The sequence below is a fragment of the Asaia krungthepensis NRIC 0535 genome (genome assembly GCF_025995175.1).
Lineage (GTDB): Bacteria > Pseudomonadota > Alphaproteobacteria > Acetobacterales > Acetobacteraceae > Asaia > Asaia krungthepensis.
Genome location: NZ_BAPV01000002.1, coordinates 114,582 through 155,813, shown reverse-complemented (window position 1 = coordinate 155,813; position 41,232 = coordinate 114,582). Strand labels below are relative to the sequence as shown.

The following is a 41,232-nucleotide window of genomic DNA, read 5'->3' as shown; positions in this document are numbered from 1 at the left end:
GCTCAGCAGCAGCGTAGTGCTCAGCGCTCACCCTGCACATGGAACGCGCACAGGGGTACACCCGCATAACCTGAACACATCCCCTGCATCGCTCCAGCAGGCGCACCCAAGCTTATATGCAGCACCGTCGGCACCATAAAGGCCACAAAAGCGCTCAAAGGCGTTGGCACTAACCCCAAGCCAGTGTTCAACGGCTCGAATTGCGCTCCAGAACACGTATCGCGTCTCCAGTACCTTGCCCAACGCCTCGCAAAAAAGAGCAAAACCTACGGTGCATCGTCGTACAAAGGGTGAACACCAAAAGACGTGACGCCTGCATCCAGATCGACCGTGACGTGAACGAGAATGCAACTCGCAGGGGCAGGTCTCAAAACAAGATCCACGCGCTAAATCATTCCCATGCGCGATAAAGCCAGCACACAGTAGGTTCATCCCCAACAAGCCAGTCAGCATACTGTACATCACCATCAAACCCTGAACGCGTCAGTCCTGAACGTGCGCAGGAATGCCTCATGAGATTTGAGCTCGTCTGACCTCTAGCGGCTGGCCGGTGGATCGTGAGGATGGGCGAAGCAGAGGGGGCTCGTAACAGCCACCCACGATGACGAATGGTATTCCTATCGCCACCAGAGCGATCTGTACGATCTCGTCGCCTAACGCCGAGTAACCTGGCTATCTTCTGGAGTACCCACAACTCTACGATGCCGCGCCATGCTTCGGGCCTAACGCCGGTCTGCGACCAGTGCGCAGCGTCACAGACCACGATACAGATAAAACGGAATAAGCGCGAAAATGCTCCAGGCGATCAGGAAGACAAGAGGGGCCTGATGGGCGAACATTCGGCCGCGACGTGCGCGATGCGCCATGGCACGTGCATCCTCGTCGCTTTTCCCCAATGTGAATTCCGACAGGTTCGGCGATTGCTGGTGGAGACGGTGTTCCTTTTCATTCCACTTGCTGATTGCCGCGTAACCCGCACGGATACCTGGCAGCGCCATCAGCGTCAGCATGAAACCGAGAAGTGACAGCAGGGGCGGTATGAGAATGGCCATATGGTCGCCCCAGCGGGAGGTCGACCCCGTCATGGCCGTCGCATAGGCGATGACGAGGAAAGCCTGCGAGCTGAGCAATGCCTGAAGACGCCCATTGACGGTCTCTGTCTCGAACCGGATTTCGGATCGATAATAGGCGAGCAGTTCGTTGTCCGTCGGTTTGCCGTGGGCAATGACTTCCTCGGCATCAGGTGGAGGAAAAGCGGGTATGACCATCAGGCGCTTTCATTGAGTGGCGGGAGCGAAAACACATGATCATCTGGTGGCGCGGCCGAGGCTACGGCACTCGGAACGAGCAGCGCACCTGATTCATGCTCCATCAAAAAGCGCGAGGGACCAGGGGGTTCGTCTCAATCTGGAGACAAGATACCTGGGGGTCTTGTCCGTTACACGTGGAACGCGCCCGCCATACTGACCGGACGCTGATAACAGATAAACACCTGCCCTTTCATGAAGCCCTAGATCATTTGCATACGATGCCGGGGGAAGATGGCTTGATTGCGCTGGCTGCCCCAACGTTGCAGAGTTCGCAAGCCAAGATGGTTTGAACGAGCGCTTGCCTGCCGCTTTCTCAGTGTCCGGAAAGCAGGCGAGAAGAAGGCAGGCTCGCTCTGAACTGCCCACCGAAACGCGGGCCTACCCGGTTCAGCGGGACGCGATTTCTCGGCCGGCTCCGTAGATATGGTAGAGCGAACTCGCAGGCATATAGTCGACGAGCGGCTCGCCCTGCGCGTCGATGTGATCGATCCAGCCGCCTTTTAATCGGCTCGGCGCGAAATGCTGCAGGAAAGCCTGTCCGTAGGCTGTCGCGGCCGTCACACGGTCTTCCTGTTGCGGGTTCATATGCAAAAGGCGGAGCAGCTCCGTCTGCGCCCAGATACGCGCGGAGTGTTCCTGAATCACATGAGCGTCGCTCATGCTGTCGAGCACGACAAGTCGGCCATGATCGCATCCATGGGTGAACCCGGCTGTGAAGAGATGCGATGCGGTGCTTTGCAGCCATTCAGCTTCTTTGCCCTTGCTCGCATCAAGCCGGGAGAAATCGCGCAGCAGCCAGGACCATTCGAAGAGATGACCCGCCTGTACCTGATTGGCCCCATGTTGCGCCAGCGGCGCCCAGTCGGGTGCGAAGAATTCCAGCAGCAGACCGGAGCGACGGTCAATCAGGTGATTCCGGGCGAGGGAGACCAGTGCACGGGCCTTGTCAAGATAGAAGGCGTCTCCGGTTGCCTCGAACACGACAAGATAGGCCTCGAGCAGATGCATGTGAGGATTCTGGCTGCGGCGTGTCCCATCATCGGGAACGGCATCGAGGTAACCGCCATTGGGCGCAGTGAAGATTCTGTCGATATCCTCGGCAATCCGCCGCGCCATCTGCCGGTCCTGCGGTCGGTCGGCGTAGCGGATGGCCCAGCCATAGGCGAACAGGATGAAAGCATGAGCATAGAGGTCGCGCCTGGTGTCTGCGGGGCGGTTGTTCTGCCCGATGGAGAAAATCCAGCCGGGATGGCCATCGGCGCGGTGGAACAGCCGAGAAACCGTGTCCAGGCAATCCAGGGCCTGATGTCCCGAATCATGCACGCCATCGAGCGCCGCACGGCAATAGGTCGAGATCTGGCGTGCCTGCACCATCAGGCGCAGAGCTGGCAGGGCAACGGGACGCGCCTGCCAGTCCAGACGCTCATGATACAGGCGACGTGTCTCATCAAATCCCGCTGTGCTCCATAATGGCAGAGCCAGACCGAAAAGCCAGCCACGCCAGGATTCCTGCAGGGAGAGGGCCGGATCTTGCATAGCGGTCTTCATATCAATCGGGGGCCAATCAGGTTGGGGCCTATCAGGTCAGGGCCATTCACACCGGGGCTGTCTTCACGGGCCTGACGGCGTGTCCGCCTGCGGGGCGGTTTTCATCTTGCTTACGATCGAGGTCGTCGAGCGCCCTGATACCAGATCGGCCAGCACGACGCGACCACCATAGGATTTCACAATATCTCCGCCCACGACCTCGTCCTCGGTGTAGTCCGCCCCCTTGACGATGATGTCGGGGCGAAGAGCGCAGATCGTCTCGTAAGGTGTGTCTTCTTCAAAGATAACCACCAGATCGACGTCGCGCAGGGCTCCCATGACAATGGCCCGTGCACGTTCGTCCTGTAGCGGTCGCTCCTCGCCTTTCAGCCTCCGTACCGAGGCGTCGCTGTTCAGCGCGACGATGAGCTTGTCACCCTCACGCGCTGCCGCCTGAATGAGGGCGATATGTCCTGGATGCAGCAAGTCGAAACATCCATTGGTGAAAACGACCCGCGCACCATGCTGACGCCACGCCTCGATCATGGCCTGGGCCTGAGGCAGCGTTGCAATTACGCCATCACGGTCGATCTTCGATTTCAGGGCGGCGCTCAGTTCCGCTCGTGAGACTGTGGCCGTACCAAGCTTGCCCACCACGATCGATGCCGCGTTGGTCGCGATCACCATGGCGGTACGCAGATCGGCTCTGGCGGAGATCATGCCCGCCAAAGTCGCAACCACCGTATCTCCTGCGCCCGAAACATCGAAGACTTCCGATTTCGGTACATGGGCATGGGTCATGCGCCCATTGCGTTCCAGCAGGGTCATGCCTTCTTCAGAGCGTGTGACAAGCACGTCCCCGCCAAACTGCTCCTGGGCAGCGAGGGCGGCAAAATGGATTTCGGTATCGCTGCCGACAGGCAAACCAGTGGCCGCAGCCAGTTCCTTGCGATTGGGCGTGATGAGCTGGGCGCCCTTATAGGCTGTGAGGTCACGGCGCTTGGGATCGATCACGACGGGAATACCGCGCTGATTGGCAGCCCGGATCACGGCTTGGAGGACGCCATCGCTCAGAACCCCCTTGGCGTAATCCGAGCAGACAATCACATCGGCCCGTTCCATTGCGGCGAGAGCGGCGGCGATGAGGCGCTCCTGAACGGCGGCCGGAATCACCACAGAAGGTTCCTCGTCAATGCGAACGATCTGCTGCCTTCCGCTCAATACACGTGTCTTGGTGATGGTGACCCAGTCTGCATCCTCGACCAGATGCCCCGGATCGATATTCGGCTGCCTGCCGATTGCCTTGCGGAATTCCCGCGCCGAACTGTCCTGCCCCACGAGCCCGACCAGATCGACGGTGCAGCCAAGCGCAGCAGCATTCATGGCGACATTGGCGGCACCACCGGGAACGGTGCTGTGTTTCGCACGCAGGAGAACCGGAACCGGGGCCTCCGGAGAGATGCGATCGACCGAGCCATGGATATAGCAGTCGAGCAGCAGATCGCCGATGATCAAGACCCGTCCGAATATGAAGTCGCTAATCATCGATCATCCTTGCGAAGCCACCTGTAATCGCCGGGCGCTGACGCTAGCAGGTCAGGCTCCCTCACAGGTACGATCCTGTTCTTCATCATGTAATCCGCTCCCTGTCCTGCCAAAGGAGAGCGGGAATGACAATCCTCCGCACCGCAGACGGCGACGGTGACGGGCCGCGCCGGATGGTGCACGGCGCAAGAGATATCGCGGCTCGACCCAGGTTCGTGGGCGAGGAAGTAGAGATGGCATCATTTCATTTCTGCGCTATCGTGGCGGCATGATTCCGAATCCTGCCTCGTCTGTGGTTTCTTGATGCGCGTTGCTCTTGGTCTCCTCATCCTGGCCGGGTTCGGCGTGGAGCAGGCTCATGCCCTGCCGGCCTTTCTCGAGAAATTCCTTCCGCACCCGCCTCCACAGCCAAGCCATCCGGCCATACCGGCCGTGCCACCGGCGAGTACCGTGCAAATTCCGGCGCAGGCGGCGGTACCGGACGGAACGCCTGCGCTGCCGCCGGTTCTGGTGCAATCGGGTCCGCTCTCCTTTGCTCCCCTGGTGCAGCGCGTCATCCCGGCTGTGGTGAACATCGCCATTACCCAGATCAGTTCGGAAGGCGGGGGCAAGGTCCCGGCCCAGATCAAGGGAACGCCGCTCGAAAAGAGGTATCGCGAAAAGATGCAGCGCCATCAGGAGGAAATCCTTGGCGCTGGCTCGGGCTTCATTATCGATCCTTCCGGCATCATCGTCACGAATGACCACGTGGTGGGTGATGCGGATAACGTGACCGTCTCGCTCTCCAACGGCCAGGAACTGCCGGCCAAGCTGGTAGGGGTGGATGCACTGACCGATATTGCCGTGATCAAGGTGGAGTCACCCAAGCCGCTGCCTTATGTGACCTGGGGGGACAGCCACAAGGTGAATGTGGGCGACTGGATACTGGTTGCGGGCAATCCTTTCGGTTTCGGCTCTTCCGTGAGTGCAGGAATTGTCTCTGCGCGCGGGCGTGACCTCGGTGCCGGGTCGCTCGACGATTTCCTGCAGCTCGATGCGCCGATCAATCCGGGCAATTCCGGTGGTCCGGCTTTCAACATGCGTGGGCAGGTTGTAGCAGTGAATGCGGCCATGGTGTCACCGGCGGGAGGATCCGTCGGGATCGGTTTCGGTATCCCGTCCGAGATCGTGGCCCCGATCGTCGAGGAGATCCGGCGTACGGGTCACGTCGATCATGGCTGGCTTGGCGTGACTCTCGATGACGGGGATGGATCGGTGGTCCTGGTCGATGTCGACCGTAACGGTCCCGCCCAGAAGGGGGGGTTGATGAAGGGTGACAAGATTACCGCCATCAATAACGTTGCAGTCGAGAATGGTCGCGCATTGTTGCGCAGCGTCGCCGCCGGGAAACCGGGGAGTAACGTCACATTCACGGTAATTCGCAAGGGCAAGACCGTCACTGTCACGCTTCCCATCGGGAAACGTCCGGCCGATGCCGATCTCTGACCAGAGAACCCTTTCTTCTCGCGCGTAACTGAAAGATAATGCAGTCACCCTAAAGTGAGGGGCGGACCCACCGCCTTTCGAAGCCAAGGACTGACCATGCGTATTCTGCTTGTCGAGGATGATCCCACCGTCAGGAGCTTCATCGTGAAGGGCCTGAAGGAAACAGGGCACCTTGTCGAGGAAGCCGATAACGGGAAGGACGGTCTGTTCCTCGCCGTCAGCGAGAACTTCGATATCGTTATTCTCGATCGCATGTTGCCGGGGGGTATTGACGGTCTGCGTATTCTTGAAACGCTCCGTGCCCAGAACAACGCGACCCCCGTCCTGCTTCTTTCCGCGCTCGCGGATGTCGACGAGCGCGTGGCCGGGCTGAAGGCGGGCGGTGATGACTACATGACCAAGCCCTTCGCGTTCTCGGAGCTACTGGCCCGTGTCGAGGCGCTGGCCCGTCGCGGCAGTGCCGAACAGGCCCCGCAGACGAAACTGACCGTGGCTGATCTGGAAATGGATCTGCTGTCACGCACCGTGAAACGCGGGGACGAGAAGATCGATCTGCAGCCGCGTGAATTCCGCCTGCTCGAATTCCTGATGCGCCATGCCGGTCAGGTTGTGACGCGCACCATGTTGCTGGAGCGCGTGTGGGACTACCACTTCGACCCGCAGACCAACGTGATCGACGTCCACGTGTCCCGCCTGCGCCAGAAGGTTGACAAGCCTTTTGAAACCGCGCTGATCCATACCATTCGCAATGCAGGCTATATCCTGCGCGCCAACTAAGCAGGGTACTCCGGTTTCATGAGGTTCAGCCTGTCGCGTTTTCCCCTGCTTCGTGTCTGGTGGAAACGCGCCTGGCGGTTCCGCTCGGCTGGACTTGGATTCTCTCTCGGTTATGGGCTTGTCTTTGCCCTGTCAGCCACGCTGTTTCTCACCTTTCTCTGGTGGCACACGATTGGGGCGCTTGAGCGCGAGGTGGGCCAGGCAGTCGATGCCGATGCACATGGCCTGGCAGAGCGCTGGATGCAGGGCGGATTATCGAGCCTGCAACGCGCGATCCAGGACCGCCTCGATCAGGACGTCGAAGATCAGGATCTTTATCTGCTGATCACGCCGGGCGGTCAGCGCCTGGCGGGGAACATGCCCTCATGGCCCGAAGCCGTGCAACGCGCCGATCGGTTCTACACACTCAAGATCAGCCGGGCGGGCAATACCACCTCGGCGGCCATGCATGCCTATGTCCTGCCCGACGGGCTGCAACTGCTCGTGGGCCGCGATATCCGGGGTCGCGATATCCTGCGCCGTGTACTCACAGAGACCTTTCTCTGGTCATGGCTGATGGTCACGGCACTGGCCATTGGCGGTGCCTGGGTGGTGCGCGGCATTTTCAGCCGCATTCTGAGTTCCATCGCGCGCACCACAACGGCGCTGGCCAATGGTGACATGCGCCAGCGCATGCCCCTCGTCGGGAACGATGTCGATCTGGTTGCCCATTCCATCAACAGGATGCTCGATCGTATCTCGAAGCTGATGGAAGGCGTGAAACAGGTCTCCAACTCGATTGCCCATGACCTGCGTACCCCGATCACCCGTGCCCGTAACAGGCTCGAGGATGCAGCGCTTCATGCAAGGTCGACCGAAGAGATGCATGATGCGATCTATCGTGCGGTTGCGGATCTTGATCATGTCACAGCGGTGTTTGATGCCCTGATGCGCATTGCCCAGATCGAGGCTGGAGCGCGTCGTGCGGCTTTCGAGACTACCGATCTGATCCGGCCACTCCATGATATTGCCGAACTCTACGAGGCGACCGCAGAGGATGCAGGGTTGCAGATTGCGCTCGACCTCCCACCGCGTCTTCTTTTCCATGGTGATGCCCGTCTGATCCAGCAGGCTGTGGCGAACATGATCGACAACGCGATCAAGTTCTCGCCCTCCGACACCACGGTCACTCTGCGTGCAGGAACGTCGGGCTCGCTGGTTCGGATCAGCGTGACAGATGAGGGGCCAGGTATGTCGGCTGAGGATCTGGCACGCGCGTCGGAGCGGTTTTTCCGGGCGGATCAGGCCCGTAATACGCCCGGCGCCGGGCTGGGCCTGTCGCTCGTTCAGGCTGTGGCGCAGCTTCATGGTGGCACTCTGGCGCTTGAGCCGCTGCAACGCGGATTGCGCGTGGTTCTGAGCCTTCCCGTTGAGGAAACGACGCTGAGGTGACACAGGGTGGTCGAAAACTGACCACTTAAACAAGTCTTCATGCGTGGCCCATCAGGCCGCAATACACGGTCCCATAATGCGGGTCTCATGACCCAATCCGCCTTCATGCTTCTCGGCCTGACCTGCGCCCTTGGCCTGCCCGGCGTTGCCGAGGCGGAGACTGGGCTGGGACGGACAATGTCCCCCATCCGGGCGGAAGCCGTGCCGATGGCGGTGACGAGTGATACGCTGGAATATTGCCGGACTCTTGCCCGCAAGGTGCACCGGACATTGCGCCAGACGGCCACCGCGACACCCCCCGTCATCAATCAGGCAATGTATCTGGAGCATGAGGGGGAGGCTCTTTGTGCCCATGGTCACCTGCGCACAGGTATTGCGCAGGAAAGGCGCGCCCTTGTGGTGTTGACCCGCTCCTGAAACGCCGCGCATTGCGGGTGGATGATCGATCGTCCCTGCTGACAGGGCCGTACGCCTCGTAATGCGCGCCTCTCTATCGTCTGGCGGTTGTTCGCGGTAATCCAGGGCCCTGCCTGTGGCGGTCCGACTGGTCTCGGTCCCGCCTGGCACCCATCGTTTTGGATGACCGGCCATGAACATGATCGCTGTTCTCGACAAGACCCCAGGCAATTCCGGCACCCATGCCGCCTTTCTCGAGGCACTGCGCAAGGCCGGTTTCACGGGCGAGATCGGCACCGGTCATGACACGCGTCTTGTCCACGCGACCGATAATTCGATCTATCAGCGCCATCCTGAGGCGGTCATCTGCCCCCGCCACCGTCAGGACCTCGAAATATTGGCTCGTCTGGCGGGACTGGATGCCTGGCGGGGTGTGGTCTTCGCGCCGCGCGGCGGCGGCACGGGAACGAACGGCCAGTCCCTGACTGACGGGATCGTGGTGGATCTGTCGCGCCACATGAACCGCATCCTTGAGATCAATGTCGAGGAGAAATGGGTGCGCGTCGAGCCGGGGGTGGTCAAGGACCAGCTCAACGCTGCTATTGCCGCGCATGGGCTCTTTTTTGCCCCCGAACTCTCGACATCGAACCGCGCAACCATTGGCGGCATGATCAGCACCGATGCCAGCGGGCAGGGAAGCTGTACCTATGGCAAGACGCGCGATCACGTTCTTGGCCTTTCCACGATCCTGGTGGGTGGAGAGACACTGTACAGTACGAAGTGCGACGATGTGGAACTGGAAGCGCTCAGGCGCGGTGAGAGCCATGTCGCCCGGATCTACGACTGCGTAGCGCGTATTTCCGAGCGTGAAAGAGAGACGATCGAGCGGGTTTTTCCCAGGCTCAATCGCTGCCTGACCGGGTACGATCTGCGTCACCTGCGCGATTCGGAGGGGCGCTTCGATCTGACCAGCCTGCTCTGCGGCTCAGAGGGCACGCTGGGATTTCTCGCTGAGGCAAAGCTGAACCTGCTGTCGATCCCGCCCTACAGCATTCTGGTCAATATACGGTATGGCAGCTTCATGGAGGCGCTGCGTGACGCCCGCGCGCTGATCGGGCTCAAACCTCTCTCGATCGAGACTATCGATTCGAAGGTTCTCGGCCTTGCCATGCAGGATTTCGTCTGGAACTCGGTCGAAAGCTACTTTCCCGAAGATGCCGAGGGCCCGGCGAAGGGGCTGAACCTTGTCGAGTTCGCCGGGCATGATGAGCGAGCGCTGCGTGAAACGGTCGGTGCTTTCCTCGAGCATCTGAGGCTGGACGGCACGGTCAGAAGGCGCGGCCATACCCTGGCTGAGGGGCGGAAATCCGTCTCGCAGGTCTATGCCATGCGCAAGCGCGCGGTGGGTCTGCTGGGCAATGTGCAGGGCGAGGCCCGCCCTCAGCCATTCGTCGAGGATACAGCGGTCCCGCCCGAGAAGCTGGCCGATTTCATTGCGGAATTTCGCGCCCTCCTGGACGGGTATGGGCTCGATTACGGCATGTTCGGCCATGTGGATGCCGGGGTACTGCATGTTCGTCCCCTGCTCGATATGCGTAACCCCCGAGATGCCGCCCTCATACGCCCATTGAGCGATGAGGTGCACCGTCTGACCCGTCGCTACGGTGGGCTGCTCTGGGGAGAGCACGGCAAGGGCGTGCGGTCAGAATATGTGCCCGATGTCTTTGGCCCGCTTTATCCCTGCCTCGAAGAGATCAAGGGCGTGTTCGATCCCTTCAACCAGCTCAATCCGGGCAAGATCGCCGCACCCGCCCAAGACCGCATCCCCCTCCTGCGCGTGGATGAAGTGCCGCTCCGCGGTGCGCAGGACCGGCAGATCCAGGACCCGGTCTGGAAAGGTTTCGGCGCGGCCATGCACTGCAATGGCAACGGGGCCTGCTTCAACTACGATCAGGACGATCCGATGTGCCCGTCATGGAAGGCGACGCGCGACCGGCGCTTCTCCCCCAAGGGCCGCGCCTCTCTCATGCGCGAATGGCTGCGTCTTCAGGCTGGAGCCGGGGTGGACACGGCCAGTCTGGAAAACGCGCCTCTCTCCCCAAGCGCCAGAATCCGCGCGGTCTTTCATCGTCGCAGTCGCGCCCCGCTTGATTTCTCGCATCAGCTCTATGACTCACTGGCCAGTTGTCTTGCCTGCAAATCCTGCACGAGCCAGTGTCCTGTGAAAGTCGATGTCCCGGATTTCCGTTCACGCTTCCTGAGCCTGTATCACCAGCGTTATGCACGGCCCCTACGCGATTATCTGGTCGGGATGATCGAATATGCCCTGCCCGTGATGGCGCGCCTGGCCCCGCTCTATAATCTCGGCGCAGGATTGCCGCCGGTGCGGGCCCTCCTGCGCAGGGTTCTGGGGCTGGAGGACATGCCCCGTCTGTCGCGTGACTCACTGAACGCGGTCTGCCGGGAATGGGGCGTCGAGCCTGCGACCCCCGAGCGGATTCTGGCCCAGACGCAGGCAGAGCGGGAGCGCTCAGTCATTCTCATGCCCGATCTGTTTACCCGGCATTTCGAGACCGGTCTGGTGGCCGCTTTCATCGAGCTTGCCGCACGCTGCGGCTATCGTGTTTATCTGGCTGAGAGCCTTGCCTGCGGCAAACCACTCCACGTGCACGGTTTTCTGGGACTTTTTGCCAGCCAGGCGCGCCGGAACATATCCCGCCTTCGTGTTCTTGCCTCGGTCGGCGTACCTTTGGTCGGACTCGATCCGGCGATGACGCTCATCTATCGACAGGAATATCGCAAGCTCCCCGGTCTTTCCGGCGTGCCCGATATTCTCCTGCCTCAGGAGTTCCTGTTAAGCGCCCTCAGGCCGCAGGAAATCGCCGTGCCCGGACCTGACCACGTCTTTCTCGGTCATTGCACGGAGAAGACGGCTCTCACCGGCTCGGGAGCAGACTGGCAGGAACTGTTTGCCCGATTGGGGATGACCCTTGTTCTTGAGAAGACCGGATGCTGCGGCATGTCAGGCACGTTCGGGCATGAGTCGCGCAATCTCGAGACGTCACGGATCATCTTCGAGCAATCCTGGGGGCCGCATCTCGATATGCTCTGCGGCAAGCGTATCCTGGCAAGTGGCTATTCCTGCCGTAGCCAGGTCAGACGCTTCAGAGGTGAAACGCTGGATCATCCGCTTGTGGCGCTTCTCGATCGCCTCCGCATGACTGCCCCTCCGGTCACCTGAAGCGGCAGGGCGAACTCCTTAGAAGGGTGCGCTGTCGCCCATGAGGCTGACCGGCTTCTGCGGGCGTGTCGCATCAGGCACAGGGGCGCGCCATGCATGAGGGGATCACTCATCCGTGATTGACAGGAAGCTGACAGGTTTCTAACTGACCGGAATATGCAAATGAGAAACGTTCTCATTCGTAACTGTTCCTGTCTCATGATGCCTGGATGACGATGTCTGGTTGTTTGCGCGTGGCCTTGTGCCTTTCTGCTCTGATCGCGGCTCTGCCAATAGTGAACGCCTCGGCGGAAGAGAAGAAATCTGCCTCCTCACCTGCCAGGGCAAAGCAGTCCCCGGTTGTGCATGAGACAATCCGTGTCTCGGCCACGCGCGGCAGTTTCCTGCCCGCAACGGCCAGCAGCGCCACCAAAACCTCCACTCCGCTTGAGCTGACGCCGCAGAACATCACGGTCATCACCCAGGAGCGTATGAGCGTACTCAATGCGCGTAGCCTGTCCGAGGCTGTGCGCTACGCAGCAGGTGTGTCCGATTATGGGTCGAAGGACGATCCGCGCGGCTATTTCGGGACTATTCGCGGCTTTACTCCCGACATCTATCTCGATGGCACGCGCGCACCCGACGCCAGCACATCCCAGAGCTTCAGCATCGAACCCTGGGGGCTGGAAGAAATGGATGTGCTGCGCGGTGCTTCATCGGCGCTTTATGGATCGGGACAGCTGGGAGGCATCATCAACGCTGTCAGCAAGCGCCCGCATCCCGATCAGGTCAACGAGATCGATTTCCAGACCGGGTCGTATGGGCGCGTGCAGGGGGCGGTGGATGTCGGAGGCGCGCTCAATGCGCGAAAAACGCTGCTCTGGCGCTTCAATGGGCTGATCCGCAAATCGGATACCTATGCGCGCAACATCAAGAATAACGAAATCTATGTTGCGCCATCGCTGAGCTGGCGGCCTGACGAAAAGACCAATCTCACCCTGCTGACCAGTTTCGAGCAACTCGATGCAGGGTCAACGGCACAGTTCCTGCCTGCTGTGGGAACCGTGTTGCCGTCACGCTGGGGGCGGATTGCCCGCAATTTCCTGAGCAGCGATGCCGATTACGATGTGTATTCCAAGCGTCAGGTCGCGGTGGGGTATAGTGTCGTCAGACACATCCTGCCCAACTGGACCGTGACGCAGAACATGCGGTACGCGCATCTCGACGTGCTCTACCGCTTTGTCACGACGTCATCCCTTTCGGCCGACAAGCAGAGCATCAACCGTACGGCGCTCAATCAGCAGGGCAACTACAACAATGTCACCCTCGACACGCGCTCGGCGGTCACCTTCCGTACTGGGGCCATTCACCACGAGATCCTGACCGGTGTGGATTTCAGAAGCGATTTTCTGGCTAATCGTCGCGGCCAGCGCGCCGCACCAGCGCTCAATCTCTATGCGCCGGTCTATCGCGCCATAACCTGGCCGGTCTACGGCAGTACATCGAGCACGAATGAGACGGAAACAGATACCGGAGTCTATGCCCAGGAGCAGGCCAACTGGCAACGCTGGTATCTCACCCTGTCAGGTCGCGGCGATTTCACCCAGAGCATGACCGTCAATAATCTGAATGGTGGTCGGACACCGCAGAACAACAATGCCTTCACCGGGCGTGTCGGGCTCGTCTATCAGTCAACTATCGGGCTCAACCCGTATGTGTCCTATGCTACCTCGTTCCAGCCTCAGGTGGGAACGACTTTTGGGGGAACGGCCTTCGTCCCGACGACGGGAAAGCAGATCGAGGCGGGGATCAAATACAAGCCCGTTCACCCCCTGCGTGGCATCGATAATTTCATGCTCACGGCCGATTTCTTCAATCTGGTGCAGGATAATGTTCTCACGGCCGATCCCTCGAACTCTTCGTTCAGCGTTCAGACGGGGCGGCAGAGGACGCGCGGATTCGAATTCGAGGGGGTAGGGCGCCTGCCTTACAGGATCGATTTTATCGCCAGCTTCACCTATCAGGACCCGCGCGTGCTGCGGTCGACAGTGGCGGCTCAGATAGGGCAGCGCCCTGTGGCCATTCCCTCGCATATGGCCTCACTGTTCCTCAAGCGCGATGTGGCATTCTCGACGCTCTGGCAGGCGGGGCTGGGCGCGGGGATGCGCTATACCGGCAACACGGCAGGTTCCATTCCCCTGACCTTCTCTGTGCCTTCGCAGCTTGTCTGGGATCTTCAGGCCCATATCGACAGAGGCCGTACGCGGATACAGTTCAACGGGACGAATATAGCCAATCGTCGATACGTGGCCATGTGCACGCGCGACGTGGCCTGTGCCTGGGCACCGGGAAGGGCTGTGTTTGTGACCCTCTCCCAGCGCTGGTGACCTTCCCTGGCGCTATGGCCAGATGGTGCAAATGCTCAGTTCTTCTCTGTTGGACGTCTGCGCGGCGGGGGCGGACTGGCCGCGGCGGGGTCTTCGGGCCAGTCATGTCTGGGGTAGCGTCCGCGCATGTCGCGCCGCATATCGGCCCAGCCTGTTTTCCAGAAGGCCGCAATATCGGCCGTGATCGCCTGAGGACGCCCTGCGGGGGATAAAAGCGCGAATTGCAGTTTCACCTGTCCATTGGCCAGACGCGGTGTTTCCCTGAGTCCATAAAAGGCCTGGGCCCGCGCCGAGATGGTTGGCGTTGGATCGCAGTAATCGATGGCAGGCTGTGCGCCGGGCAGATTCAGGCTGGTTGGCAGATCCTGATCGAGCCGCCTGAGCTGCGCGTAATCCAGCCTCTGGCGCAGCAGCGACAGCAGATCCAGCGCCTGAACCTGAGAGATTTTTGTCATGCCCTCCATATAGGGCAGCAGCCATTCATCGAGCGTTGCCACAAGCGTGTCGTCATCGGCCGCGGGCAAGGTCTCGTCCAGATGGGCACGCGCCAGGGCAAGGCGGGCGCGGAACTGGTGACAGGCATCGGTCCAGCCCAGACTGCCCGCGAGATCGGCCCGGATACGCCCCAGAAGAAGGTCCTGTATCTCCTCGGGGGCCGCTGGCGCCGAACGGTCGCGCAACACGAGCGTGCCAAGACGCAGACGCCTGCGCGCAATCACATTCCCCGTGGCGGGATCGAGGGCCGTTTCGACCTGTTCTTCCGTTCTGGCCAGCAGGGTTCGGGGCAGGTCGTTCAGATCAAGCGGGGCCGCCAGGCAGATTTCGGTGGCCGTGCGCATATGAAGGGCAGGTGCCACGAGCAACGTTTCACGCGCCATCGGGTCGATGGCGCTCAAACGCGCTGAACCACCCCCGGACAGGCGGTACCGCCCTTTTTCACCAGCCGCCATGGCCACGCGATCAGGGAAACCCGCCGCGAGAAGCGCCGACGCACAGGAAGGATCGAGCGGCAGACGCTGATTCAGGCCAAGACGCTTCTGATAGCGCTGCGCCGACTGACGAATGCGCGCCAGGCTGGCCCGATCCGCCTGCGGATGGAAATCGGCTCCATCAATGAGTGCAAGGCGCGTCTGGATATCCGCTTGCGTGGCAGGGTTGCGTTGCCCCGGCACGACACGCGGGCGCAACGGGTCACGCTCCTCAAGCAGAGCGGCCAGGGCGGCGGCGGTGGCTTTTTCGGGCGGGGTGCGGGCCGCGCACATCATCGCCGCCAGACGGGGCTGGGCCCCCAGACGCGCCATCGCGCTGCCGAGCTTCGTGATATGTCCTGCCGGATCGAGTGCGCCAAGAGCCTGCAGCAGTGCGATCGCGGCCTGGCGTGCGCCCTCGGGCGGGGCATCCAGCAGGGCAAGAGCTTCGGGTGGCGTTCCCATCACCTCCCGCCAGGCTGCCACGTCGAGGCAATGGCCGCTCAGATCGCTGGCCAGGATTTCGGGCAGATCATGGGCAATCAGGGCGCGTCCTGTGGCTTCCGTCCACAGACGCACGGCAATACCTGGCGCCTCGCGGCCTGCACGGCCCGCGCGCTGCGTTGCCGTGGCACGCGAGACGCGGAGCGTTTCGAGGCGCGAAAGGCCTGAACCGACATCCAGCCTCGGCTCGCGACGGAACCCGCCATCGACCACAAGCCGCACACCCGGCACGGTCAGGGAGGTTTCGGCAATCGAGGTGGCCAGTACCACCTTGCGGCGCGTGTCGGGCTTCAGCGCCAGATCCTGCTCGCGTGTGTCGAGCTCGCCATAAAGTGGCAGAACCAGGGCCTTCACGCCCTCAAGCGCAGAGGCACACCGACGAATTTCCCCCACACCGGGCAGGAAGGCGAGGATATCTCCCTCCTCCTCGGCCAGAAGCCCGCGGATGGTCCGGGCCATGACGTCAGGCAGGTCGCGCACTGCCGCCAGATCGCGTCTGGCGTGACGGATCTCGAGCGGGTAGGCCCGCCCCTCGCTTTCCACCAGCACACCATCGAGAAGGGTAGTGAAGGCGCGCCCGTCCGTTGTGGCAGACATGGCCACCAGACGCAGCTCTGGACGCATCGTGCGTTGCAAATCGAGCGCAAAGGCCAGTGCCGTATCAAGATCGAGCGAGCGCTCATGCACTTCGTCGAACAGGATGCAGGCCGTATCCTCCAGCAGCGGGTCGGTCAGCAGCCGTCGCAGCAGTAGCCCTTCTGTCACCACCTCGATCCTCGTGGCTGCACTGACCGCAGAATCGGTGCGGGTGCGATAGCCCACGCTTTGCCCGACCGGCTCTCCCAGCAGAGACGCCATGCGATGCGCGGCGCTGCGCACGGCTACGCGCCGTGGCTCGACCACCAGAATGCGCCCCTCCTGACGCCAGGGGGCTTGTAAAAGATGAAGCGGCACCAAAGTCGTCTTGCCTGCCCCCGGTGGGGCGACCAGCACGGCGTTGCGCGCCGAGTCCAGTGCAGCCTGCAAGGCGGGCAATGCGGCGGAAACAGGAAGAACGGGAAGCGAAATGAGATTGGCGGGCGATATCGGACCGGTCATACTGACCTCTATGGCGCGTCCACAGGGCGCTCGGCAATTCTCTTCCCTCACTGCGATCGGTCTCATGCTGCGTAAGCTGTCTCCCCTTGCCTTTCTTCTGACCGCCTTCGGGGCTTTTTCCCTTACTCCCGTCTCGGCCCCCGCCCTTGCTGCGGAGAGCGCGCCGGTTCCCTCTGCCCATGATATCGCGACCCTTGTGACGGATCGCGATGCTGTCAGGCCGGGTGAGACCCTTCATGTGGGGCTGCGCCTTCAGCTGAAACCGGGATGGCATACCTACTGGCTCAATGCGGGCGATGCCGGAGAGGCCCCCACATTGAAGACCACCGCCAGTGGTGCCCTGAGCGGTCAGAGCGACGCGATTGCCTTTCCGACGCCTGTGCGCATCAGCGAGGGTGGGCTGATGTCCTATGCCTATACGGGCGACGTGCTCCTGCCTCAGAGCCTGAAACTTGCGGGCAGTGCCGGAACGGTCACGCTCAAGGCCCATGCTGAATGGCTGGTCTGCGCTTCCACCTGCGTGCCCGAGAGCGGCGACTTCTCGCTCGACCTGCCGGCTTCCTCCGATGCACAGGGCAAGACCGCCCCCAATAGTTCGGCACAGGGTCCGCTTTTTGTTCATGCGGCGCAATCGAGCCCTGTTCCGTCTCCTTTTGCCGCCGCAGTCACATCGGACGGGCTGCTGAGCCTGAGCGGTCAGGGCCTGTCGATGGCGAGCGTCAAACGGGCCTGGTTCATGCCTTCTGTCACCGGGGTGATCGATCAGGTTGCGCCGCAGAAGCTGGATGTGAGCGACGGGAAAGTCACGCTCAAGCTGAACTGGATCGATGCGGCTCACCGTCCCGCAACTCTCGAAGGTATCGTGGTCCTTCAGGACGAGGCAGGGCAGCAGACCCCGCTCTGGATAACGACACAGTCTGCGGCGCCTGCTGCGGCGGCGACGTCCATGCCTGCCGCAGGACAGGTGCCTGTCATGGCGCCAGAGGCACACAAGGTTCAGGGCGCCCTGTGGAAGATGCTGATCTTTGCCTTTCTGGGCGGGCTCATTCTCAACCTGATGCCTTGTGTTTTTCCTGTTCTGGCCATGAAAGCCTTTTCCCTGGCCCGTCTCGGGGGCTCGCATCGTCATGAGCAGATCCAGAGTGCGCTGGCCTATACGACCGGCGTGATGGGCAGCTTCGCCGCTCTCGGCGTCGCCATGATCGTGCTGCGCAGTGTCGGTTCCGCGGCGGGCTGGGGATTCCAGTTTCAGTCGCCCATCTTCGTGATTGGCGTGGCCTGGCTTCTGGTCATGATGGCGCTCAACCTGCTGGGTGTGTTCGAGGTCACGCTTGGTCGTATCGGCCAGGATGTCACCCCGCGCCATGGTGTCTGGGGCGATATGCTGACCGGGCTTCTGGCCGTGATCGTGGCAACACCCTGCACGGCGCCCTTCATGGGGGCGGCCATTGCGGCGGCCCTGAGCGGTCCTGCCTGGGCTGGCATGGCGCTGTTTCTCGCCATGGGTTTCGGTCTGGCCTCGCCCTATGTCGCCATTGCCACCATTCCGTTCCTTGCCCGTCATATGCCCCGGCCGGGTGCCTGGATGGCTGTGCTCAAACAGGCTCTGGCTTTCCCTCTCCTGGGAACATCCGTCTGGCTTTTCTGGGTGGCCTGCGTCCAGCGTGGCGCCATGATCCTGCCGGTGGGGCTGGGCGGCGCTGTCGCCCTAGGCCTCGCAGCATGGTTGTTCGGCACCACGCAGCGTCAGGCGATGATCCGGGGGGCAACCATGCCCGTAATTATCGGGCGCGTCATTGCGTTGCTGGCACTGGTGCTTGCGGGAGTCAGCCTGACCCGCATCGACGATGCCACGGCCGATGCCCGTCCGATCGGTATGACTGGGGAACTCGGCGTTGTCGCCTATTCACCCGAGCGTCTGGCCAGCCTGCGCGATCAGGGGAAACCTGTTTTCATCGATATGACGGCAGCCTGGTGCATCACCTGCATGGTGAATGAGCGTGTGGCGCTTCAATCGGCTCAGGTGAAACAGGCTTTCGAGGAAAAAAATATCACCTACATGAAGGGAGACTGGACCAATCGCGACGAGACGATCAGCGCATTCCTGCGTGATCATGGGCGCGACGGCGTGCCTTTGTATGTTTATTACGCGCCTCACAAGGATGGGACGATATTGCCTCAGATCCTGACGGCGTCGGGTGTGCTCGACACCATTAAATGAGGAAACATCTGCGGGACGCGTCCGGCGGGACACGCCTTCGCGTTAGCCGCATGGCGGATCGGCGGCGTTCCCGGGTCTCAAAGGCGGTTTCCGCCAAATCCTGAGCCCATATAGAGATGGCCATGCGTCTTGCGTCCCGTGGGGGCGGAGCTCGCGCCAGTGCCGGTCTGAGTGCTTCCTGTGACGGGGCGCAGCAGGTCAGCACGACTGTCACTCTCTGGCGGGTGCGGATGCGCGCAACCCGCAAGGCAGAACAGTAATCCGAGACAGATCACGTGGCGCATGGTTTTTCCCCTCTCGCACAACGCTTCAAATTTGCACTCGGACAGGTGGGGGGCCAAGCCTGCGGACGGTGAGTATCTGTAACAGGCGGCGCTGTGACCGGCTTTGCCTCTGGGGTATCAGATCCAGACATCCTCATTCATCTCGCGATACCTATCAACGCCGATTGCCCGGATACGCGCCACGTCTCGATGCGGCGGCAGGCCATAGATGGCTTTATAGTCGCGGGTGAAGTGGGACGGGCTTTCATACCCCACAGCAAACCCTGCATCGGCTGCGAGCCGGTCTTCATGCAGGATCAGGCGGCGTGCCTCCTGCAGACGTAGTCGCTTGCGATACTGCACAGGGGAAAGCCCGGTAATCTGCTGGAACTTGCGATAGAAGGTCGATTGTCCCATGCCAGCGAGCCTGTGCAGGGCGGTGGCTGTGTCCTCCCCGGTGAAATGGGCACGCATATGCGCCAATGCCCGGTTGATCCGCGAGGCATCGCTCTTCCGGTTCGCGATTTCATGGAGGACGTGACCCTGATCGCCTTGCAGCACGCGATAAAGCAGTTCCTGCTTGATGAGCGGCGCCATGAAGCCATGGTCCCCGGCATCGAGCGCACGAAGCAGGCGATGGACCAGAGCGAGAAGGTCGGGGGTCACACGACTCAGACCGAGACTCGTGGCCAGAGGGGCGTTGAGCCCCGGACGTGCGGCCGTCCGGGCGATGATGTCCCGTATCTCGTCGGGGTCGAATGAGATGCAGGCGGCCAAATAGGGTTCTTCAGCTGTTGCGCGGGTGATGTGGCCTGAGAGGGGCAGATCAACAGTAGCGACAAGATAATAATTCTCGTCGTAGTGGAAGCTGCGCTTGTGGATCCTGATCGTCTTGGCGCCCTGGATGATCAGATAGATGCGGGGTTCGTAAACCACCAGCAGCGGATCGGTGATGTTATCGCAGCAATAGAGCGTCAGATAGGGAATGGCGGTCTTTGTGCTCTTGTGCCGACAGTGCCGCAGAAGCAGGGACTGCACATCCCCCAGCGTGATGGATATTTCGTCTGAGGTCATGACCTCACTCTGCTGGTCTGAGCGAAAAAGGCAAGTTTTGCGTAATGCCGCGATAACGCTCTCCTCTGTTTTCCGGTCATGAATGGTGCATCCCAGAGGAGGGGAGGCTCATCATGACAAAGGGGATCGACAGCACTCCCGTCAGCAACGGTACTCGTAAAGAGCGCGCTGCAGTGACGACTGTCCTGTCGCAAAGTGCGTGCGTCGGAGCATACAGGATGTGCCGTCGCGGTTTTGTGGAAGCCGACGGAAGGCTGTTTCCGAGCGTCCAGGCAGCGAGATCGCTATCGGCGAGGCCGCGCGAATATTCCCCTTTCAATGCCTATCAAGGAGAAAAGGCCCTGTTTCCTAGGGCGTTTTCCACGGAAAGGCCGTGTCCTGGTCATGGTTGAGCTGATGATGATGTCGCGGCCTCTCAGGGATTATGGGCTGAGTGCCCTTCTTGCGTTTCTCCACAAAAGGAAGACTGATCATGACCAGTAAAGTTGCTATCGTTACAGGAGCCAGCCGAGGTATCGGAGCCGGTATCGCGTGTCAGCTTGCCAGCGAGGGCTATGATATCGCGTTCTCTTACCCTCAGGATGTCGCTGGAGCACAGGATACAATCAGGCAAGTCGAGGCCTTGGGGCGTCGGGTTCTGGCAGTACAGGCCGATGGCAGTACGACCGAGGGAAATGAGAAGATCGTAGCCGAGACGATCCGTGTTTTCGGTCGGCTGGACGTGCTTGTCTGCAATGCTGGTATGTATCCCAAGGGGACAATCGACGAGATCACGGTTGGGAGCATCGAGACCGTTCTCAATCTTAACGTACGCGGGCCGATGATCGAAACCATGTGCGCTGTCCGTCATATGACGGCAGGCGGACGTATCGTTCTCATGGGGTCGTCTTTCGGGGGGCGGGCGCCCTTGCCCGGCCTCTCACTTTATTCCGGCACCAAAGCGGCCCTGAGAGGCTTTGCGCAGGGCGTGGCGCGTGACCTTGGCAACAGGGGGATCACGATCAACGTGGTCGAGCCGGGCCCGGTCAACACCGCCATGAATCCGTCCAATACGCAGGCTGCCGCTATGCTGGCCAGCCATGTTGCAACAGGGGCTTATGGCGAGGTCGAAGATATTACCAATGTGGTGTCGTTTCTGGTCAATGAGCGCGCCAGCTACATCACCGGCTCTGCACTGGCTGTCGATGGCGGCCTGCTTGCCTGAGTGCAGGGTTTCCTCCGGCGCCAATGCCGGAGGAGACCAGGTTCAGCTTTTGGCCAGAAGCTCTTCGTATTCGGCGGGCACGCCGCAGAAGGTGATCGCCTCGGGTGCGATGACCTCGTAGTGAATCTTCATGCCCTGCTTGATCAGGTGATTATAGAGCGGGGCCACATACAACTCCGGCGATGAGGGCGTCAGACGTTCCTGCTCGAGAGCTGCGAGGAAATCGCCGCATCGTGCGAAATGGTAGAGCCCGTCGCAACAAAGATCGGAGATTGGCTGTTTCTCGGTCGTACGCGCAGCGAGAGGCTCGTCCGTCCCTTCAACAGGTCCGACATAGGACCAGTTTGCACCTTCACCGCGGAAGACCTCGAGATAGCCGTCCGACGACGCGAACCACTCGCCTTCGGGAAAGCGGAAGCCCGGACGGAACGTGTCGATATTGAAGATCGTCAGCGGGCTGTCCGGTGAGGCACCGGCCTGTTTGACCCCGAATTCGACGGTTTCGGCCTGCCCTGCGGTTTCGTGATCAAGGATCACGATACGGGCGTCACGAATGCCGAGTGCAGCGATTTCGCTGCGAATAAAGGCCTCGGTATCGGCCACGGTGCGGGCAATGAACACGAAAGGCATTGTCTCGAAATAGGCTGAGAAGCTCTCGATCGAATGCGCAAACACGCTCTTGCCGTGCAGGGGAAGCATGTATTTCGGCACCGGGTAACCGGCCTTGGTGAAGCGGCTGGAAAGGCCAGCCATGGGGATAACGATCATCACGCAAGTCCTTCGAGCGTGGCATAGAGACGCAGGGCATTCGCGATGAAGGCTCTCTGCCTGTCAGGCCGGTCAGAATGAAGTGGGAGCATGGAAACGAAGAGCGACGTCGTGATCGCCCGGATTTCCTTGCTTGCTGTGGAGAGCCCGGCAATTTTCATGTCGGCGAATGATTTCTGCAGCCAGCTGCGCTGAGGCGAGGCATCGAATTCGAAATCGAAATCATACTCGGTATCCTGGGTCAGGGTGTAACGCCCCGCCAGAATGAAGTCGTAGAGTCCGTCGACCGAGTGCGAGAATTTCGCGATATCGTATCGGAAATCCCCCCAGATCTCGAGCTTGTTGGCAAAGACATAGCCGCGCGGATCGATGACCGAGATACGGCTGTTGCGTGAGTTATAGAGAATATTGCTGAAGCAGAAATCACCATGCATCAGCGTCGCCTTGGCGCTGGCGTCATGCGTGATAAGGGCTTCAATTTCCTCCGCGATCGTCATCAGGGAGGGCATGGCCCGACCCTTGAATGTCAGGGCGCGATTGACGTCGAAGCCGGTCTCGCTCGCGTAGCGCTCAAGGCGTTCCACCGTTTTGCCGCCCATGAGCTGCCGCGAATAGGCCTCACGGGGTGCGTCACTGAGCGTGGTGGCACAGAGTTCCAGGAATTCCGAGGAGCTTGTAAGGATCTTTTTCCAGGTCACGCGACCGATAGACGAGAAAACGTAGAGCTCAGAAAGATTGGGCGCGTACTGGTACTCGGTTGTGTAGAACGCGCTATTCTCGTCCTCACCCTTGTCGAGCAAACGCGCGGCATAAGGCTGTACGTCAGCAGGAATGCTCTCGAACCAGTTTGCCTCGCCCTTCATTTTGAAGCGATCAGCCGAGAGCTTGCGTACGGTGCTCTGGGTGATTTGCAGGGAGTTGAAGGCGCGCGCCGTTGTTACCAGCCGGCGTGAACGGAAATAGGTCTGGATATGGCCGAAATCGTACCAGTCATCCACACGCTTGAGCGTAAGGGGGCGACGTTTCAGGTACAGATTAAGACCCTTGATGAAGCTCCCACGTGCCTGGCTGATGGCGCGCACCAGTTCCACACCGTTTGAGAACGAGAAGTAGCCACAGGCGATGGGACGCTCCAGGTCCTCTTCGCTCGTCGCTTCGATCGTCTCAAGATCCGTGACAACGTCGCCGTCGTGATTGATCGCTGCCCATGAATAATCATCACCCTCAGTATGGGCGGCAACGATATTCAGACCGGGGGGAATCTCACCGAGCACGGTATCGCCGTGCAGGATCTGAATGCCTCTATCATAAGCATTGAGCATGTTAATGGCGTAGACAATCGCCTCGCCAAGGGAGATATCGTCCGGGACCGGAAGCAGCGTCACATTTTTCTGCTCGAGGCGATGCAGATCGTAATCCGGCACCTCGAAGCTCTCTGGAACCGCCAGATAAATCTGACAGTTGCCGAGTGCGCTTGCCTTGAGGCTGTCGGCCTGAATGTCGTAAAGGCGACCGACGCCGAGGGGGAGGAACGCAGGCGGAAGAAGACCGAATTCGGCGACGAGTTCCTGCGTCACAAAGGCCCCTGACATGATCAGGGCGATCGAGGATGAGGGGCTCATTTGCTTGTTTCAATCAGATTATTGATCTCGGCGAGCGAGAGCGAGATGAATTCGGAAGGGCGGATGGCGCGGTCATCGACATAGAACCCTTCCGTGCCGCACCAGGGCTTGCCAACATAGATCTCGTCATAGGGGACGTTGTGCTTCTTAAGCCAGTCGATGACGATCGGCAGCGTATTGGCGTTGATCTTGCCAACAGCGCCCTGATAGGTGCGCATATTACGCGCGGTCTGTATCAGGATCTCGAAGCCCATGGCCTTGTATTCGTGCAGCTTCGCAATGAGCGGCAGGTTCGGTTCCTTGTCGCTGTATGAGAGGTCTGGATTGTTAACGGTGAGGGTGTCGTCGAGATCAATAACGAGACGCTTCATAGCCAGGGTCGAGCTCCGGAAATTCTTGACTGCACTATCTATTCAGTGTTGGGCAAAAATACCAGAGGACAGAGTGAAACAAAAACTTTGTCTTCTTTGTGGCCTCATTACAAAGTTTCTATTGGTTCAGAATCTAACTTATGTACCGAAGCACGGCTTTGACGAGAATTTTAGGAAGGGCCTTATTTATTGATCGTCACACTGTGTGGTTTTACCGACCGAATGGGTCTGTGATCGTTAGAACAGGTAACGATCACGCCTGTCTATCAGACGATCCCTGCAAGGCATCGTAGTTTTATACTGTGAATGGTTGTGGCATCGATTTTTGTTAATGCTTCCCCCATTCCGTTTCTCTGGAGTCGAAGTCGCAAGCGTGGAAAGGTCTGACCAGATTTATTGTAACTACCAGCGTTCTTCTTTGCCTTTTGGGCGACAAAAAACACTCCCCGGCACGCCAACAACTTTGCAGCCCGCCGCGGTGACGTAATATTCGTCCGGTCGTATCGACAATCGACCGTCGCGATGTCCGGGGCGTTAGCGCACACCGTTTCATAGAGCCCTGATTGACAAGGGAACGAATGGATCATCACTCAGCGTTCCTGACTTGCTTGAACAAGGTGACGTTCAACTCAGTCGTCCGGCGGGGGTGCCAGCATTGCCGTCCTTGCAAGACCTGCGAACAGCAGGCCGGGACTAGATCAAATTTTCCAGGAAAATGGTGCCCAAGACCGGGATCGAACCAGTGACACTGCGATTTTCAGTCGCATGCTCTACCAACTGAGCTACTTGGGCACCGGCACCGCGCGGTGTGAGAGGGGGTTTACTCCAGAGTGTTCCGGGGATCAAGCGGGGGAGGGAGGATTTTTTCCTCGTCGTCCTCAGGCAGTGCGGGAATGCTGTAGCTCTCATTGAACCAGCGCCCAAGATCGATATCGGCGCAGCGTTTGCTGCAGAATGGCCGGAAGGTCTCCACGCTGGGTCTCTTGCAGATCGGACAGGAATTCATGCGGTGAAGCTCCAAACGCGGTCCGGATAATCCGGGTCCATGACCAGTGACAGCGACGCGCCCCATTCCAGCGCAAACCCTGCCAGAGCGTCACGGTCTTCTTCAAGCGCACGGACCACGCCCACAGAAGCGCGCAGTTGCGGCTTGCCGGTTTTTCCTCGGCCCTCTTTCTCGCGCAGGATCGTACGAAGCGCCGCAAGTGCATGGCCACCGGGGCTGCTCGTCATTTCGTGCAAGGCAGGACGACCGCGTGTGCGGACCACTTCCAGCAGGCCGAGCGCCGTCGCGCCCAGAGCCTTTGCCTGCTGTGGATCGCCCTCAAGAGCCTTGGCAAGAAACGGCACCAGCGCCGGACGTTTACGCATGGCCACCCCCGCCGGATCGATCAGGATCGCCCCGCTCAGATTGCGCATCTGGATTTCTGCAGCAAGGGCTGAGAAGGCCTGACGATTGGCTGTAAACCCGTCCATCTGGCGTCTCTGATCGGGGTTCGGATCATCCAGATCGATCGCGGTCAGCGCCGGTGTGGGGGTGATGGTGGCGCAGAGCCCATGGGGCAGCGGCGTATGGGCGGCCATCAGATCGTCACAACGCGCGTCAAGAACGCTGTCGAAAGCCTGGCCCACACGCTCGAGGCGCGACCTGAGCGCAACTGGAAGAAGCGCCATCAGCGCCGGTGCATCGCACAGAATGGGTGCATCGGGATATCGGGCAGCGAGTGTTTCCAGCGGCGTCGGGCCACGCCTCAGAACCTGGGGCGCCTCACACGCCTGTGGGAGCACTCCGTGCGGCTTGAGACGCAGTCCCTTGCCATTCTGGGCGCTGCGGGTCACGCGCGCCGCAACCAGCGCTCCTTCCTGATGGGTTCCCGTCAGGAAGCCGGTCCCGCCTCCGGCAAGGGTGACAAAGGCGCCTCCAAGCGCCGCAGCGGATTTCTGCACGCGTACGGCATGGTGATCGCCATAGCCATCGGACATGCCGGGGCGCCAGAGCGCGAAATCGATGAGAGTCTCATCATCGCAGACAGCAATGCGCGCTTCGCCGGGCGACCAGGCGAGGCGACATTCCCTCATGCGATGAACCGGTAGGGTTGTCCGCGCAGCATCTGGGCGGTTTCGAACAGGGGAAGGCCGATTACCGCCGAAGGGCTGCCTCCGACATAGCGGATGAGCGAGGCCGCAGCACCCTGAAGGGCGTAGCCCCCGGCCTTGCCCTGCCAGTCTCCCTGATCGAGCAGGGCGGCAATCTGGGCTTCGGTCAGGCGCGAAAAGGTCACATCTGTCTCGACCAGACGTTCCACCACCCGCCCCTCATTCCAGGAAGCGCTTGGCATGACGCAAACGGCTGTGAGCACGGTATGGCGCCTGCCGGACAAAAGACGCAGGCAGCGCTCGGCAGTCGCTCGATCCTCAGCCTTGGGCAGGATACGACGCCCCACGGCGACAAGCGTATCCGCTGCGAGCACGAGGGCGCGACCCTCGCAGCGCGCAGCCACGGTCTCGGCTTTCATACGGGCAAGCCGCGCTACGCACAGGCGTGGCGTCTCGTTCTGTCGGGGCGATTCGTCCAGTTCGGCCGCGTCGATACGATCGGGAATAAGCCCGATCTGGCGCAGGAGGTCGACCCGTCTTGGCGACGCCGAGGCGAGGACCAGCTCCGGCCTTGTGCCGTCGGTCACGAAAACGCTCTTACTTGAAGCGGAAGGTGATGCGGCCCTTGGACAGGTCGTACGGCGTCATTTCGACATTCACGCGGTCACCGGCGAGAACACGAATACGGTTCTTGCGCATCTTGCCGCTCGTATGGGCGAGAATGGTGTGTTCGTTGTCGAGCGTGACGCGGAACATGGCATTGGGCAGCAGCTCGGTAACCGTGCCGCTGAATTCGATCATGTCTTCTTTTGACATCTGAGTCCTTTAGACTGTGCGCTGATAAGGGCCGGAACAGACCCGGCAGGAAGAATTCTGCCGCGTATGTGCTGACTCAGCGCCGTTCCGTCAAGTTTCTTGGTCATTTTGCGGGCGAAAAGGAGGGTATCTCCCCTCTCTTCACACCGCCGATTGCGTTTCAGCCAAGCGCGTCGAGTCGGGCCGACAAGCTGAGCGCATGGGCGTGAAGGCCTTCCGCTCGTGCCAGTCTGGCTCCGGCCGGACCGACCGCACGCAGCCCGTTGGCATCCGCCGCGATCGTGGTGGTCCGCTTGAGAAAATCGAATACCGAAAGCCCCGAAGCGAAACGCGCCGTGCGGCTGGTAGGCAGAACATGGTTCGGACCGCCCACATAATCACCCACCGCCTCGGGGCAATTGCGGCCAAGGAACGTCGCCCCGGCATGACGGATCATCGCAGCAAAGGACTCGGGCTCCTCAAGCATGACCTCGAGATGCTCGGAGGCGAAGCGGTTGGCGATAGCAGCAGCTTCCTGCCAATTGTCCACGATCACCACAGCGCCATGATCGGCCCATGATTTGCCTGCGATGGCCGCACGCGGCAGGGTTTTCAGCTCTGTCTCGACAGCCTCGACCACGCGCCGGGCGAATGCAGCATCATCGGTGATCAGCACTGCCTGGGCCAGTTCGTCATGCTCGGCCTGGGCCAGCAGATCCAGCGCGACGAAACGCGGCTCGTTGCGGTTATCGGCCACAATGACGACCTCGGACGGTCCGGCAATGGAGTCGATACCGACATGGCCGAATACCTGACGCTTGGCTTCAGCCACATAGGCATTGCCAGGCCCGACGATGCGATCCACCGGCCGGATGGTCGGGGTGCCATAGGCGAGAGCCGCCACGGCCTGAGCCCCGCCGACACGATAGATCTCGCTCACACCGCAGACGCGCGCAGCCGCCAGAACCAGAGGGTTCAGCACGCCATCGGGACAGGGAACGCACATGGCAATACGCCCGACGCCTGCCACACGGGCAGGAAGCGCGTTCATCAGCACGGAGGACGGATAGGCTGCCTTGCCGCCGGGCACGTAAAGCCCGACAGCATCGAGCGGGATCCAGCGCATACCCAGTGTCAGCCCCGCCTCATCCGTGTAGGAGAGGTTCGCTGGCATCTGGGCGCGATGAAAGGACTCGATGCGTGACGCAGCGAGTGTCAGTGCGTCCATGAGTTCTGCATCGACCTTGTCTGCCTCACGGGCAATCTCGTCAGCCGAGATGCGCAAGGTGTCAGGACTCAGCGCGAGCCGATCGAAGCGCGTCGTGTAGTCGCACAAGGCGGTATCGCCCTGCGCGCGCACTGCGGCGATGATATCGCGCACAGGCGCCGCCACGCTGGTCTCGACGGCGCTGCGATCAGCCAGAAGGACCGAAAGACGGGACTCGAAATCGGCTTCGTCGGTCTGGAGCCATTTCATGCGGCATTCTCCTGAAGCGCATCGCGAAAGCGTTCGATCAGGGCACGAATGGCGTCGGGCCGGGTCTTGAGAGCAACGCGATTGACGATAAGGCGGCTTGTGACATGCGCAATGACATCGGTTTCGCGCAGACCATTGGCCTTGAGGGTCGAGCCCGTATCCACCAGATCGACAATGACGCTGGCCATGTCGAGCGTGGGGGCAAGCTCCATGGCGCCATGCAGATGCACGATCTCGGCATTCACGCCCTTTGCGGCGAAATGGCGCCGCGTGATGGTAGGATATTTCGTGGCAACGCGCAGGTGCGAACTCGCAGCCTGATTGTCATGGGCGCCCGTGCCTACGGGACGGGCGATGGAAATGCGACACCCCCCGATACCCAGATCAAGGGGCGCGTAGATGTCGGGATAATCGAATTCCATCAGCACATCGGCGCCACAGACACCGATCTGTGCGCCGCCATGGGCCACGAATGTCGCGACATCGAAGGAGCGTACGCGCACCACATCGACCTGCGGATCGAGCGTCGGAAAGCGCAGGCTGCGTGTTCCCTCGCCGATCGCGCTACCGTCGCGGAACAGCCCCGTACGCTCCAGCACAGGGCCGAGCGCCTTGAGAATGCGCCCCTTGGGCAGCGCCAGTATGAGGGGCGCGTCCTGATCGGGGGCTGAGGAGACGGGGGCGGGATCGATTGCGGCGTTCATGACGTGCTCTCCCTATCACAGTCTGGCCTGCGCAAGAACCGGGAGCGGGAGGTGTTTTTGCGCCGCTTCAGGGCTCTGCCTGCATTGCTCGCCTTTTACCTTGTATCCCGGGACAGCGCGCTCACGCAGTGATGACCGTCAATCCGGCCGCGCCTGCAACCCTCGGCCATCCGATCCGCTAGACAGGGGAGAACGACCCAATCGGAAAGACAGGAGCCCCTCATGTCTCACAGCGACTTCACCCCCGATCTCGCCACGGCGACCCCCCGTGTCGATGAAGAGCAGAATCATCTGAACCTCAATGACGGGACGCGCATCCCGCAATTCGGGCTTGGCGTTTACAAGACGCCCGCCGACGAAACCGCCGAGATCGTCCGTTACGCCGCCAAGGCCGGATACAGGATGGTCGATACGGCGGCTTTCTACGGTAATGAGGAAGGGGTGGGCGATGCCCTGCAGGACTTCCCCGATCTCTATACCTCGACCAAGCTCTGGGCGTCGGATCTCGGCTATGATGCGGCTCTGCGCGCCTTTGACATCAGCGCCCGCAAGCTGCGACGCGACGTGGTCGACCTGTATCTGATCCACTGGCCGATGCCGAAAACGGACCTTTTCGTCGAAAGCTGGAAAGCGATGATTCAACTCAAAAACGAGGGTCGCATCCGCTCGATTGGCGTTTGCAATTTCCAGCCCGAGCATCTGACCCGTCTGATCGAGGAAACGGGGGTCAAGCCCGTGCTCAACCAGATCGAACTGCATCCGGCCTTCCAGCAAAAGGAATTGCGCGCCTTCAACGAGTCGCTCGATATCCGGACAGAAGCCTGGAGCCCACTCGGACGTGGGACAGGGCTGGATGGCGAGATCATCACAAGCATCGCCCGAAAGCACGGCAAAACGCCCGGACAGGTCACGATCCGCTGGCACCTGGATCAGGGCAATATTGTCATCCCCAAATCAGCCCATCAGAAGCGGATTGATGAAAATTTCGATGTCTTCGACTTCACGCTCGACGAAGACGATATGGCACGCATTGCGACTCTCGACCGCAAGGACGGCCGCACCGGGCCTCATCCGGATACGGCAGATTTCTCCTGATGTGACGGATCGTCTCGAAATGTGACGGATGGCCGGGTCTTGGTCGTGCAATGCTGCCATGATGAGCAGCATCAAGACCTTGACCCGGCTGACCTGTTTCTGCGCGGTGACATTCCCTTTCGGGCCAACAGAACGCGCTGACGGCGCCACAGCACGTGCCACACCTCCCTCGACCGGCTACTTTATTCCCTTGAGAAGGCCAGACCCGTCATTGGCTGCCTCCGTCAAACCCCTGTCGATCACGCCTCAGTCAGAAGCGTTCAGTGTCAGGGCGGTAGCTGTGCCGAGACCCTTTGCCGCGCCGGATCTCTCTTCTATTCTGCGCAAGAATACACCCATCAGGGTGGAACAAAATCACGACTCGTCGATTGCTCTTGAGAAAGGCGTGACGACCATATTCGCCTTACCTGTGGTAGGCGTCCCCGGCCTCGATCTGACAGCCAGTTTCTTCGCCGGTCATCGTGACACGCGCCTGGGCGCTCCTCCAGGTTCGGCGGCGGTGACGGGAGGAATCAGGTTCCGCTGGTAAGATCCTCGGTTGGGCCCGAGTAGATCCTCTCCTCGAAGCCGTTGGGCAGGTGTTCTAACCGGGCGCGAGCGAAACGCTCAGACATCGTGAACAGTGTCCAGATCGCCGAACCGCGTGAATTCGCCTTCGAAGAAGAGCGAGATCGTGCCGGTCGGTCCGTGACGCTGCTTTTCCAGAATCAGTTCCGCCTTGTTATGCACGAGCGCCATCTTGCGCTGCCATTCCTCCATGGCAACCTGATATTTGTCCATGCTTTCATAGGCGCTGTCCTTGGGCATGCGCTGCTGCAGGTAATACTCATCGCGATACACGAACATCACGGCATCGGCGTCCTGCTCGATCGAGCCGGACTCACGGAGATCAGAGAGCATTGGCCGCTTGTCTTCACGCGATTCGACCTGACGCGAGAGCTGGGACAGCGCGATGACCGGCACTGACAGCTCCTTGGCGATCGCCTTCAATCCCTGGGTGATCATCGAGATTTCGAGCACGCGGCTTTCGGGTTTGGTCCCGATGGCGGGCCGCATGAGCTGAAGATAATCCACCACCACAAGGCTCAGCCCCTTCGTGCGGGCGAGGCGGCGGCAGCGCGTTCGCATCGCGGAGAGGGAAATAGCCGGTGTATCGTCGATGTGCAGCGGCAACTCCGACAACTCGCGTGAGACACGCACGAAGCGATCGAATTCGCGTTGGCCGATATCGCCACGGCGGATCTTTTCGCCCGAAACCTCCGATTGCTCGGAAAGGATACGTGTGGCCAGCTGCTCGGCCGACATTTCGAGCGAGAAGATGGCCACGGCGCCACGCGGCTTGATGTTCTTGTCTTCGGCCTCACGCAGCAGCGCCTGTGCCGCCGAGAAGGCGATCTTCGTCGCCAGCGCCGTTTTACCCATGGCGGGACGTCCCGCCAGAATCAGGAGGTCGGAGGGATGCAGCCCACCTGTCTTCTTGTCGAAATCGCGCAGACCCGAGGTCAGGCCGCTCACATCGCCCGTACGCTGGAACGCCTGCTCGGCCACTTGAAGTGCCCCTGTCAGGGCGCGCTCGAAGCTTACAAATCCACCATCCTGACCCTTGTCCGTGGCGAGCTTGAACAGCGTTTCTTCCGCTGCGGCAATCTGATCGCCCCCTTCGAGGTCGGCGCGCGCACCATAGGCGTTATTGACCACCGTCTCGCCGATATCGATCAGCTGGCGGCGTATCCATGCATCGTGAATGGCGCGACCGTAATCGCCTGCATTGACGATACCCACCATCGCCATCAGCAACTGGCCCAGATATTGCGGGCCGCCGACCTCATCGAGCAGACCCGAATGCTCGAATTCGGCGCGCATGGTGATGGGGTCTGCAAGCATGCCGCGATCGATGCGTCGCGCAATGGCCTCGAAAATGCGTCCGTGAAGCGGGTCGGCAAAATGCGCCGCCACAAGAAAATCGGAGACGCGCTCATAGGCTTTGTTATTGGTCAGCAGCGCACCCAGAAGCGCGCGCTCAGCCTCGGGATTGGCCGGAGGGGTGCGCCGCAGAAGCGCCGTCAGGCCATCATCGGCCGCAGGGGAATTGGGGGTGTCGGTCATGGTCACAGCGACCCTCTATCATGACCGCCCCCGATTCGATCAAGAGATCGAGGGGTGGCACGAAGCGCCGGATCGGCGATAACGGCGAGAGTGCCGAAAAGGCGCCGCGCTGTCAGGAGGTTTCGTCATGCATCTTTCGGGCCTGTTCACCCCCATTCCCGGTGAGGGCATGCTCCAGATCAAGGAACTCGGCCTCGCCTTCTTTCTCTCCGCCCTGATCGGACTCGAGCGGGAATATCGCCAGAAGGCCGCAGGATTTCGCACCTACACCCTTGTTGGGGTTTCCGCCGCCCTGTTCATGCTGATTTCCAAATACGGGTTCGAAGACGTACTGCTCCCCGATCGGGTGGTGGTGGACCCTTCGCGTGTTGCTGCCCAGATCGTCTCCGGGCTCGGATTCATCGGCGGTGGCGTCATTTTCATGCGGCGCGATACGGTGCGTGGCCTGACGACAGCAGCCTCGGTCTGGCTGACCGCCGCCATCGGCATGGCCTGTGGCGCCGGCATGGCCGGTATCGCTGTGCTGACAACGCTTGGCTATCTGCTCATCATGTTTCTCACCCCTGCCTGGCTGCTGCGCCTGCCACGCGCACCGCGCCATGGGTTCAAGGTGATCATCCGCGGGGATTCGGATGTCGATTTCGTGGACACGGTCTACCAGACTCTGACCCGACTGGGTTTTACGCTCGGTCACGTCTGGCAGGAGCGCAAGGAGGAGGATTCCGTCCAGCTGCTTCGTCTGCATGTGCACGGTATCAAGCCCGCCGAAGAGGTCATCTCGGCGCTCATGCGCATTCCGGGCGTTCAGGCCGCGGGGAGCGAGAAGCCTGACGAAGCTGCGGATTAATTCTGGGGCAAAGCGCGAAAGGCACTACCCCCAATTGCGCCAAGCTTCTGCGGGGCGCTGCCCCGCTCCCCGGAAAGGGGCGCACCCCTTTCATCCCCTGGAAGTAGGTTTGCAGCGGTAAACTGCCTTTGCAGCGGGGGGAACCGATCGCACACATCCCTCACTCTCTGGCGCCACTGCGATGTATCGCCCCGCTTCTCGGCATCGTGCAGCGCCCCTGTCTCATTTCCTAGATCTGGGCAAAGGGCGACGGCCCTTTTGCTTGGGTCCACAGCGGAGTGCCGGGCAACCGGCGATCCGGGTTCAGAAACTATTGGGGCGGCACAGCCCTTCAGGCGAGAGAATACGGGCGAGCGTCTCCTCCGGCACCAGATGGCGTTCGCGTACGATCTCGATCACGCCACGGCCGGTGCGATGGGCCTCGAGGGCGATGGCCGTGGCGGTTTCGTAGCCGATATAGGGGTTGAGCACGGTTACAAGGCCGATGGAATGGGTGACCATGGCTTCGAGCTGGGCGGTATTGGCCGTGATACCGCGGATGCAGCGCGATTCGAGCGTCAGACAGGCGGCGTGAAGATGGGTGAGGCTCTTGAACAGGCTGTGCGCGATGATGGGCTCGAAGGCATTGAGCTGAAGCTGCCCCGCCTCGGCGGCCATGGTCACAGTCAGGTCATTGCCGATCACCTCGAACGCAACCTGATTCACCACCTCGGGAATGACCGGATTGATCTTGCCCGGCATGATGGAGGAGCCTGATTGCATGGGGGGCAGATTGATCTCGTTCAGCCCGGCGCGCGGGCCGGAAGACAGCAGCCGCAGGTCATTGCAGATCTTCGAGAGCTTCACGGCAAAACGTTTGAGAACGCCGGATATCTGGACGAAAGCCCCGCAATCCTGTGTCGCCTCGATCAGGTCCGTGGCGGTCAGGAGATGCAGATTGGTGATCATGTTCAGATGGCCGCACACGATCTTCGGAAAACCGGAGTGTCCGGCGATTCCCGTGCCAATGGCGGTGCCGCCCAGATTGATCTCGCTGATCAGCAGGATCGCCTCCCTGAGGCGCTTCTGGTCTTCATCGAGCATCACGGCATAGGTATGAAATTCCTGACCCAGCGTCATGGGCACGGCATCCTGGAGCTGGGTCCGGCCCATCTTCAGAATGTCATGAAATTCCCGCGCCTTGGCCATGAACGCCTTGCGCAGCACCGTCATGGCATCGCTCAGATGATTCACGCCATGAATGGCGGCAATACGCAGGGCGGTGGGATAAACGTCGTTGGTGCTCTGGCCCATATTGACGTGATCGATGGGATGGAGCGCGCTGTATTCGCCGCGTACGCGCCCGAGATGTTCGAGGGCGCGATTGGCGATGACCTCATTGGCGTTCATGTTGGTCGAGGTACCGGCCCCGCCCTGAATGACATCGACCACGAACTGATCATGCAGCTTGCCCGAGCGGATATCCTCGCAGGCAGCGATGATGGCGCGGGCGCGAGGGGCATCGAGCAGACCGAGATCGCGATTGCTCAGGGCTGCGGCCTGCTTGATGGCGGCCAGCGCATTGATCAGCTCAGGATAGGCGTCGATGCGGCGCCCCGTGATGGGGAAATTCTCGACGGCGCGCAGGGTATGAATACCGTAATAGGCATCGGACGGGACTTCGCGTGTGCCAAGCAGATCGTGCTCTGTTCTGGTCATCGCCATGATCCGGGTGTCTCCCTCTTTCCTTCTGCCAATGGAAAAGAGAAGTGGTCTGGACGCAAGACGATGACGGGCGCGGGGATATGGTTTCTCACCGCAGGAGCCATGCACTGACAGCACATGACTTCGGGCAGGACTGCTGCTAGCGCAGCGCTTCCGCGGGACGCCTCTCAGGCGGTGAAAAAACGGCTCAGCCCCAGATCGCGCAACCCCTTGCGATAGGCAATCGAACTGCGATCGGCCATGACATGAGCTTCGAGAGTCGGGTCCAGCGGCAGGCATTCGGGCTTCTGGGCTTCGACGAGCAGTCGATCCTCCTCGAAAACGCGGCGATTGAACGCGTAAACCGCTTCGACCGGGATATCCGTATCGAAATTGCGACATATGGGCGCGAACATGCGGGTTTTGCGTGCCGAGACGGGCGAGGCCGCGTTCATGATCACGAGGCGTCCTGCATCCGGGAAGTGGATTTCCAGCGTTGCGGTGAAGGGAAGCGAGGTGCGGAAATGACGCAGCCACTCGAACCCGGCCGGGGCGCGGCCTTCGACCCCGATCGGGTAATTGCCGACGGTGCTCCGATATTCGACTTCGAAGCCCTCGGCCGTTCGACGGGGCATATAGGGAGGCACGACCGGGTTTTCGGGGTCGGCAAAGGTATCCGTATGCACGAAGGCAAAATGGGCGACATCCAGAAATCCCTCGACCTGCCGTCCGGCAAACCCGGCAATGTCGATGGAGGGGCAGGTGATCTGCTGATAGGCTGGTTCGTCCCAATGCGGCATGTAGGGCACATCATGGGGCGTTTCACCTGCAAGGCAGGTCCAGATCAGCCCATAGCGCTCTTTTACGGGATAGGTTTTCAGGTGCAGCTTGCCCGGAATGGCGGAGGCGGGATGTGCAGGGACTTTCACGCAGCGGCCTGACGCGCCGAAGCGAAAGCCATGATAGGCGCAGGCGATACTCTCGCCATTGCCCGAGCCGAGACTGAGCGGCACGCCGCGATGAGGGCAGATATCCTGAGCCACGACCAGCGCATCGCCAGCGCGATAGATCACGAGAGTCTCATCGAGCAATGTGGCCGCGACGGGCGCTGTATCGACATCGCGGCTGAGGGCGATGGGATACCAGAAAGTCGAGAGAATGGCCCAGTCGGCAGCGTCAAAGCTGCACTGGCGCGGAAGCTGGACCGGGCGGTCGAGAGTTTCTGACATGGCGCTTCCTGCGAAGGAGGGGAATAACAGGAGAGAGTCTTCCATGTCCTGAGTGTTCGGCGATATATCGAAAAACGCTTTTTGCCGTTCGAAAAAACAGAGCGCCCTGAAGGGTGCGAGGACGCCCTCATGCCTGTCTTCTCACGCTTTCTGACCTATTTCTCGGCTGTGGCGCGTCACGGTTCGATCCGGCGCGCCGCCGAAACGCTGGGTATATCGGCCTCGTCCATCGACAGGCAGATCCTGCTCGGTGAGGAAAGGCTCGGTGTCGCGTTATTCGAGCGTCTGCCGACAGGACTGAGGATGACGGCGGCGGGTGAACTGCTTCTGGCGCAGTCAGTGCAATGGCACCGCGATCTGGAGTCCTATCGGGGGCATGTGGATGATCTCAAGGGCATGAAGCGCGGTCATGTCACGCTCCTCATTCCTGAGGCGTTGGCGCGCGGTTTTGTGCCGCGCATTCTCGCCGGAATACGCCGCTCTCATCCCGGGATCACCCTGTCGGTGAAGGTTCTCGGCAATCACGAGATCGGTCCGGCGCTGATCGAGGGACGTGGTGACCTTGCCTTCATGTTCGATGCGGTGGCGTCGAGCCGTCTGACGCTGCGCGGGCATATGGATTTTCCGCTTGGGATTGTCACCGTGCCCGGTCACCCCCTGACGAGGGAAACCCATGCCCGCTTCAGTGATTGCGCCTCATGGCCGCTCATCATGCCTGCCGCACCGCTCGCACTGGCTGAGAAGCTGGACTGGCTTGCTGCGGAAACAGGGGTGAGGATCACGCCGGTATGTGAATCGGATGATATCGAAACCCTGAAGTCGCTTGTTCGTCATGGCGTCGGGATCAGCGTCATGAGCTATGTGGATGTGATCGAGGAGGTCGAGTCAGGCGCGCTCGCCTTCATTGGTCTCGCCCATCCGAAGCTGCGACCGTTCAGTCTTTCATTCTGCGTGGATCAGGCACGATCTCTGCCCGTCGCTGTGCGTCTGGTGGCGGCTGCGCTCGACAAGGCAATCAGCGACAAACAGGGCCTTGCGCCGCCCCCAGATCCGGAACCCGCGGCGCGTGAGGCGCCACCCGGTGCATGAATGCATCGGAGAGGCTTATCCCTCGTGATGGTTGAGGAGCGGTTGATGGCCCACGCTGGCCGAGGAGATGGCCTGGACCGCCTCGGTTGAATCGACCACCACCAACGCATCGCCCGCGATCGGGGTGGGGGTGCGATCCTTGGGCAACAAGGCACGGAAGCGCCCGTCATAGCTCGCAGCCTGCTCGTACTGCGCGTCGAGCAGGCCGTTCTTGTCCATGAACACATTCATGGTGGCGGGAATGCGAATACAGCCTTCCGAGGCCGGATGGCCGAGACGCTGCTCGAGGAAATCCGGGTCGGTGGCATGAATCTCCAGACGGATATCCCCGGTTTCGTGATCAGGACGCCAGCCTTTGACGGCATTATGCCAGCCCATGTCCCAGACGCGCATACCCTTGGCGCCAATGCCACGAATGCCATTCTCGTTCTTGGTCCCGAGTGCGCGGTAGCCCAGACGGTCAGGCGAATTGATGAATACGCCGGTGGGGGTGATATAATAGAATTTCCGCCCTGCCTTACCGGTGGAGACCGGGGTGCCGCCGAGCGTCTCCCATTCGGCTGCGCCGGGCATGGCGAGAACATAGCACAGCCGCTGCACCTTGGGGTTGCGATCAACCACCATCAGAAGCTGCGGCCTGTCGATAGGCGTGTTGGAACTGGCGATGGCCGCGCGCGCCAGCCGGATGAATCGTTGACGCTGCTCCGGCGTGTAGGTGGTGAAGCGGGAGACCGATTTCTTCATGAGAAGAGTAAGGCGGCTCGCCTCTACCCGGGCCTGAGCCTCGGACAGTACCGGCAGAGGCGGGATGACGATAGGCGGTGTTGCCGCATGATCGGGCACGGAAGAAACCGCACCGGAAGCGCCTGGTGCTCCGCTGATGGATGACGGAAGCGGGGGAGCATTGAGATTCTGCGCCTGAGCGCAGCCTGACAGCGCTGTGGCCGAGACAAGACAGCTCAGGAATATTCCCTGCAGGGTCCTCCTGATCGGGGTCATCACGCCTGACGAACTGGCCCGGTATCTGTTCTGCATCTCAACTCCAAAGCTCCGTCGGCCAAACGTTGCAGGCCGGATTCAGTTTGTCGGACCGGGCTTGGGGCCCGAGCCGCTCAGAAAGCGGTCGAACCAGGCAATCATGCGCTTCTGGGCATCGATTGCATGGTCCCGCCCCCTCATTCCGTGGCCTTCACCGGGATAGATCACAAGGCTGGTCGGAATCCCGAGCGCGCGCAAGGCATGATAGAATTCAAGACTTTGTGCAGGCGGGCATTCCACGTCATTGGCCCCGACATAGATGAAGGTCGGCGTCCTGACCTGCTTGATGAATGTCATCGGCGAGGAATGCGCGTAGATGGCGGGATCGTCATAGACTGTGGCGCCGAAGAAGGGAGGCATCCAGGCATCGATGCCGTTCTGTCCGTAATAGGATTGCCAGTTGGCAATACCGCCCCCTGCTGCGGCGGCCTTGAAGCGGTTCGTCTGCGTCACGATCCACATGGTCATGTAGCCGCCATAGGAATAGCCGGTCACGCCGAGGCGGTGCTCATCGATGGGGGCCTGTTTTTCGAGCGCATCGATGCCACGATGGATATCGCGCAGATCGCCATGGCCGAAATCGCGACGGTTCGCCATCGTGAAGGCCTCGCCCTGGCCGTAGCTGCCGCGCGGATTGGGCATGAACAGATCATATCCGGCCTTGAGCAGCACGGCCGAATCCCCGGTCGCCCGCAGAAAGCGCGGCGTGACCGCTGAGGAGGGCCCGCCATGGATCATGGTGATCATCGGTACCTTGCCATGACGCGTCTGGGGGGCAGGACGCTCCTTTGGGGCCAGATGCCAGCCCTGTACCGTGTAGCCATCGCTGGTCCAGCTGATACTGGTGGCGGTGAAGGGCGCGGTCTGACCCTCATTGTCATGGGTCACGGCGCGCCAGGACCCGATGGGCCCCGCCCAGAGCTCAGGGGCCTTGGTGAAATTCTGCCGGACGATCACGCTCTGCGTGCCCGCGCAGACCAGTCGGGGTTCGCCCCCGCCATCGGAAAGCAGATCGTCATCGAGGACCATCAGGGGAGATTTGTCATCAAGGGCCTGAAACAGGGTTTTCGGGCTCGCGATGGCCGAAGCGATCAGACGTCCGCCACACCAGCTCAGCCCGGTGACTGTGCTATGGGCGTTGCGGGTGAGGGCAACCGGGGCGGCTTTCGGGCGGGTCAGGTCGAGCTGCATCGGGTCGCCGCCAAAAAAGCCGAAATCGCTCATCAGTCCGGCCACGAAGCTCACGCTCCTGCCATCCGGTGCGACCAGGGGAAGCCCGATCTGCTGGGAAAGCGGGTGGGTATAGAGCACCGTTTCCTGACCATGGGCAAAGCGTGACAGATGAGCCTGCCACCAATTGGCATCGCCGTTGCCCTTCGCTGCCGTGCCGATGAAGGCGGGCTCGGGGGCCTTCTGCCAGTCATATTCATAGACATAGAGATCATCGGGCGACTGCCAGTGCAGGCCATCCTTCTCTACCGTCGCAATGCGCTGCTCGTCTTCCTTCGCATCGATCTCGCCCGTTTCAGGGGCGCCTGCCTGGAGGGCGCCGGGATCGCGTCGCGCATCGGCAATGGCCAGCACGGCCAGAGTCCCGTCTGGACCATAACGCAGGTCCTGCAGGGACCCTGTGAACTTCAGTAGCGTGGTAAACCCACGGCCATCCGGCGTCACGCTCACGATCTGGCGGTTCTGCGTTTTCTTCTGTCGCAGGATGAAGGCCAGATGCTGCCCGTCCGGGCTCCAGCTCGGACTGGAGGGAACGCAGTCGCTGCAGGGCAGGGAAATTGTCGTGGCTTTACCGCCAGGCAGGGAGCGCAGGACGAGAGAGGGAACCGGTGTCTCGTCTGACTCAGGATGCTCGAGCGTATCGAGGCTCGCCACGAGCCGGCCATCGGGCGAAAGCGCCGGCGAGGAGAAGAGATGGAGCGGTTCGGCCGCGGCGGTGCCTAAAGCAAGGAAAGAGGTGCCGAGCAATCCGGCCAGTTTCAGAAAATCACGTGTCATGACCGGCCTTATGATTGGGTCGTCAGGGGCGCGGAGCCCGGAGGGGGAGAGTTGGGGTTCGTGCCCGGGCGGTGGGGCTCGCGTGTCGGAAAGATGCGATGCCAGAGCCGGGTGCCAAAGCGGCCGATGGCGTCCATGTAAAGATAGACGACCGGGGTCGTATACAGCGTCAGCAGCTGGCTGATCAGCATGCCGCCGACAATGGCAATACCCAGCGGGCGGCGCATCTCGGAGCCATAACCGTGACCGGTCATGAGCGGTACGGCTCCAAGAGCCGCTGCCAGGGTGGTCATGAGAATGGGCCGGAATCGCGTGAGGCAGGCCTCATAGATGGCTTCGCGCGGAGTATGGCCCAGCTCTTTCTCGGCATAGAGCGCAAAATCGATCATCAGGATCGCGTTCTTCTTCACGATGCCGGTGAGCAGGATCATGCCGATCATGGCAATAAGACTGAAGGACTCTCCGCCGATCCACAAACCCAGAATAGCGCCGATACCTGCCGAGGGCAGCGTGGAGAGAATGGTGAAGGGGTGAATCAGGCTCTCATAGAGCACCCCCAGCACGATATACATGGCAAACAGGGCCGCCACGAAGGCCAGAAGCTCGTTGACGAGCATGTCCTTTGTCTCACCGGCCAGCCCGGAGAACTCGCCTCCAAGGCCGGGCGGGGCGCCCATATCCTGCAGCGTCTGTTCGATCAGTTTGCGGGCGTCTTCATAGGTCTTGCCCTCGACCAGATCGAAACTCACAGCGGTGGAGGTCATGCCGTCCTGATGGTCGATCTCCATCGGGGTCGGTTCCATGGCGAGATCGGCGACATTGATCAGCGGGATCATGGTCTCGACCGAGGAAGCCACGGCCGAGCCATTGGAATTGTTGCCCGTAATCTGGTTG

Annotated in this window: 33 protein-coding genes and 1 tRNA gene (1 of these 34 cut by a window edge); 13 read left to right on the top strand and 21 right to left on the bottom strand. The window is 60.9% G+C overall.

All coding sequences use genetic code 11. The features are described from left to right. Positions 1-752: 752 nt before the first annotated feature. The 3 genes from AA0535_RS01370 to rfaE1 all read right to left on the bottom strand — a co-directional run bounded on the left by AA0535_RS01370 (position 753) and on the right by rfaE1 (position 4,382). Complete coding sequence (locus tag AA0535_RS01370; RefSeq protein ID WP_264814099.1) at positions 753-1,268, bottom strand: hypothetical protein; 516 nt, start codon at positions 1,266-1,268, stop codon at positions 753-755. Between the two features lie 429 nt (positions 1,269-1,697). Beyond that, a complete protein-coding gene (locus AA0535_RS01365; protein ID WP_264814098.1) occupies positions 1,698-2,846 on the bottom strand; it encodes an AGE family epimerase/isomerase in 1,149 nt (382 codons plus the stop codon). A gap of 75 nt (positions 2,847-2,921) precedes the next feature. Further along, the gene (gene rfaE1 / locus AA0535_RS01360) at positions 2,922-4,382 is read right to left on the bottom strand and encodes a D-glycero-beta-D-manno-heptose-7-phosphate kinase (protein ID WP_264814096.1); all 1,461 of its coding nucleotides are present in this window, start codon (positions 4,380-4,382) and stop codon (positions 2,922-2,924) included. Between the two features lie 303 nt (positions 4,383-4,685). Here rfaE1 and AA0535_RS01355 point away from each other — a divergent pair, with 303 nt between their 5' ends. The 6 genes from AA0535_RS01355 (at position 4,686) to AA0535_RS01330 (ending at position 14,078) form a co-directional block, all read left to right on the top strand. After that, on the top strand, positions 4,686-5,867 hold the full coding sequence (locus AA0535_RS01355; protein ID WP_264814095.1) for a S1C family serine protease: 1,182 nt from the start codon (positions 4,686-4,688) through the stop codon (positions 5,865-5,867). A gap of 96 nt (positions 5,868-5,963) precedes the next feature. Next, on the top strand, positions 5,964-6,644 hold the full coding sequence (locus tag AA0535_RS01350; protein WP_025842033.1) for a winged helix-turn-helix domain-containing protein: 681 nt from the start codon (positions 5,964-5,966) through the stop codon (positions 6,642-6,644). 18 nt (positions 6,645-6,662) lie between these two features. Then, entirely contained in the window at positions 6,663-8,075 is a 1,413-nt protein-coding gene (locus AA0535_RS01345; protein WP_264814092.1) for a sensor histidine kinase, read from the top strand. Positions 8,076-8,162: 87 nt separating this feature from the next. Then, entirely contained in the window at positions 8,163-8,492 is a 330-nt protein-coding gene (locus AA0535_RS01340; protein ID WP_264814090.1) for a hypothetical protein, read from the top strand. Positions 8,493-8,664: 172 nt separating this feature from the next. Beyond that, complete coding sequence (gene ydiJ, locus AA0535_RS01335; RefSeq protein WP_264814088.1) at positions 8,665-11,712, top strand: D-2-hydroxyglutarate dehydrogenase YdiJ; 3,048 nt, start codon at positions 8,665-8,667, stop codon at positions 11,710-11,712. A gap of 209 nt (positions 11,713-11,921) precedes the next feature. Continuing rightward, positions 11,922-14,078 carry a TonB-dependent siderophore receptor gene (locus AA0535_RS01330; protein WP_264814087.1) on the top strand — a complete coding sequence of 719 codons (2,157 nt, stop codon included), beginning with the start codon at positions 11,922-11,924 and terminating at the stop codon, positions 14,076-14,078. Positions 14,079-14,113: 35 nt separating this feature from the next. Here the strand turns inward: AA0535_RS01330 and hrpB are convergent, their stop codons facing one another. Continuing rightward, complete coding sequence (gene hrpB / locus AA0535_RS01325) at positions 14,114-16,648, bottom strand: ATP-dependent helicase HrpB (RefSeq protein ID WP_264814086.1); 2,535 nt, start codon at positions 16,646-16,648, stop codon at positions 14,114-14,116. Positions 16,649-16,712: 64 nt separating this feature from the next. Between hrpB and AA0535_RS01320 the strand changes: the two genes are divergently transcribed. Beyond that, positions 16,713-18,869 carry a protein-disulfide reductase DsbD family protein gene (locus AA0535_RS01320; RefSeq protein ID WP_264814085.1) on the top strand — a complete coding sequence of 719 codons (2,157 nt, stop codon included), beginning with the start codon at positions 16,713-16,715 and terminating at the stop codon, positions 18,867-18,869. A 122-nt stretch (positions 18,870-18,991) separates the two neighbouring features. After that, complete coding sequence (locus AA0535_RS01315; protein ID WP_264814084.1) at positions 18,992-19,129, top strand: hypothetical protein; 138 nt, start codon at positions 18,992-18,994, stop codon at positions 19,127-19,129. Between the two features lie 141 nt (positions 19,130-19,270). Here the strand turns inward: AA0535_RS01315 and AA0535_RS01310 are convergent, their stop codons facing one another. Further along, the gene (locus AA0535_RS01310; protein ID WP_264814082.1) at positions 19,271-20,206 is read right to left on the bottom strand and encodes an AraC family transcriptional regulator; all 936 of its coding nucleotides are present in this window, start codon (positions 20,204-20,206) and stop codon (positions 19,271-19,273) included. A 472-nt stretch (positions 20,207-20,678) separates the two neighbouring features. Here AA0535_RS01310 and AA0535_RS01305 point away from each other — a divergent pair, with 472 nt between their 5' ends. Then, complete coding sequence (locus AA0535_RS01305) at positions 20,679-21,410, top strand: SDR family NAD(P)-dependent oxidoreductase (protein ID WP_264814080.1); 732 nt, start codon at positions 20,679-20,681, stop codon at positions 21,408-21,410. Between the two features lie 42 nt (positions 21,411-21,452). Here AA0535_RS01305 and AA0535_RS01300 read toward each other — a convergent pair whose 3' ends face one another. The 10 genes from AA0535_RS01300 to hisG all read right to left on the bottom strand — a co-directional run bounded on the left by AA0535_RS01300 (position 21,453) and on the right by hisG (position 29,244). Then, positions 21,453-22,178, bottom strand: coding sequence for a glycosyltransferase family 2 protein (locus tag AA0535_RS01300; protein ID WP_264814078.1), 726 nt, complete (start codon positions 22,176-22,178; stop codon positions 21,453-21,455). Continuing rightward, the gene (locus tag AA0535_RS01295) at positions 22,178-23,800 is read right to left on the bottom strand and encodes a capsular biosynthesis protein (RefSeq protein WP_264814077.1); all 1,623 of its coding nucleotides are present in this window, start codon (positions 23,798-23,800) and stop codon (positions 22,178-22,180) included. Before AA0535_RS01295 ends, AA0535_RS01300 begins: the two co-directional genes overlap by 1 nt. Beyond that, entirely contained in the window at positions 23,797-24,171 is a 375-nt protein-coding gene (locus AA0535_RS01290; protein ID WP_264814076.1) for an HAD family hydrolase, read from the bottom strand. Before AA0535_RS01290 ends, AA0535_RS01295 begins: the two co-directional genes overlap by 4 nt. A 716-nt stretch (positions 24,172-24,887) precedes the next feature. After that, positions 24,888-24,963, bottom strand: a tRNA-Phe gene (locus AA0535_RS01285). Between the two features lie 28 nt (positions 24,964-24,991). Then, positions 24,992-25,177, bottom strand: a complete 186-nt coding sequence (locus tag AA0535_RS01280) for a DNA gyrase inhibitor YacG (protein ID WP_264814075.1) — start codon at positions 25,175-25,177, stop codon at positions 24,992-24,994. After that, positions 25,174-26,250, bottom strand: a complete 1,077-nt coding sequence (locus AA0535_RS01275; protein ID WP_264814074.1) for a ribonuclease E/G — start codon at positions 26,248-26,250, stop codon at positions 25,174-25,176. The genes AA0535_RS01280 and AA0535_RS01275 overlap by 4 nt, the downstream gene beginning before the upstream one ends. Beyond that, positions 26,247-26,855, bottom strand: coding sequence for a Maf family protein (locus AA0535_RS01270; protein WP_264814072.1), 609 nt, complete (start codon positions 26,853-26,855; stop codon positions 26,247-26,249). The genes AA0535_RS01275 and AA0535_RS01270 overlap by 4 nt, the downstream gene beginning before the upstream one ends. Before the next feature lie 10 nt (positions 26,856-26,865). Then, positions 26,866-27,084, bottom strand: coding sequence for a translation initiation factor IF-1 (gene infA, locus AA0535_RS01265; protein WP_023979930.1), 219 nt, complete (start codon positions 27,082-27,084; stop codon positions 26,866-26,868). 160 nt (positions 27,085-27,244) lie between these two features. Further along, complete coding sequence (gene hisD, locus AA0535_RS01260; RefSeq protein ID WP_264814071.1) at positions 27,245-28,540, bottom strand: histidinol dehydrogenase; 1,296 nt, start codon at positions 28,538-28,540, stop codon at positions 27,245-27,247. After that, a complete protein-coding gene (gene hisG, locus AA0535_RS01255; protein ID WP_264814070.1) occupies positions 28,537-29,244 on the bottom strand; it encodes an ATP phosphoribosyltransferase in 708 nt (235 codons plus the stop codon). The genes hisD and hisG overlap by 4 nt, the downstream gene beginning before the upstream one ends. A 222-nt stretch (positions 29,245-29,466) precedes the next feature. On the opposite strand from hisG, the gene AA0535_RS01250 reads away from it, so the two are divergent. Next, positions 29,467-30,339 (top strand): aldo/keto reductase, encoded by an 873-nt coding sequence (locus AA0535_RS01250; protein WP_264814069.1) that lies wholly within the window; start codon positions 29,467-29,469, stop codon positions 30,337-30,339. Between the two features lie 28 nt (positions 30,340-30,367). Then, positions 30,368-30,868, top strand: coding sequence for a hypothetical protein (locus AA0535_RS01245; RefSeq protein WP_264814068.1), 501 nt, complete (start codon positions 30,368-30,370; stop codon positions 30,866-30,868). Between the two features lie 77 nt (positions 30,869-30,945). Here AA0535_RS01245 and AA0535_RS01240 read toward each other — a convergent pair whose 3' ends face one another. After that, positions 30,946-32,445 (bottom strand): replicative DNA helicase, encoded by a 1,500-nt coding sequence (locus AA0535_RS01240; RefSeq protein WP_264814067.1) that lies wholly within the window; start codon positions 32,443-32,445, stop codon positions 30,946-30,948. 127 nt (positions 32,446-32,572) lie between these two features. Here AA0535_RS01240 and AA0535_RS01235 point away from each other — a divergent pair, with 127 nt between their 5' ends. Next, a complete protein-coding gene (locus tag AA0535_RS01235) occupies positions 32,573-33,292 on the top strand; it encodes an MgtC/SapB family protein (RefSeq protein ID WP_264814066.1) in 720 nt (239 codons plus the stop codon). Between the two features lie 303 nt (positions 33,293-33,595). On the opposite strand, the gene aspA is transcribed toward AA0535_RS01235, so the two are convergent. Both aspA and AA0535_RS01225 read right to left on the bottom strand, forming a co-directional pair. Beyond that, entirely contained in the window at positions 33,596-34,996 is a 1,401-nt protein-coding gene (gene aspA / locus AA0535_RS01230; protein WP_264814065.1) for an aspartate ammonia-lyase, read from the bottom strand. A gap of 167 nt (positions 34,997-35,163) precedes the next feature. Continuing rightward, the gene (locus AA0535_RS01225; RefSeq protein WP_264814064.1) at positions 35,164-36,204 is read right to left on the bottom strand and encodes an aromatic ring-hydroxylating oxygenase subunit alpha; all 1,041 of its coding nucleotides are present in this window, start codon (positions 36,202-36,204) and stop codon (positions 35,164-35,166) included. Positions 36,205-36,333: 129 nt separating this feature from the next. Between AA0535_RS01225 and AA0535_RS01220 the strand changes: the two genes are divergently transcribed. After that, a complete protein-coding gene (locus AA0535_RS01220; RefSeq protein ID WP_264814063.1) occupies positions 36,334-37,293 on the top strand; it encodes a LysR family transcriptional regulator in 960 nt (319 codons plus the stop codon). A 15-nt stretch (positions 37,294-37,308) separates the two neighbouring features. On the opposite strand, the gene AA0535_RS01215 is transcribed toward AA0535_RS01220, so the two are convergent. The 3 genes from AA0535_RS01215 to AA0535_RS01205 form a co-directional block, all read right to left on the bottom strand. Then, positions 37,309-38,292 (bottom strand): L,D-transpeptidase, encoded by a 984-nt coding sequence (locus AA0535_RS01215; protein WP_264814062.1) that lies wholly within the window; start codon positions 38,290-38,292, stop codon positions 37,309-37,311. Positions 38,293-38,370: 78 nt separating this feature from the next. Next, the gene (locus AA0535_RS01210) at positions 38,371-40,338 is read right to left on the bottom strand and encodes a S9 family peptidase (protein WP_264814061.1); all 1,968 of its coding nucleotides are present in this window, start codon (positions 40,336-40,338) and stop codon (positions 38,371-38,373) included. An 8-nt stretch (positions 40,339-40,346) separates the two neighbouring features. Beyond that, positions 40,347-41,232: the 3' portion of an efflux RND transporter permease subunit gene (locus AA0535_RS01205; RefSeq protein ID WP_264814060.1), read on the bottom strand. Its footprint extends 2,450 nt past the window's final position; 886 of the gene's 3,336 nt are visible here — the last part of the coding sequence; its start codon lies off the right edge, out of view; it ends in the stop codon at positions 40,347-40,349.

Excerpts from the sequence above, each read along its gene's own strand:
- AA0535_RS01330 (WP_264814087.1), top strand. The coding sequence starts at position 11,922 with ATGACGATGTCTGGTTGTTTGCGCGTGGCCTTGTGCCTTTCTGCTCTG.
- hisD (WP_264814071.1), bottom strand. The coding sequence starts at position 28,540 with ATGAAATGGCTCCAGACCGACGAAGCCGATTTCGAGTCCCGTCTTTCG.
- AA0535_RS01340 (WP_264814090.1), top strand. The coding sequence starts at position 8,163 with ATGACCCAATCCGCCTTCATGCTTCTCGGCCTGACCTGCGCCCTTGGC.
- AA0535_RS01240 (WP_264814067.1), bottom strand. The coding sequence starts at position 32,445 with ATGACCGACACCCCCAATTCCCCTGCGGCCGATGATGGCCTGACGGCG.
- aspA (WP_264814065.1), bottom strand. The coding sequence starts at position 34,996 with ATGGCGATGACCAGAACAGAGCACGATCTGCTTGGCACACGCGAAGTC.
- AA0535_RS01355 (WP_264814095.1), top strand. The coding sequence starts at position 4,686 with ATGCGCGTTGCTCTTGGTCTCCTCATCCTGGCCGGGTTCGGCGTGGAG.
- AA0535_RS01210 (WP_264814061.1), bottom strand. The coding sequence starts at position 40,338 with ATGACACGTGATTTTCTGAAACTGGCCGGATTGCTCGGCACCTCTTTC.
- infA (WP_023979930.1), bottom strand. The coding sequence starts at position 27,084 with ATGTCAAAAGAAGACATGATCGAATTCAGCGGCACGGTTACCGAGCTG.
- AA0535_RS01320 (WP_264814085.1), top strand. The coding sequence starts at position 16,713 with ATGCTGCGTAAGCTGTCTCCCCTTGCCTTTCTTCTGACCGCCTTCGGG.
- AA0535_RS01245 (WP_264814068.1), top strand. The coding sequence starts at position 30,368 with ATGGCCGGGTCTTGGTCGTGCAATGCTGCCATGATGAGCAGCATCAAG.
- AA0535_RS01250 (WP_264814069.1), top strand. The coding sequence starts at position 29,467 with ATGTCTCACAGCGACTTCACCCCCGATCTCGCCACGGCGACCCCCCGT.
- AA0535_RS01350 (WP_025842033.1), top strand. The coding sequence starts at position 5,964 with ATGCGTATTCTGCTTGTCGAGGATGATCCCACCGTCAGGAGCTTCATC.
- AA0535_RS01220 (WP_264814063.1), top strand. The coding sequence starts at position 36,334 with ATGCCTGTCTTCTCACGCTTTCTGACCTATTTCTCGGCTGTGGCGCGT.
- AA0535_RS01215 (WP_264814062.1), bottom strand. The coding sequence starts at position 38,292 with ATGACCCCGATCAGGAGGACCCTGCAGGGAATATTCCTGAGCTGTCTT.
- AA0535_RS01290 (WP_264814076.1), bottom strand. The coding sequence starts at position 24,171 with ATGAAGCGTCTCGTTATTGATCTCGACGACACCCTCACCGTTAACAAT.
- hisG (WP_264814070.1), bottom strand. The coding sequence starts at position 29,244 with ATGAACGCCGCAATCGATCCCGCCCCCGTCTCCTCAGCCCCCGATCAG.
- AA0535_RS01275 (WP_264814074.1), bottom strand. The coding sequence starts at position 26,250 with ATGAGGGAATGTCGCCTCGCCTGGTCGCCCGGCGAAGCGCGCATTGCT.
- AA0535_RS01370 (WP_264814099.1), bottom strand. The coding sequence starts at position 1,268 with ATGGTCATACCCGCTTTTCCTCCACCTGATGCCGAGGAAGTCATTGCC.
- ydiJ (WP_264814088.1), top strand. The coding sequence starts at position 8,665 with ATGAACATGATCGCTGTTCTCGACAAGACCCCAGGCAATTCCGGCACC.
- AA0535_RS01225 (WP_264814064.1), bottom strand. The coding sequence starts at position 36,204 with ATGTCAGAAACTCTCGACCGCCCGGTCCAGCTTCCGCGCCAGTGCAGC.
- AA0535_RS01295 (WP_264814077.1), bottom strand. The coding sequence starts at position 23,800 with ATGAGCCCCTCATCCTCGATCGCCCTGATCATGTCAGGGGCCTTTGTG.
- AA0535_RS01280 (WP_264814075.1), bottom strand. The coding sequence starts at position 25,177 with ATGAATTCCTGTCCGATCTGCAAGAGACCCAGCGTGGAGACCTTCCGG.
- AA0535_RS01365 (WP_264814098.1), bottom strand. The coding sequence starts at position 2,846 with ATGCAAGATCCGGCCCTCTCCCTGCAGGAATCCTGGCGTGGCTGGCTT.
- AA0535_RS01305 (WP_264814080.1), top strand. The coding sequence starts at position 20,679 with ATGACCAGTAAAGTTGCTATCGTTACAGGAGCCAGCCGAGGTATCGGA.
- rfaE1 (WP_264814096.1), bottom strand. The coding sequence starts at position 4,382 with ATGATTAGCGACTTCATATTCGGACGGGTCTTGATCATCGGCGATCTG.
- AA0535_RS01310 (WP_264814082.1), bottom strand. The coding sequence starts at position 20,206 with ATGACCTCAGACGAAATATCCATCACGCTGGGGGATGTGCAGTCCCTG.
- hrpB (WP_264814086.1), bottom strand. The coding sequence starts at position 16,648 with ATGACCGGTCCGATATCGCCCGCCAATCTCATTTCGCTTCCCGTTCTT.
- AA0535_RS01315 (WP_264814084.1), top strand. The coding sequence starts at position 18,992 with ATGCGTCTTGCGTCCCGTGGGGGCGGAGCTCGCGCCAGTGCCGGTCTG.
- AA0535_RS01235 (WP_264814066.1), top strand. The coding sequence starts at position 32,573 with ATGCATCTTTCGGGCCTGTTCACCCCCATTCCCGGTGAGGGCATGCTC.
- AA0535_RS01300 (WP_264814078.1), bottom strand. The coding sequence starts at position 22,178 with ATGATCGTTATCCCCATGGCTGGCCTTTCCAGCCGCTTCACCAAGGCC.
- AA0535_RS01345 (WP_264814092.1), top strand. The coding sequence starts at position 6,663 with ATGAGGTTCAGCCTGTCGCGTTTTCCCCTGCTTCGTGTCTGGTGGAAA.